The 55,591-nt window shown below is 70.6% G+C and carries 53 protein-coding genes (2 of these 53 running past the window's edge); 27 read left to right on the forward strand and 26 right to left on the reverse strand.

The genetic code is table 11. The annotated features are described in order from the left end of the window. Positions 1 to 669, reverse strand: the 5' portion of a protein-coding gene (locus tag ACIBF7_RS23905) for a DNA translocase FtsK (RefSeq protein ID WP_219544176.1). The gene continues 1,842 nt to the left of window position 1, outside the view; only the first 669 of its 2,511 coding nucleotides appear in the window; its start codon is at positions 667 to 669; its stop codon lies off the left edge, out of view. 202 nt (positions 670 to 871) lie between these two features. Between ACIBF7_RS23905 and ACIBF7_RS23910 the strand changes: the two genes are divergently transcribed. Beyond that, the gene (locus tag ACIBF7_RS23910; protein WP_397198187.1) at positions 872 to 3,298 is read left to right on the forward strand and encodes a SpoIIE family protein phosphatase; all 2,427 of its coding nucleotides are present in this window, start codon (positions 872 to 874) and stop codon (positions 3,296 to 3,298) included. Here ACIBF7_RS23910 and ACIBF7_RS23915 read toward each other — a convergent pair whose 3' ends face one another. Beyond that, the gene (locus ACIBF7_RS23915; protein WP_148033566.1) at positions 3,299 to 4,240 is read right to left on the reverse strand and encodes an aldose epimerase family protein; all 942 of its coding nucleotides are present in this window, start codon (positions 4,238 to 4,240) and stop codon (positions 3,299 to 3,301) included. It lies immediately after the preceding gene. Next, on the reverse strand, positions 4,237 to 5,208 hold the full coding sequence (locus tag ACIBF7_RS23920) for a LacI family DNA-binding transcriptional regulator (RefSeq protein WP_148033567.1): 972 nt from the start codon (positions 5,206 to 5,208) through the stop codon (positions 4,237 to 4,239). Before ACIBF7_RS23920 ends, ACIBF7_RS23915 begins: the two co-directional genes overlap by 4 nt. Positions 5,209 to 5,429: 221 nt before the next feature. Between ACIBF7_RS23920 and ACIBF7_RS23925 the strand changes: the two genes are divergently transcribed. From ACIBF7_RS23925 to ACIBF7_RS23940, 4 genes are read left to right on the forward strand one after another with little or no spacing between them, the layout of a single operon-like run. Continuing rightward, positions 5,430 to 6,314, forward strand: a complete 885-nt coding sequence (locus tag ACIBF7_RS23925) for an NAD(P)-dependent oxidoreductase (RefSeq protein WP_219544178.1) — start codon at positions 5,430 to 5,432, stop codon at positions 6,312 to 6,314. After that, on the forward strand, positions 6,314 to 7,192 hold the full coding sequence (locus ACIBF7_RS23930) for a 5-dehydro-4-deoxyglucarate dehydratase (protein WP_148033569.1): 879 nt from the start codon (positions 6,314 to 6,316) through the stop codon (positions 7,190 to 7,192). The genes ACIBF7_RS23925 and ACIBF7_RS23930 overlap by 1 nt, the downstream gene beginning before the upstream one ends. After that, positions 7,192 to 8,238: a mandelate racemase/muconate lactonizing enzyme family protein gene (locus tag ACIBF7_RS23935; protein ID WP_372452413.1), complete on the forward strand. Its 1,047-nt coding sequence runs from the start codon at positions 7,192 to 7,194 to the stop codon at positions 8,236 to 8,238. The genes ACIBF7_RS23930 and ACIBF7_RS23935 overlap by 1 nt, the downstream gene beginning before the upstream one ends. A gap of 1 nt (position 8,239) precedes the next feature. Then, positions 8,240 to 10,123, forward strand: coding sequence for a DUF6807 family protein (locus ACIBF7_RS23940; RefSeq protein ID WP_397198188.1), 1,884 nt, complete (start codon positions 8,240 to 8,242; stop codon positions 10,121 to 10,123). A 49-nt stretch (positions 10,124 to 10,172) separates the two neighbouring features. Here the strand turns inward: ACIBF7_RS23940 and ACIBF7_RS23945 are convergent, their stop codons facing one another. From ACIBF7_RS23945 to ACIBF7_RS23970, 6 genes are all read right to left on the reverse strand, one after another. Further along, positions 10,173 to 11,273 carry a dienelactone hydrolase family protein gene (locus ACIBF7_RS23945; RefSeq protein WP_397198189.1) on the reverse strand — a complete coding sequence of 367 codons (1,101 nt, stop codon included), beginning with the start codon at positions 11,271 to 11,273 and terminating at the stop codon, positions 10,173 to 10,175. Between the two features lie 54 nt (positions 11,274 to 11,327). Then, the gene (locus tag ACIBF7_RS23950) at positions 11,328 to 12,608 is read right to left on the reverse strand and encodes a Gfo/Idh/MocA family protein (RefSeq protein WP_397198190.1); all 1,281 of its coding nucleotides are present in this window, start codon (positions 12,606 to 12,608) and stop codon (positions 11,328 to 11,330) included. Between the two features lie 65 nt (positions 12,609 to 12,673). Next, the gene (locus ACIBF7_RS23955; RefSeq protein WP_222709066.1) at positions 12,674 to 13,963 is read right to left on the reverse strand and encodes an ABC transporter substrate-binding protein; all 1,290 of its coding nucleotides are present in this window, start codon (positions 13,961 to 13,963) and stop codon (positions 12,674 to 12,676) included. Positions 13,964 to 14,004: 41 nt separating this feature from the next. After that, on the reverse strand, positions 14,005 to 14,874 hold the full coding sequence (locus ACIBF7_RS23960; protein WP_148033574.1) for a carbohydrate ABC transporter permease: 870 nt from the start codon (positions 14,872 to 14,874) through the stop codon (positions 14,005 to 14,007). Next, complete coding sequence (locus ACIBF7_RS23965) at positions 14,858 to 15,844, reverse strand: carbohydrate ABC transporter permease (RefSeq protein ID WP_397198191.1); 987 nt, start codon at positions 15,842 to 15,844, stop codon at positions 14,858 to 14,860. Before ACIBF7_RS23965 ends, ACIBF7_RS23960 begins: the two co-directional genes overlap by 17 nt. 286 nt (positions 15,845 to 16,130) lie before the next feature. Continuing rightward, on the reverse strand, positions 16,131 to 16,925 hold the full coding sequence (locus ACIBF7_RS23970) for an NAD-dependent epimerase/dehydratase family protein (RefSeq protein ID WP_397198192.1): 795 nt from the start codon (positions 16,923 to 16,925) through the stop codon (positions 16,131 to 16,133). A gap of 133 nt (positions 16,926 to 17,058) precedes the next feature. Between ACIBF7_RS23970 and ACIBF7_RS23975 the strand changes: the two genes are divergently transcribed. From ACIBF7_RS23975 to ACIBF7_RS23995, 5 genes are all read left to right on the forward strand, one after another. Beyond that, complete coding sequence (locus tag ACIBF7_RS23975) at positions 17,059 to 18,372, forward strand: sugar ABC transporter substrate-binding protein (protein ID WP_148033576.1); 1,314 nt, start codon at positions 17,059 to 17,061, stop codon at positions 18,370 to 18,372. Next, positions 18,369 to 19,298, forward strand: coding sequence for a carbohydrate ABC transporter permease (locus ACIBF7_RS23980; protein WP_219544184.1), 930 nt, complete (start codon positions 18,369 to 18,371; stop codon positions 19,296 to 19,298). The genes ACIBF7_RS23975 and ACIBF7_RS23980 overlap by 4 nt, the downstream gene beginning before the upstream one ends. Further along, positions 19,295 to 20,158, forward strand: a complete 864-nt coding sequence (locus ACIBF7_RS23985; RefSeq protein ID WP_246639591.1) for a carbohydrate ABC transporter permease — start codon at positions 19,295 to 19,297, stop codon at positions 20,156 to 20,158. Before ACIBF7_RS23980 ends, ACIBF7_RS23985 begins: the two co-directional genes overlap by 4 nt. Before the next feature lie 70 nt (positions 20,159 to 20,228). Further along, entirely contained in the window at positions 20,229 to 20,990 is a 762-nt protein-coding gene (locus ACIBF7_RS23990; RefSeq protein ID WP_148033578.1) for an IclR family transcriptional regulator, read from the forward strand. Positions 20,991 to 21,002: 12 nt separating this feature from the next. Beyond that, positions 21,003 to 21,908 (forward strand): 5-dehydro-4-deoxyglucarate dehydratase, encoded by a 906-nt coding sequence (locus ACIBF7_RS23995; RefSeq protein ID WP_219544186.1) that lies wholly within the window; start codon positions 21,003 to 21,005, stop codon positions 21,906 to 21,908. A gap of 138 nt (positions 21,909 to 22,046) precedes the next feature. Here ACIBF7_RS23995 and ACIBF7_RS24000 read toward each other — a convergent pair whose 3' ends face one another. Beyond that, entirely contained in the window at positions 22,047 to 23,504 is a 1,458-nt protein-coding gene (locus tag ACIBF7_RS24000; protein ID WP_397198193.1) for an aldehyde dehydrogenase (NADP(+)), read from the reverse strand. A 104-nt stretch (positions 23,505 to 23,608) separates the two neighbouring features. On the opposite strand from ACIBF7_RS24000, the gene ACIBF7_RS24005 reads away from it, so the two are divergent. From ACIBF7_RS24005 to ACIBF7_RS24015, 3 genes are all read left to right on the forward strand, one after another. Beyond that, positions 23,609 to 24,865, forward strand: a complete 1,257-nt coding sequence (locus ACIBF7_RS24005) for a glucarate dehydratase family protein (protein WP_397198194.1) — start codon at positions 23,609 to 23,611, stop codon at positions 24,863 to 24,865. After that, positions 24,859 to 26,184, forward strand: a complete 1,326-nt coding sequence (locus ACIBF7_RS24010) for a hypothetical protein (protein ID WP_397198195.1) — start codon at positions 24,859 to 24,861, stop codon at positions 26,182 to 26,184. Before ACIBF7_RS24005 ends, ACIBF7_RS24010 begins: the two co-directional genes overlap by 7 nt. Before the next feature lie 604 nt (positions 26,185 to 26,788). After that, complete coding sequence (locus ACIBF7_RS24015) at positions 26,789 to 27,334, forward strand: DUF402 domain-containing protein (RefSeq protein ID WP_364228192.1); 546 nt, start codon at positions 26,789 to 26,791, stop codon at positions 27,332 to 27,334. An 86-nt stretch (positions 27,335 to 27,420) separates the two neighbouring features. Here the strand turns inward: ACIBF7_RS24015 and ACIBF7_RS24020 are convergent, their stop codons facing one another. Continuing rightward, positions 27,421 to 28,062 (reverse strand): response regulator transcription factor, encoded by a 642-nt coding sequence (locus tag ACIBF7_RS24020; protein WP_364228190.1) that lies wholly within the window; start codon positions 28,060 to 28,062, stop codon positions 27,421 to 27,423. Continuing rightward, positions 28,059 to 29,732 (reverse strand): histidine kinase, encoded by a 1,674-nt coding sequence (locus tag ACIBF7_RS24025; protein ID WP_364228188.1) that lies wholly within the window; start codon positions 29,730 to 29,732, stop codon positions 28,059 to 28,061. Before ACIBF7_RS24025 ends, ACIBF7_RS24020 begins: the two co-directional genes overlap by 4 nt. A 164-nt stretch (positions 29,733 to 29,896) precedes the next feature. Here ACIBF7_RS24025 and ACIBF7_RS24030 point away from each other — a divergent pair, with 164 nt between their 5' ends. Continuing rightward, a complete protein-coding gene (locus tag ACIBF7_RS24030) occupies positions 29,897 to 30,619 on the forward strand; it encodes an ABC transporter ATP-binding protein (protein WP_397198196.1) in 723 nt (240 codons plus the stop codon). Further along, the gene (locus tag ACIBF7_RS24035) at positions 30,616 to 31,395 is read left to right on the forward strand and encodes an ABC transporter permease (RefSeq protein ID WP_364228186.1); all 780 of its coding nucleotides are present in this window, start codon (positions 30,616 to 30,618) and stop codon (positions 31,393 to 31,395) included. The genes ACIBF7_RS24030 and ACIBF7_RS24035 overlap by 4 nt, the downstream gene beginning before the upstream one ends. An 846-nt stretch (positions 31,396 to 32,241) precedes the next feature. Here ACIBF7_RS24035 and ACIBF7_RS24040 read toward each other — a convergent pair. Further along, positions 32,242 to 33,927, reverse strand: coding sequence for a ribonuclease J (locus ACIBF7_RS24040; protein WP_148033588.1), 1,686 nt, complete (start codon positions 33,925 to 33,927; stop codon positions 32,242 to 32,244). Positions 33,928 to 33,981: 54 nt separating this feature from the next. Next, positions 33,982 to 34,899 carry a 4-hydroxy-tetrahydrodipicolinate synthase gene (gene dapA, locus ACIBF7_RS24045; RefSeq protein WP_148033589.1) on the reverse strand — a complete coding sequence of 306 codons (918 nt, stop codon included), beginning with the start codon at positions 34,897 to 34,899 and terminating at the stop codon, positions 33,982 to 33,984. Between the two features lie 574 nt (positions 34,900 to 35,473). Between dapA and ACIBF7_RS24050 the strand changes: the two genes are divergently transcribed. Beyond that, positions 35,474 to 36,190 carry a GntR family transcriptional regulator gene (locus tag ACIBF7_RS24050; RefSeq protein WP_148033590.1) on the forward strand — a complete coding sequence of 239 codons (717 nt, stop codon included), beginning with the start codon at positions 35,474 to 35,476 and terminating at the stop codon, positions 36,188 to 36,190. Positions 36,191 to 36,594: 404 nt separating this feature from the next. Beyond that, positions 36,595 to 37,251: a RadC family protein gene (locus ACIBF7_RS24055; RefSeq protein ID WP_148033591.1), complete on the forward strand. Its 657-nt coding sequence runs from the start codon at positions 36,595 to 36,597 to the stop codon at positions 37,249 to 37,251. A gap of 641 nt (positions 37,252 to 37,892) precedes the next feature. On the opposite strand, the gene ACIBF7_RS24060 is transcribed toward ACIBF7_RS24055, so the two are convergent. Next, positions 37,893 to 38,183 carry a hypothetical protein gene (locus ACIBF7_RS24060; RefSeq protein WP_397198197.1) on the reverse strand — a complete coding sequence of 97 codons (291 nt, stop codon included), beginning with the start codon at positions 38,181 to 38,183 and terminating at the stop codon, positions 37,893 to 37,895. Positions 38,184 to 38,294: 111 nt separating this feature from the next. Here ACIBF7_RS24060 and ACIBF7_RS24065 point away from each other — a divergent pair, with 111 nt between their 5' ends. Next, positions 38,295 to 38,777: a GntR family transcriptional regulator gene (locus ACIBF7_RS24065; protein ID WP_397198198.1), complete on the forward strand. Its 483-nt coding sequence runs from the start codon at positions 38,295 to 38,297 to the stop codon at positions 38,775 to 38,777. Between the two features lie 30 nt (positions 38,778 to 38,807). Continuing rightward, positions 38,808 to 39,326: a GntR family transcriptional regulator gene (locus ACIBF7_RS24070; RefSeq protein ID WP_397198199.1), complete on the forward strand. Its 519-nt coding sequence runs from the start codon at positions 38,808 to 38,810 to the stop codon at positions 39,324 to 39,326. Here the strand turns inward: ACIBF7_RS24070 and ACIBF7_RS24075 are convergent. The 3 genes from ACIBF7_RS24075 to ACIBF7_RS24085 are packed head-to-tail and all read right to left on the reverse strand — an operon-like array spanning position 39,248 to position 41,707. Then, positions 39,248 to 39,664, reverse strand: coding sequence for an ASCH domain-containing protein (locus ACIBF7_RS24075; protein ID WP_397198200.1), 417 nt, complete (start codon positions 39,662 to 39,664; stop codon positions 39,248 to 39,250). The genes ACIBF7_RS24070 and ACIBF7_RS24075 overlap by 79 nt on opposite strands. Positions 39,665 to 39,719: 55 nt before the next feature. Further along, the gene (locus ACIBF7_RS24080; RefSeq protein ID WP_271278346.1) at positions 39,720 to 40,742 is read right to left on the reverse strand and encodes a hypothetical protein; all 1,023 of its coding nucleotides are present in this window, start codon (positions 40,740 to 40,742) and stop codon (positions 39,720 to 39,722) included. A gap of 44 nt (positions 40,743 to 40,786) precedes the next feature. Then, on the reverse strand, positions 40,787 to 41,707 hold the full coding sequence (locus tag ACIBF7_RS24085) for a DMT family transporter (protein ID WP_397198201.1): 921 nt from the start codon (positions 41,705 to 41,707) through the stop codon (positions 40,787 to 40,789). On the opposite strand from ACIBF7_RS24085, the gene ACIBF7_RS24090 reads away from it, so the two are divergent. The 6 genes from ACIBF7_RS24090 to ACIBF7_RS24115 all read left to right on the forward strand — a co-directional run bounded on the left by ACIBF7_RS24090 (position 41,706) and on the right by ACIBF7_RS24115 (position 46,115). Further along, on the forward strand, positions 41,706 to 43,100 hold the full coding sequence (locus ACIBF7_RS24090) for a PLP-dependent aminotransferase family protein (RefSeq protein WP_219544211.1): 1,395 nt from the start codon (positions 41,706 to 41,708) through the stop codon (positions 43,098 to 43,100). The genes ACIBF7_RS24085 and ACIBF7_RS24090 overlap by 2 nt on opposite strands. A gap of 67 nt (positions 43,101 to 43,167) precedes the next feature. Beyond that, the gene (locus ACIBF7_RS24095) at positions 43,168 to 43,683 is read left to right on the forward strand and encodes a CGNR zinc finger domain-containing protein (protein ID WP_148033599.1); all 516 of its coding nucleotides are present in this window, start codon (positions 43,168 to 43,170) and stop codon (positions 43,681 to 43,683) included. Between the two features lie 44 nt (positions 43,684 to 43,727). Then, on the forward strand, positions 43,728 to 44,336 hold the full coding sequence (locus ACIBF7_RS24100; protein WP_148033600.1) for a GNAT family N-acetyltransferase: 609 nt from the start codon (positions 43,728 to 43,730) through the stop codon (positions 44,334 to 44,336). A gap of 13 nt (positions 44,337 to 44,349) precedes the next feature. Beyond that, positions 44,350 to 45,225 (forward strand): 1,4-dihydroxy-2-naphthoate polyprenyltransferase, encoded by an 876-nt coding sequence (locus tag ACIBF7_RS24105; protein WP_271279638.1) that lies wholly within the window; start codon positions 44,350 to 44,352, stop codon positions 45,223 to 45,225. A gap of 150 nt (positions 45,226 to 45,375) precedes the next feature. Continuing rightward, positions 45,376 to 45,795, forward strand: coding sequence for a GAF domain-containing protein (locus ACIBF7_RS24110; protein ID WP_271279637.1), 420 nt, complete (start codon positions 45,376 to 45,378; stop codon positions 45,793 to 45,795). Continuing rightward, complete coding sequence (locus ACIBF7_RS24115; protein WP_397198202.1) at positions 45,678 to 46,115, forward strand: ANTAR domain-containing protein; 438 nt, start codon at positions 45,678 to 45,680, stop codon at positions 46,113 to 46,115. The genes ACIBF7_RS24110 and ACIBF7_RS24115 overlap by 118 nt, the downstream gene beginning before the upstream one ends. 25 nt (positions 46,116 to 46,140) lie before the next feature. On the opposite strand, the gene ACIBF7_RS24120 is transcribed toward ACIBF7_RS24115, so the two are convergent. The 6 genes from ACIBF7_RS24120 to ACIBF7_RS24145 all read right to left on the reverse strand — a co-directional run bounded on the left by ACIBF7_RS24120 (position 46,141) and on the right by ACIBF7_RS24145 (position 52,380). After that, positions 46,141 to 46,623: a GNAT family N-acetyltransferase gene (locus ACIBF7_RS24120; RefSeq protein WP_397198203.1), complete on the reverse strand. Its 483-nt coding sequence runs from the start codon at positions 46,621 to 46,623 to the stop codon at positions 46,141 to 46,143. A 141-nt stretch (positions 46,624 to 46,764) separates the two neighbouring features. Beyond that, positions 46,765 to 47,502: a 4-hydroxy-tetrahydrodipicolinate reductase gene (gene dapB / locus ACIBF7_RS24125; RefSeq protein WP_148033604.1), complete on the reverse strand. Its 738-nt coding sequence runs from the start codon at positions 47,500 to 47,502 to the stop codon at positions 46,765 to 46,767. Between the two features lie 24 nt (positions 47,503 to 47,526). Next, entirely contained in the window at positions 47,527 to 48,837 is a 1,311-nt protein-coding gene (locus ACIBF7_RS24130; RefSeq protein WP_271279634.1) for a pitrilysin family protein, read from the reverse strand. A gap of 52 nt (positions 48,838 to 48,889) precedes the next feature. Further along, positions 48,890 to 51,208, reverse strand: coding sequence for a polyribonucleotide nucleotidyltransferase (locus ACIBF7_RS24135; RefSeq protein WP_271279633.1), 2,319 nt, complete (start codon positions 51,206 to 51,208; stop codon positions 48,890 to 48,892). A 340-nt stretch (positions 51,209 to 51,548) separates the two neighbouring features. Further along, the gene (gene rpsO / locus ACIBF7_RS24140; RefSeq protein ID WP_148033607.1) at positions 51,549 to 51,818 is read right to left on the reverse strand and encodes a 30S ribosomal protein S15; all 270 of its coding nucleotides are present in this window, start codon (positions 51,816 to 51,818) and stop codon (positions 51,549 to 51,551) included. Between the two features lie 160 nt (positions 51,819 to 51,978). Beyond that, positions 51,979 to 52,380 (reverse strand): VOC family protein, encoded by a 402-nt coding sequence (locus tag ACIBF7_RS24145; RefSeq protein WP_271279632.1) that lies wholly within the window; start codon positions 52,378 to 52,380, stop codon positions 51,979 to 51,981. Between the two features lie 81 nt (positions 52,381 to 52,461). On the opposite strand from ACIBF7_RS24145, the gene ACIBF7_RS24150 reads away from it, so the two are divergent. Continuing rightward, entirely contained in the window at positions 52,462 to 53,055 is a 594-nt protein-coding gene (locus tag ACIBF7_RS24150) for a TetR/AcrR family transcriptional regulator (RefSeq protein ID WP_364228172.1), read from the forward strand. Here ACIBF7_RS24150 and ACIBF7_RS24155 read toward each other — a convergent pair. Next, a complete protein-coding gene (locus tag ACIBF7_RS24155) occupies positions 53,045 to 53,971 on the reverse strand; it encodes a bifunctional riboflavin kinase/FAD synthetase (protein ID WP_219544218.1) in 927 nt (308 codons plus the stop codon). The genes ACIBF7_RS24150 and ACIBF7_RS24155 overlap by 11 nt on opposite strands. An 80-nt stretch (positions 53,972 to 54,051) precedes the next feature. Between ACIBF7_RS24155 and ACIBF7_RS24160 the strand changes: the two genes are divergently transcribed. After that, complete coding sequence (locus ACIBF7_RS24160) at positions 54,052 to 55,071, forward strand: TRM11 family methyltransferase (protein WP_148033611.1); 1,020 nt, start codon at positions 54,052 to 54,054, stop codon at positions 55,069 to 55,071. Here the strand turns inward: ACIBF7_RS24160 and truB are convergent. Then, on the reverse strand, positions 55,068 to 55,591 hold the 3' portion of the coding sequence (gene truB, locus ACIBF7_RS24165) for a tRNA pseudouridine(55) synthase TruB (RefSeq protein WP_397198204.1). The gene runs 352 nt beyond the window's last position; the window shows 524 of its 876 coding nt (coding positions 353-876); the start codon falls outside the window, past its right edge — the gene reads right to left on this strand; it ends in the stop codon at positions 55,068 to 55,070. The two genes, ACIBF7_RS24160 and truB, sit on opposite strands and share 4 nt — an antisense overlap.

Consider the following 55,591-nt stretch of genomic DNA (forward strand, 5'->3'; position numbering starts at 1 on the left):
GATCCACGGCGGCAGGATGCTCATCGGCGGCGCCGACACGATGAACCCGATCATGCCGCCCGCCTGCGACACCTTCTCCATCGTGTTGTTCGCGTCGCCCGCGGGATAAGGGGTGCCGTTGGCGACGTGGATCACCCCGAGGACGCCGACGAGCAGCGCGCTCCACCCGATCACCATCCGGCCGGTGTCGGCGTTCTGGTCGGGGTGGCGCAGGTAACGCCAGGCCAGCAGGCCGAACAGCAGCGGCAGCGCCCACGCCAGCGAGCCGAACACGGCGTGCACGACGGTGTGGACGACCTCGGAGACGCCGCTCCTGGTGTCGCGCCAGGTCATCGCCGCCAGCACGATGGCGCCGGCGAGGACCGCCAGCCCCACGCCGTCGCGGCGGTGGACCGGGTCGAGCTCCCTGGCGTTCTTGCCCAGGGCGCGGGCGGTGCTGCCGATGCCGTTGGCGAGCAGCATCCACAGGCCGACGACCAGCTTGCCGATCATGGTGAAGACCCAGCTGATCGGGTCCTGATGGGTCATCGGGGGTTTACGGGCCGGCCCCGCCCCCTTCGCCCTGGGCCGCCCCGTGGACGCGGCGCCCCGTTTCGCGGGGGTCGAACGAGACGAGGGCGACCGCTTCGCCGGACCCTTCGATGCGCTTTTCGGCGTACGGGTGGCCATGTTGCCAAAGGTACGTCGGATACCCCCGAGAAAGCACCGGGACGCGCCGGGCCACCGCCGGATCGTGTCGAAAGACTTCCCCGGCGCCAGCCGGCTGGTGACCAACCTCGGCCTTCTTCCCAAGTGGAGGGAGCGCGGGCTCCCGGTCTGCCACCCTGAGAGTGACCGAACTGCCACATCGAGTGATGTTCTAGGACGCACAGTGGAGACGACCCGGGTGTCGAGCACCTCCTTCGACGGCACTCCCCATGCCCCGGCGGCGGCGCGACGGTTCGTCCGCCAGGTGCTCGGCGAGTGGAGCCTGAGCCATCTGGCGGAGGACGCCGTGCTGCTGACCAGCGAACTCGTCACCAACGCGGTGGTGCACGCCGGCACCGGCGTCGAGCTGACCTGCCGGTTGGACGCCGAGGCGGTGCCGCCCAAACTCGAGATCGAGGTCGACGACCAGCAGCCCGGCCGGACCGTCCTGGACGTGCCGCCTCCCGCCGAGGAGATGGCCACCTCCGGGCGTGGCCTGGCGCTGGCGGGCATGCTCGCCGACGCCTGGGGCGTCACGTACACCAGGAGCGCGAAGCGGGTCTGGGTGCGGATGGAGCTCGCCGACGCCCAGGAGCCGTGCCCGCCCTCGATCCCGGCGCCGCGCGAGCCCGTGGACGCGCTGCGGGTGGCGGTGCTGGTCGCCGACGCGGGTGGGCGGGTGATCTCGTGGAACGCCGACGCCGAGGCCCTGCTCGGCTGGACGGCGCGGCAGGCGGCGGGCCGGCCGCTGGAGGACCTGGTCGACTGGGACGGTCACGGCCCCGACTCGCCGGCCCTGTCCGACGCGCTCGCGCTGGGCCGCTGGCGCGGGGAGTCGCGGATGCGTCACCGCGACGGGCGGCTGGTCCCCGTCTACGTCTCCCACCTGCGCACCGGGGGCAGGCCGGAGCACCGGAGGGCGATCTGGATGGTGGTGGGCGGCGACCACGGGTTCGTGCTGGCCTCGCCGCCCTCACCCGCCAGGCGGGAGGCCGGCCGGCGCATCAAGGACCTGCTCGACCGCGACCGCCCGCTCGCCGAGCTGCTCGACACGATCGCGCGGATCGTCCAGCTTTCCAGCGCCGGCGACGCCGCGTACGTGCTGCTGCGCGCCGACTCCGGCAACAGGTTCGGGGTGGCGGCGGGGGCGGGTGAGGCGGCGGGGCTGGTGGGCGTGGTCGCGGCGGGCGTGTTCGCCCCCGACCGGCGCGCGCCGGCGGTGGTGGACGACCTGCTCGCCGCCGACGTCGAGCTGGCCCAGCGGCTGCGGGCCAGGTCGCTGGCGTGCGCGCCGCTGGTGGTGGCGGGCGAGGTGATCGGCCACCTGGCGGTGACCGCCGCCGAGCCGGGGCGGTTCGACCAGGACCTGGCCGCGAGCCTGCGGCACATCGCCGACCAGGTGGCCGGCACCGTGCAGCGGGAGCGGCTGGCCGAGCAGGACCGGGCGCACCGGGGTCGGCTGTCGTTCCTCGCCGAGGCGGGCGAGCTGCTCGCGGGCGTGCACGACGAGGAGCTGCTCGCGGCGCTGGCCGCGCAGCTCGTGGTGCCCAAGATCGCCACCTGGGCGGCGGTCTACCTGACCGACCTGGCGGGCATGACGCGGCTGGCGCACGTGTGGCACCGGGAGGAGCGGCACAACGCCGAGCTGCGCACGTCGCTGCCCGCCCTCCCGCGCACGCCGCTGAGCGAGGTCACCTGGCCGGTCGGCCGCGGGAACGTGCTGTCGTTCCCGCTGCTGACCCAGGGCAGGGCCCACGGCGCGCTGGTGATCGGCCGGAGCGAGCCGACGCTGCCGCTGGAGCTGGCCGAGCTGCTGGCCGACCTGTGCCGCCTGATCGCGCTCAACCTGCACACCGCGATGCTCTACACCCGCCAGGCCACCACCTCCAAGGCGCTGCAGCGCAACCTGCTGCCGGTGCGGATGGCGCCGATGCCCGGCCTGGAGTCCGCGGTCGTGTACGAGCCGGCCGAGGAGGGCGCGCACGTCGGCGGCGACTTCTACGACCTGTTCACCGTGGCCGACCACTGGTGCTTCGCCCTCGGCGACGTCTGCGGCAGCGGGCCGGAGGCGGCCGCCGTCACCGGGCTCGCCAGGCACGCCGTGCGGCTGCTCGCGAAGGAGAACTACACCGTGGCCGACATCCTGGACCGGCTCAACCGGACGCTGCTGGAGGAGGACGAGGAGGGCCGGTTTCTCAGCCTGCTGTGCGGGGAGCTGACGCCGCTGCCGCGGGGCGGGGCGCGGTGCACGATCGCCTCGGCCGGGCACGTGCCGCCGCTGCTGCTGCACACCGACGGCGAGGTGGAGCAGGTGGCCTCGCCGCAGTTGCTGCTCGGCGTCGAGCACGGCGTGCGGTTCTTCGTGGAGTCGTTCGAGCTCGCGCCCGAGGAGGTGCTGCTGTGCGTCACCGACGGGGTGACCGAGCGGCGCGACGGCAAGCGGCTGCTCGACGACGACGACGGGCTGTCCAGGCTGTTGTCGGGCTGCACCGGGCTGAGCGCCCACGCCGTCGCCGAGCGGGTGCGGCAGGCGGTCCACTCCTTCGCCGGCGCCCCGTCGAGGGACGACGTGGCGCTGCTGGTGCTGCGGGCTACGCCGGCTCTCCCCTGATCAACCCGGGAAGCGGTAGGTGGTGGTGGAGGCGCGGACCTCGCCGGGGCGCAGCACGGTCGAGGGGAACGCCGGCTGGTTGGGCGAGTCGGGGAAGTGCTGCGTCTCCAGGCAGAACCCGGCGTGCGGGCCGTACGGGGTGGCGTCGCCGTCGAGCATGCCGCCCGCGTAGAACTGGACGCCGGGCTCGGTGGTGGTGACCTCCATGGTGCGTCCGCTGCCCGGCTCGGTCACGGTGATGTCGCCGTTCAGGACGAAGCAGTGGTCGTAGGCGCCGTCGAAGCGCTCGCCGATCGCGTGGGGGGTGGTGAAGTCGAACACGGTGCCCTTGACCGGGGCCGCCTCGCCGGTGGGGATCTTGTCGCCGTCGACGGGCAGGTAGTGGTCGGCCGCCATGCGGACCACGTGGCCGAGCACGTCGCCGCCGCCGGCCAGGTTGAAGTAGGAGTGGTTGGTCAGGTTGACCACGGTGGGCGCGTCGGTCTCGGTGGTGTAGTCGATGCGCAGCGCGTCGCCGTCGAGCGTGTAGGTGACCGAGGCGGTGAGCGTGCCGGGGTAGCCCTGGTCGCCGTCGGGGCTGACGAGCGCGAGCGTGATGGCCGAGCCGGTGACGTCGCGGATCGTCCAGACCTTGCTGTCGAAGCCCTCGGTGCCGCCGTGGAGGCTGTTGGGCCCGTTGTTGACGGGCAGGTGGTACTCGACGCCGTCGAGCGTGAAGCGGCCGCCCGCGATGCGGTTGCCGTAGCGGCCGACCACGGCGCCGAAGTAGCGGCTGCGGGTCAGGTAGTCGTCCAGGGTCGGCAGGCCGAGCACCACGTTGACGCCGTCGACCTCAAGCGTTTGCAGGATGGCCCCGTACGAGAGCACCGCCGCGCGCAGGCGCCCCGAGGTCAGTTCGTGGCGCTCGACGCGCTCCCCCGAGGGCAGCGTTCCGAAGTTCATGTGTGGGCCTCTCCCGTAGATTCGCGGACGATCAGGCTCGTCTCCAGCACGGTGACGCCGCTGGTGGCCTCGGAGTCGACCGAGCCGAGCAGCAGGTCGACGGCGATGCGGCCGGCGGCGGCGGTGGGCATCGCGATGGTGGTCAGCTTGGGGCGGCTCAGGCGGCCGGGCACGATGTCGTCGACGCCGATCACGCTGATCTCCCCGGGCACGTCGACCCCCCGCTCGGCCAGCCCTTCGATCAAGCCTATGGCGACCAGGTCGTTGTAGGCGAGCACCCCGGTGGCGCCGGAGGCGATCACGTCGGTGACGGCGGCCAGGCCGCCGAGCTCGGTGGGCGGGTTGGGGCCGAGGAAGGTGACGTCGGCCTCGCTCATGGCGGCGGCGGCCGCCTGCATCTCCTTGCTGGTCCACGACCCGCTGGGCCCGGTCACCAGGGCGAGCCTGCGGTGGCCGAGGCCGGTGAGGTGCTCGACGGCGAGCCTGACCCCGCGGCCGACGTCCATGAGCACCGTCGGCATGCCTTTGACCCTGCGGTTCACCACGACGAACGGCACCTCTTCGCGCAGCCGCTCGATCGTCTTGTTGGTCAGCCGGGGGCTGCACAGCAGCACGCCGTCGACCTGCTTGGTGAGGGTCTGGATCAGCTCCTCCTCGACCTGCGGGTCCTCGTCGGTGTCGGCCACGAACACGTGGTAGTCGCGGAGCCTGGCCTGCGCCTGGGCCGCTTTGATGAGCGGCGGGAAGAACGGGTTGGCGATGTCGGCCACGATCAGGCCGATGTTGTGGGTGCGCCCCGTGGTCAGCGCGCGGGCGGCCCGGTTGGGCCGGTAGCCGAGATCCTCGGCGACGGCGAGCACGCGGGTGCGCGTGACCGGGTTGACCAGATGGGGGGCGGAGAAGGCGCGCGACACCGTGGAGACGTGTACGCCTGATGCCTCCGCCACGTCACGAATGGTCACCGCCACGCTGGGCCTCCGAGCATGCCAAGTACATTAATGCAAGCGCTTGTATCGCTGTCAACGGGCCTCTTTCGCGAGGGCCGAGCGCCGAAAACTCATGCTACCGCGCATGAGGCCAGCGGCGACACCGCAGGCTGAGACGAGTCGGCTTGACGTTCTGCCGACGGCACCTCAATACTTTTTGCAACCGGTTGCGGTAATGACCCCTGCGGAAGGGTGAACGAGCGATGACACGAACACTGGTGACGGGCAGCGCCGGAAGGCTGGGGCGAAGCCTGGTCACCTCGCTGGCGCAGGCGGGTCACGAAGTGATCGGCGTCGACGTCACCGCCGGCACCCCGGACGACGCGGCGGCCACCCTCCCGGCCGACCTCACCGACCTGGGCGAGGCGTACGACGTGATGGCGCGGTTCCGGCCCGACGTCGTGGTCCACCTGGCGGCCATCGCGACCCCGTTCAGCCGGACCGAGGGCGTGATCTTCCGCACCAACACGCAACTTGCGTTCAACGTGTGCGAGGCGGCGAGCAACGCGGGCGTGGGCCGGGTGGTGGTGGCCAGCAGCCCTACGGTGATCGGTTACGGGTCGCCGTCCGGCTGGGCGCCGAGCTATCTGCCGATCGACGAGGACCACCCGACGTCGCCGTGGAACGCCTACAACCTGTCCAAAGTGGTCGCCGAGCAGACGATGGCGTCGTTCGCGCGCAGCTCGCGGACGCGGTTCGCGGCGGTGCGGCCGTGCTTCGTGGTGGCGCCCGAGGAGTGGGCGGGCGCGCCCACCCAGTCGGGCCACACGATCCTGGAACGCCTGGACCTGCCGGAGATCGCCGGTGTCTCGCTGTTCAACTACATCGACGCCAGGGACGCCTCCGACATGATCGCCACCCTCATCGAGCGGCTGCCCGGCCTGCCCAGCGGCGAGGTGTTCTTCGCAGGCGCGGCCGACGCGCTGGCCCGCCGCCCCCTCGCGGAGCTGCTCCCCGCCGTGATGCCCGGCACGAGCGAGCACGCGCCCGCGCTCACCGACACTCTTCCCGCGTTCACCTCGGCCAAGGCCGAGCGCATGCTCGGCTGGACCGCCAAGCGCAGCTGGCGCACCGAACTGGAGATCTGATGAACCTCAGCGGAGTCCTCTTCTTCCCCATCACCCCCTTCACCCTGTCAGGCAAGCTCGCCGAGGAGGTGCTGGCCGAGCACATCGGACGGGGGCTCGACCACGGGCCCGGCGGAGTGTTCGCGGCGTGCGGCACCGGCGAGTTCTCCTCCCTCTCGGAGGCCGAGCACGCCGCCGTCGTCCGGGTCGCCGTCGAGACGGCGGCCGGCCGGGCGCCGGTGTTCGCCGGCGCGGGCGGGCCGCTCGGCGCCGCGCTCGCGCAGGCCGGGGCGGCGCGCGAGGCGGGCGCGGACGGCCTGCTGCTGATGCCGCCCTACCTGGCCAAGGGCACCTCGGACGGGTTCGTCGCGTACGTGCGGGAGATCGCGGCGATCCTGCCGGTGATCATCTACCAGCGCGGCTCGGTGGTGCTCACCCCCGAGCAGGTGGTCGAGCTGGCCCGGGTGCCCGGCGTGGTCGGGCTGAAGGACGGCCTGGGCGACATCGACCTCATCCAGCGCTCGATGCTGGCCGTGCGCAAGGAGGTGGGCGACGGCTTCACGTTCTTCAACGGCCTGCCGACGGCCGAGCTGACCATGGGCGCCTACCGGGGCCTCGGCGTCGAGCTGTACTCCTCGGCGGTCTTCGCCTTCGCGCCCGACATCGCGACCGCGTACCTGAACGGCGAGCACCGGCTGCTGACCGAGTTCTACGAGCCGCTCGTCCGGCTGCGCTCGAAGGTGCCCGGGTACGCGGTCGCGCTGGTCAAGGCCGGGGTGCGGCTGGGCGGCCTGGACGTGGGGCCGGTCCGGCCGCCGCTGGTCGACGCCGCGCCCGAGGACGTGGCGGAGCTGGAGTCGCTGATCAAGCACGGACGCTCGCTGATCGGCACGCCGTGATCCGCGACCTCACGGTCACCCCGCGCACGGTCGCGCTGCGCCGTCCATGGGGGCCCGACGTGCCCGCCAACCACGTCCTGGTCGTCGAGGTGACGCTCGCCGACGGGCGAGTGGGCACCGGGTTCTCCTGGACTCCGCAGATCGGCGCGCACGCGGTGCGGGCGCTGCTGGAGCACGACATCCGCGACGCGCTGATCGGCCTGGACCCGCACCCCGAGGTGGTGTGGGACCGGCTCTGGCGGCACCTGCGCGAGGCCGGGCCCGGCGGGATCACCACGATCGCGCTGGCCGGGGTCGACCTGGCGCTGTGGGACCTGCGCTGCGGCGAGCGCGGCCTGGTGGACGTGCTGGGCCGGCGCAGGGAGTCCGTCCCGGTGTACGGGAGCGGGGTGAACCTGCACTACCCGCTGGACGAACTGGTGGCGCAGGCGGGCCGGTGGAAGGCCGCCGGCTACCCCGCCGTCAAGATCAAGGTGGGCCGGCCGGACGTGCGCGAGGACGTGGCGCGGGTGGCCGCCGTCCGCGAGGTGATCGGCCCGGACACGCTGCTGATGGTGGACGCCAACCAGCGCTGGGACCTGCACACCGCCCGGCGCGCCGCCGACGCGCTGGCCCCGTACGGCCTGCACTGGCTGGAGGAGCCGCTGCCGGCCGACGACGTGGCGGCGCACGTGGAGCTGCGCCGGTCGGCGCACGTGCCGATCGCGGTCGGCGAGAACGTCTACACGGTCTACGGCTTCCGCGACCTGCTGGCCGCCGGGGCCTGCGACGTCGTGCAGCCGAACGTGGTGAGGGTCGGCGGCATCACCCCGTTCCTGCGCATCGCCGAGCTGGCCCGCGCCTTCGACGTGCCGGTCTACCCGCACCTGCTGCCGGACCTGTCGGGGCAGCTGGCGCTCTCGCTGCCGCTGCCGTCCATGGCCGAGGACGTCGAGGACGCCTCGTTCGCCGCGCTGGGGCTGCTCGCCGAGCCGTACCCTGTCCGGGTGGACGGCGCGGAGCTGCGCGCCGGCGAGCACCGGGGCCTCGGCCTCCGCTGGAGGTGACATGCGTGTCGTGCTCGCCGGAGCCCAGGGCTTCGGCTCCAACTATCTCGACCGGCTGCGCCGGCTGACCGGGCTGGTCGAGCTGGCCGGGGTCTGCGACGTGCGGCCGGTCCCGCCGGAGAGCCTGGCGGGGCTCGGCTCCCCCGAGATCTCCGCCGACCTGCCCGGCCTGATCGAACGGACCGGCGCCCGGATCGCGATCCTGGCCACGCCCATCCCGACGCACGCCGAGCTGGCGCTGGCCGCGCTGGAGGCGGGCGCGCACGTCCTGGTGGAGAAGCCGACGGCGGCCACGCTGGCGGACTTCGACCGGATGGAGCGGGCCGCCGCCAAGGCGGGGCTGGCCTGCCAGGTCGGGTTCCAGAGCCTCGGTTCCGCGGCGGTGCCCGCGGTGCGCGAGCTGATCGCGGGCGGCGCGATCGGCCGCGTCACCGGCATCGGCGTGGGCGGCTCGTGGCCGCGCCCCGCCGCGTACTTCACCCGCAGCCCGTGGGCGGGCAGGCGGGTGCTCGACGGCGTGGACGTGGTGGACGGCGCGCTGACGAACCCGTTCGCGCACGCGCTGGCCACCGCGCTGGCGGTGGCCGGGGCCGACGAGCGCGGCGCGGTGGCCTCGGTGGAGACCGAGCTCTTCCACGCCAACGGGATCGAGTCCGACGACACCTCCGCCGTCCGCGTCACGCTCGCCGGCGGCACCCCGCTGGTGGCCGCGGTCACGCTCTGCGCGGCCGAGCGGGACGAGCCGTACGTGCTCGTCCACGGCGAGAAGGGGCGGATCCGGTTCGTCTACACGATGGACGAGGTCCAACTGGACGACGGGCTCGTCCAGCGCTTCGACCGCACCGACCTGCTGGTCAACCTCGTCGAGCACGTGCGGTCCGGCGTCCCGCTGCTGGTGCCGATCCAGCGCACGGGCGGGTTCATGGAGGTGATGGAGGCGATCAGGGTCGCGCCCGACCCGCTGCCGATCGCCGACGACCACCAGGACCTGTCCGGCGAGGGCCGGGTGCTGCCGGGCATCGCGTCCGTCGTCGACAGGTGCGCCTCGGAGCTGGCGCTCTTCTCCGAGCTGGGCCTGAGCTGGGCGACGCCGCTCGTGGTGGGCGGCTCTCCCGTCGCCGAGTACGTGACCAGCCCCGACCTGCCGCTGACCGCGGCGCCCCGCCCCTACCTGCACCCGGTGCGCACGCTCGGCGGCACCGTGGTGACCGAGATCCGTCCGGCCGACCACCCGCACCACCTCGGGGCCGGGCTCGCGGTGACGGACCTGGGCGGGCGCAACTTCTGGGGCGGGCGCACCTACGTCCGCGACCAGGGGCCGACCTGGCTCGACGACCACGGCGTCCAGCGGCACCTGGCCTTCACCGAGCGCGACGCCGCCGGTTTCACCGAGACGCTCTCGTGGCTGCGGCCGGGGGAAGACGCCCTGGTTCGCGAGGAACGCACCGTACGGGCCCGTCCAGCGGCGCGTGGGTGGGTCCTGGAGTTCGGCTTCACCCTGCACAACCTGACCGGGGCGCCGCTGACGGTGCGCAGCTCGGCCACGAAGGGCCGGGCGGGCGCCGGCTACGGCGGGTTCTTCTGGCGCGCGCCGGCGGGCTCGCCCGGGTTGCGGGTGTTCACGGCGGCGGCCGAGGGCGAGGAGCGGGTGCACGGCTCGCGGGCGCCGTGGCTGGCGCTGTCGTCGGAGACGTGGACGCTGCTGTTCGCGCAGGACGCCGACCCGTGGTTCGTGCGGGTGGCCGAGTATCCGGGCGTCGGCACCGCGCTGGCCTGGGACACCCCGCTGACGTTCGACGCCCGGCTCGACAGGAAGGTGTCGGTCGTGGTCGTCGACGGGCGCCTGTCGCGCGAGGAGGCGGCCGAGCTGGCCACGGGCCGCTGACCCGCGGGCCCGGCGCGGTGCCACGCCGGGCCCGCGCCGTGCCGTGCCCTCAGCGGGACCCGGGGCGCAGTCCGGCGGCCAGCCAGGCGAAGGCGTGCTCCTGCATCGGGACGTCGAAGGCGTGCGGGGCGTCGAAGAACCTGCCCTCGTAGCCGCCGCCGGGGTAGCGGCGGGCGATGGCCTCGTGGGCGCGGCGCATCCCCCGCTCGGGGAACAGCTGGTCGTCGCCCGCGTACAGCGCCAGCAGCGGTCGCGGCGCTCCGGACGCGATCAGCGCGGGCCAGTCGCAGACCCGGGACAGGCCGGGCGGGAAGAGCATCCAGGTGTGCGAGGCCACGTACCCGTCGAGCAGGTCGGCGTAGGACGAGGTCATCGCGGCGACCACGACCGCGCGCACGCCCGGGTCGAAGGCGCCCAGCAGGGCGGCCCGCAGGCCGCCGCCCGACAGGCCGGCGCAGCCGACCGGCCCGATGTCCGGCCTGCTGCGCAGGTACGCCGCGGCGGCCAGGTCCTCGCCCGCCACCACGCCCGCGAACGAGGTGCCCAGCAGCCTGCAGTACTTCTCCAGCACGTGCTCGTGGTGGCCCGCCGCCACGTCGTAGCGGTCGGCCTCCGACAGCCCGGCGTCCGGGGCCAGGGCTGTCACCCGGTCCGGCATGTCCGTGAGCGGGAACCGGCGGCTCCCCCACCCGGTCACGTCGTGCGCCAGCACCGCGAAGCCGCGCCTGGCCAGCTCGGAGGCGAACGCCCGGCCGCCGTACAGCTCGCCGCGCAGCCGCCGCACCTCGGGGGTGGGCGGCTCGGGGCCGTCGGCGATCTTCTCCTTGCCCGCCCACTTCATGCCCGCGTGGCAGTGCAGGGCCACCACGCCGGGCAGCGCGCCCCGGTGGCCGTGCGGCCTGAGCAGGTAGGCCCGGGTGCGCGGGCCGTAGCCGACGTCCCAGGACAGCTCCTCGCCGTCCAGCCCGTCCGCCGTCCAGGCGCGCTCCACCCGTACGTCTCCCGCCGTGAGGTCGAGCGTGCCGATGGCTTCGCGCGCGGCGGCCCGCAGCTCCGGCCCGGCGGGCGCGTCCGGGAACAGCTCCCCTTGCCTTCCCGCCACCTCCACAAGCCCGGCGAACTCCCCTAGATGCCGCATCTCACCTCTCATGACTCGTACGAGAAAGCACTGTGAGGAGTCAGACGCATCTCCTCTTCGTACGGATCAGGCGCCGGCGAGGCGGGTGCCGTCGGCGGTGAGGTGGACGGGGCGGCCGGTGGTGGCTGAACGGTTGGCCGCGACGCCCACCAGGACGCTGCGGATGCCGTCGCGGTAGCCCGCCGGACGGCCGAGCGGGTCGTCGCCGGGGCCGCGGAAGACGTCGTCGAGCAGCAGCCGGTCACCGCCGCCGTGGCCGCCGGCGCCCTGCTCGATCGGCACCTCCTCGGGCTCCTGCCAGTGCCGGTGCAGGATGAGCCGTTCCCAGGAGCCGGCCGCGTGCTCCTTGCTCGCCGCGCTCGGGTCGACGGCGGCGTGCGGCGGTGTCCAGGACCGTTCGCACACCTCCAGCTCGATCCGCCCCTCGGTGCCGTTGAACGCCACCCGGTACCCCTCGAACGGCGCGTGCGCGGTCAGCGAGTAGGTGAGGATCGCCCGGTTGGCGTAGCGGACGAGCACCGACATGGTGTCGTCGATCGTCACGCCGGGCGCGAACACGTCCTGGTCGCGGATGTAGCCGTCCTCGTGCTCGGCGTCCAGGTAGAGCCGCTTGAGGCGCTCGTCCTGGGAGATGTCCAGGATGTACGGGTCGCTGCCCAGACCCGGGGCGCCCTGCCCGCGTGCCGGGCGCGGCCCGCGCGGCTGGGCCTGGCCGTAGAAGCGCAGGTCGGTCTGCGCGAAGACCAGCTCGGCCGCCGAGCCGAGCCACCAGTTGACCAGGTCGAAGTGGTGGGTGGACTTGTGCACGAGCAGCCCGCCGGAGTGGGCGCGCTCGCGGTGCCAGCGGCGGAAGTAGTCGGCGCCGTGGATGGTGTCGAGCGCCCACTCGAAGTGCACCGAGGTGACGTCGCCGATGGCGCCCTCGCCGATCAGCTTCCGCACCGCCGAGTTGCGCGGCGAGTAGCGGTAGTTGAAGGTGACGACCAGCCGGCCCGGGTTGCGCTCGGCCGCCTCGGCGATGGCCGCGCAGCCCTCGGCGTCGACCGTGAGCGGCTTCTCCACGATGACGTCGAGGCCGGCGTCGAGCGCGGCGACGACGTACTCGGCGTGGGTGGCGTCGACCGTGCACACCACGACGGCGTCGGCCAGCTCCAGCATCTTGCCGTACTCCCGCGGCGCGAAGCACGGCACCGGGCGGCCGATCCGTTCGGCGTAGTAGGCCATGCGCGTGGTGTTGACGTCGCACAGGCCGACGATGGTCCCGGTGTCCTGCCAGTCGCCCAGCAGCGCGTCGACGTACATCTGCGCGCGGTGCCCGAGGCCGACGAAGGCGTACCTGGTGCTCAAGTGCTCTCTCCCCGAGTCGCGGTGGGCGGCCGGGGGCGGTGCGCCCCCGGCCGGTCGCCGGCTGGTCAGCCGGCGATGGCGGCGTTCGCCTCCTCCAGGAACTTCGCCGCGGCGGCGTCCGGAGTGGCCCTGCCGAACACGACCTCCTCGCTGGCGCGCTCCAGGATGTCCTCCATCTCCAGCGCGCCCTTCGGCGGCGCCTCGATCGGGCTCAGCTCGCTCTTGACCTCGTCGATGAAGGCCAGGGTCTTCTGGTCGGCGGGCGGCAGCTTGTCCTTGACGGCGGCGAGCACCTTGGAGTTGGTGGGCAGGCCGCGGTCGCTCAGCAGGATGCCGGCCGCGTCGGGGTCGTTGACCAGGAAGTCGATGAACTTGCCCGCGGCGTCCGCCTTCTCCGTCTTGGCCGAGGCGGCGTAGAACATGGCGGGCTGCAGGAACATGCCGCTGGTCGTGGCGCCCTCCAGCTTCGGCATCCGCAGCAGCGTCATGTCCTGGCCGGACGACTTCGTCAGGGCGTTGAGCTGGTTGCTCCACCACATGCCCATGGCGCCCTCGTTGGTGCCGAGCAGCGACTGCTCGGGACCGGTGTCGCCGATCTCCTCGCTCTTGGCGGCGTCGGGCGAGCCCTTGGTCTCGATGAGCTTCTGGTGGATGGCCCACCAGGACTTCAGCGTGTCGACGGACATGCCGATCTTGGTGCCGTCGTAGAACTTCTCGCCGCGCTGGGCCGCGTAGATCTGCAGCCAGGCGGGGTTGAAGTTGTACTCGGCACCGGTGGCGGCGCCCGTGGCCGAGATCTCCTGGGCCAGCGCGGCCCACTGGTCCCAGGTCCACGTGGTGTCGTCCGGCAGCTCCTTCTTGGCCTTCTCCAGCGCGGCCGGGTTGGCCAGCATGGAGAAGGCGTTGACGCCGGTCGGGATGGCGTACTGCTTGCCGTCGATCTGGCCGCTCGACAGGACCTGCTGGTCGAGGTCCGCGGTGGGCAGCTTGCCGGCCAGGTCCATCAGCGCGCCGCGGCCGGCGTACTCGCTGAGGCCGCGGATCTCGATGCTCAGCACGTCAGGCGCGTCGTTGGCGGCGACCTTGGTGGCGAGCTTCTCGTAGTAGCTGTCCCAGTTGGAGAAGTCGCCCTCGACGTCGATCGTCGGGTTCTTCTCCTCGAACTTCTGGATGGCCTGGTCGGTCAGCTTCTGCCGGGCGTCGCTGCCCCAGTAGGCGAAGGTGATCGACACCTTGCCGCCGTCGCCACCGCCGCCTCCTCCTTCGCCGCCGTCGCCGCTGCCGCAGGCGGCCGCGGTCAGCATGGCCGCCGACAGCGCGGCGACCCACATCGTCTTACGAGAGCCGAGTTTCACAGCTCTACCTCCTCTTGGGGGTTACAGGGGGTGAAGAGGAACTACTTCAGGCCAGTGGTCGCCATCCCGCGGATCAGGTACTTCTGTCCCGCCAGGAAGAATCCGAAGATCGGCCCGAGCGACACGATGGACATCGCGAACATCGGACCCCAGGACGACTCTCCGCTGGAGTCCAGGAACTGCCGCAGCGCCACGGCCACCGTGAGGTTGTCGGAGTTGGTGAGGTACAGGTTCTGGCTGAAGAAGTCGTTCCACGTCCAGATGAAGGTGAAGATGCCGGTCGTCGCCAGCGCCGGCATGCACAGCGGCAGGATGACCTGCAGGAAGATCCGCCAGTAGCCCGCCCCGTCGATGGCCGCGGCCTCGTCCAGCTCCCGTGGCAGCGTCCGGATGAACTGCACCATCAGGAAGATGAAGAACGCGTCCGTGGCCAGGAACTTGGGCACCACCAGCGGCCAGATCGTGTTGATCCAGTCCATGTTGGCGAACACGATGTACTGCGGCACGACGGTCACGTGGTAGGGCAGCATGATCGAGCCCAGCATGATGGCGAACCACACCTTCTTCAGGGGGAAGTTCAGCCGGGCGAAGGCGTAGGCGGCCAGGGAGCAGGCGACCAGGTTGGCCGCCACGGACAGTCCCGTGATGACGGCCGAGTTCCACAGGTAGTAGCCGAAGCTGTGCTTGAGCGCCGTCCAGCCGTCGCTGTAGTTGTCCAGCGTGACCGCGCTGGGCCACAGGCCGGGCTCGCGGAAGATGAGGTCCTCCGGCTTCAGCGAGCTGGAGATCATCCACAGCAGCGGATAGAGCATGATCAGGCCGAAGCCGATCAGCAACGCGTGCTTGAGCAGCCGGCTGCCCCGCGGTAGCGGGCGGAACAGGAACGGCACCCGGTTACTTCGTGTCGCCATAGAAGACCCAATACTTCGACGCGAGGAAGTTCACGCCGGTCAGTCCGGCGATGAGGAGCAGGAGGACCCACGCCATGGCGGCCGCGTAGCCCATCTCGTAGCTCTTGAAGCCCTTCAGGTAGAGGTAGAGCGTGTAGAAGAGCGTGGAGTCGACCGGTCCTCCGCTGCCGCCGCTGACGATGAACGACTGCGTGAACGACTGGAAGGACTTGATGACTTCGAGTACGAGGTTGAAGAAGATGATCGGCGTGAGCAGCGGCAGCGTGATCGAGCGGAACTGGCGGAGCTTGGTGGCCCCGTCGACCGCGGCCGCCTCGTAGTAGCTCTGCGGGATCTGCCGGAGTCCGGCGAGGAAGATCACCATGGGCGCGCCGAACGTCCACACGTGCAGGAGGATCAGCGTGCCGAGGGCGGTGTCCGGGTCGGACACCCAGCCGGGCCCCTCGATGTCGAAGATCGCGAGGACGGCGTTGACCAGGCCGTCGGTGCCGAAGATCTTCCGCCACAGGATGGCGATGGCCACGCTCCCGCCCAGCAGCGAGGGCAGGTAGTAGACGGAGCGGTAGAACGACAGCCCGCGCAGGCCCCGGTCGAGCGCGAGCGCCAGCGCCAGCGCGAAGGCGAGCTGCATGGGCACCGACACGACCACGTAGATGGTGGTGACCTTGAGCGACTGGATGAACCGGGTGTCCTCGAAGAACAGCTTCGAGTAGTTGTCCCAGCCCACCCACTGGGCCTCTTCCAGCAGGCTGTAGTCGGTGAACGACAGGTACAGCGAGGCCAGGATCGGCCCCACGGTGATCAGGAACAGGCCGACGAACCACGGCGCGAGGAAGACGTACGCGGTGCGGGCCTCCCGGCGCCTGTGGACGTTCGCATAGGTCGTCCGGCGGCGACGCCCCGGGGGTCGAGCGGCCTCCCGCGGGGCGGCGGGGGGTCGCTCCGGGGTGACAGAGATTGATTCGGACATACATCCCTCTTCCAGGCCCTGCCCGGCACGGCGGGATCGGATAGCGCATTCCTATAAGGAGGCGAAAAGTTTCGTCAACCCTTTGCAGGTGTTACAAAGCCGTTACCGATATATCGCCAACTGAATAGTGCCTGCTCAGAGGGGATATGAGGGTGGATACGCGTTCTTAACATTTTCGCTCTGACCCACCTCCACTACAACCGGTTGCACTTCGCGGCGAAAGAGTCCGGGCATGCCGACAGCCGCCCTGACCTGATCGGTCGGGGCGGCTATCGAGCAGAAACGGTCACCAGGAGCCGCCGAGCTCCTTCAAGGTGAAGACCCCGCCGACCCGGTCGTGCAACGGGCCGCTCAGGTCCGGCTCGCCCTGCTCGGCGATGATCTCCGCGGCGTACGACTCGGAGCTGTCGCGCGACTCGTACCCGATGGCCTCCGCCTCCTTCAGCGACCACCACCTGCGGGCGTTGTCGGAGACGCCCCACACGACGTGGAAGCCGGTCGCCGTCAGCGCGGCCTCCACCAGCCGGGCCAGGTCGTCCGGCGAGATCCAGGTGGCCAGGCCGCGGGTGTCGGCGGAGCGCTCGTTGCAGGTGCCGAGCCTGATGGCGGTCACGTGCATGCCGAACCTGTCGTGGTAGAGGCTGCCCAGCCCCTCCATCACGAGCTTGCTCACGCCGTAGTACGTGTCAGGGCGAGGGAAGGCGTAGTCGGCCAGCTCCCCGCCGGAGGGCGGCCGGGTGTGGAAGCCGGCGGCGTGGTGGCTGCTCATCAGCACCACGTGCCCGACCCCCGCCGCGCGGGCGGCCTCCATGAGCACGTAGGTGCCGTCCATGTTGGCCCGCACGATGTCGGCCCACGGATGCTCGCGGCTCTGGCCGCCGAGGTGGAGCACCGCGTCGACGTCCCGCATCGCGGCGGCCATGGCCAGCTCGTCGGTGAGGTCGGCCACGGCCAGCTCCTCGCCGGGTCCGGTTTCGAGCGGCGCCAGGTCCGACAGGCGCAGCGTCCGGCCGTCACGGGCGAGACGGGGACGGAGCAGCGTGCCGACTTTCCCTGCGGCGCCGGTCATGAGAATGCGCATTCCCCCGTTGTACACAACACTGGCCCAGATTCACATTCTTGAATATTGACCGTGATGTGTGTCACTGGTTACTTTCTTCAAGACTCGCCCACATCCACGACACTTGTCACATATGTGAACAGGAGGCGGTCTTATGTCACGTCGTCTGCTCGGGGTCGCGCTGGCCACGACCCTGGCCGTTACGCTGACAGGCTGCGGCTCCGGGGGAACAAGCTCAAGCACGGACGACGCGCTGGAGATCTGGATCAGGCAGGCGCCCGATTCGGAGTCGGCCAAGACAGCGCAGCGCCTCGCCGAGGCGTTCACCAAGGCCAGCGGGATCCAGACCAAGGTGGTCGCCCTCTTCGACGACTTCGAGACCAAGCTGCAGCAGCAGGCGGCGCAGCGCGATCTGCCCGACATCGTCATCAACGACACCGCCCAGATCGGCAACATGCAGACCCAGGGCTGGCTGACCGAGGTCGACCGGGCTTCCCTGGCGGGCGGCGACAAGGTCTCCGACCTCGCCTGGAAGGCCGCCACCGCGAGCGACGGCAAGACCTGGGCGGCCCCGTTCTCCGCGCAGGCCTTCGCCATCATCGCCCGCAAGGACTGGCGCGAGAAGGTCGGCATGGAGATCCCCCAGACCTGGGAGGACCTCGCCGCGCTGGCCACCGCCTTCACCGAGAAGGACCCCGACGGCAACGGCGAGAACGACACCGCCGGCTTCGTCATCCCGGCGAGCACCAAGCGCGGCTACGCGTCCTGGTACGCCTCCTCGTTCATCTACGGCAACGGCGGCGACTTCGTCTCCCCGTCAGGCTCCGGCACGTTCACCTCCGCCATGAGCGACCCCAAGGCCGTCGAGGCGGTGCAGTTCCTCCAGGACCAGTTCTGCAAGACCAAGACCGTCAACCCGGGCGCGGTCAGCAACGACACCACGGTCACCCACGAGGTGTTCGAGAAGGGCCAGGGCGGCATCTACCTGACCGGCCCGTACGTGCTCGCCCGGTTCGTGGACAGCATCGGCACCGACAAGATCGAGGTCTACCCGGTGCCCAAGGGCCCGTCGGGCGGCCCCGGCACACTGGGCGAGGGCGAGAACGTCTACCTGATGGCCGGATCGGGCAACACCGAGGGCCAGAAGAAGTTCGCCGAGTTCGCCATCTCCGCCGAAGGCCAGCGGATCGGCATGAACAAGGACGCCAACGGCGCCATCGTCCGCCTGCCGGTCAGCTCCGAGGTCGACATGGCCGCCGAGCGCCAGGACCCGCGCTGGCAGGTGTTCCAGGACGCCTACGCCGACGCCGTATACGCCCACCCGGTGCCGAACTGGGCGCCGATCCGGCAGACCTCCGCCGACTCGATCAACACGGTGTGGGCCGACTGCGCCAAGGACGTCAAGGCGGAGATGGACGCGCTCAACACCAAGCTGACCCAGGAACTGCAGAGTCAAAAGGCATCATGACCCCGACGCTGACCACGGCGCCGCCACCGCGGGCCGCCGCCCCCGGCCAGCCGCCCCGCCGGGCGCGCTGGCGGGGGCCGCTGGTCGCCTGGGCCTTCCTGGCGCCCGCCCTGCTGCTGTTCCTGTACTTCAAGTTCATCCCGATGTTCACCGGGCTGACGATGAGCCTCCAGGAGATCCGCTACATCGACAGCACCTGGGTCGGGCTGGACAACTACGCGACCATTCTCACCGACGACGCCTTCCGCTCGGCGATCTGGCACAGCCTGGTGCTGGCGCTGGGCACCACGGCCGGCTCGATCGTGTTCGGGCTGGGCCTCGCGCTCCTGATCGAGGGGCCGGCCAGGTATCTGTGGTTCGTCAGGACCGCGGCCTTCCTGCCGGTCGTGGTCACCATGGCGGCCGTCGCCGAGGTGTGGCGGATCATGTACCACCCGGGCGACACCGGCACGCTCAACATGATCCTCGGCTGGGTGGGGATCGCCCCGCAGCCCTTCCTGGCCGACGAGGACTCCTCGCTGCTGTCGATCATGGTCATGAACATCTGGCGCGGCACCCCGTACGACATGATGATCTTCCTGGCCGGGCTGGTCGGCATCGACCGCACGCTGTACGAGGCCGCGGCGGTGGACGGCGCGTCCACCTGGAGGCGGCTGCGGCACATCACGCTGCCCGCGCTGCGGCCGGTGTTCTGGATCCTGTTCACGCTCGCCGCCATCCGCGGCCTGCGCGTGTTCGTCGAGGTGTACGTGCTCACCAACGGCGGGCCGAACGGCTCGTCCGAGGTGCTGATGACGCTCATCTACAAGCTCGGCTTCCAGACCGGCGAGCTGGGCATCGCCTCGGCGGGCGGGATCGTGCTGTTCGCGGCCACGCTCGTGCTCACCGTACTGGTCCAGCTCATGCGCAGGAGGCAGGCGGCATGATGAGGTTCGACAGCGCGCTGGGGCTGGAGTCGCGGCGCGGGCCGTTCGCCACCGCGGGCAAGATCCTGCTCTACTCGGGCATGGTGGTGGTGTTCACCGGGCCGCTGCTCGGGCTGCTGATCAGCGCCTTCAACAAGACGCTCGACCCGACCTCCTTCACCTGGTGGCCGGACGAGTTCACGTTCGACAACTTCGTGCACGCCGCCGACCGCAACGTCTATCTCTATCTGTTCAACTCCTTCGTGGTGGTCGGGTTCGGGCTGCTGCTGCAGATGATCGTGAGCGTGTTCGCCGCCTACTCGCTCGCGCGCAAGAAGTTCCGCGGCATGGGCGTGGTCATGCTGATCATGCTGGCCACGATGATGATGCCCGAGGAGATCATCGCGATCCCGCTCTCCCTCGTGCTGGCCGACATGCCGCTGCTGAACGTCAACCTGATCGGCACGTACGCGGGCATGATCCTGCCGGTCGGCGCCTGGGGCTTCTCGATCCTGGTCATGACCGAGTTCATGAAGGAGGTGCCGGTCGAGCTGGAGGAGGCCGCGCGCATCGACGGGGCGGGCGAGCTGCGCACGTTCTTCACCGTCATCCTGCCGCTGTGCCGGCCCGCGCTCGGCGTGATCGGCGTCTTCGGCTTCACCATGATCTGGGACCAGTACCTGCTGCCGCTCATCGTGGCGCCCGAGTCGAGCATGTGGACGCTGCCCATCGCGCTGCGCTCGCTCCGCTCCGACGAGGAGGTGGGCATCGGCGTGCTGCTGGCGGCCACGCTGCTGGCGCTGCTGCCGTCGATCATCGCGTTCCTCGCCTTCCAGCGGCAGTTCATGCGCGGTCTGACGAGTGGGGCGGTGAAGGGGTGACCTGTGTCCATGTATCTGGACGACATCCCATATCCTGACACCCATAAGTCGCAGTCGAGATGGGACGATCATGGAGCCGCAGCTGGTCAAGTCCGCCGAGCGGACCGTACGCATCCTGGAGGCCCTCGCCGCCGCCCCGGGCACGCTGACGCTGTCGGAGGTGCAACAGCTCACCGGGTTCCCGCGCAGCAGCCTGCACGCGCTGATGCGCACGCTGGTGGAGCTCAACTGGGTGGAGACCGACGCCGCCCGGTCGGCCTTCGGCATCGGCCCGCACGCGCTGCTGACCGGGACCGCCTATCTGGACAAGGACCCGGCGCTGCCGTTCGCCCAGGCGACGCTGGAGGACCTCAGGGAGGAGACCGGGCAGACCGCCCACTTCGCCCGCAGGGACGAGGCGCACGTCCTCTATCTGGCCACCCGCGAATCCCGCGACGCCCACCACATCATCCCCCGGGTGGGCAGGCGGCTGCCCGCCCACGTGACCGCGCTCGGCCAGGTGCTGCTCGCCCAGCTCACCGACGACGAGGTCAAGGCCCTGCTCCCCGACCCGCTGCCCGGCATCACCGACCACACGATCACCGACCTGGGCAAGCTGACCGGCGAGCTCGACCAGGTCCGCACCCGGGGCTGGGCGTACGAACGCGAGCAGGGCACGTCGGGCGTGGCCTGCGTGGCCGTCACGGTCGACTACCGGATCCCGGCCACCGACGCGATCAGCTGCTCGATGCCGGCAGACCTGCCGCCCGCCCAGATCGAGCGGGTCATCGAAGCGGTGATCACACACACCCACAAGCTGGCTGCCACTCTCCGGCGAGAGGGCATCCGGTAAAAGGAGGCGCTGATGCGGCTAGAAGGCGTTCTGTTCTTCCCGGTGACCCCGTTCGGTCCCGACGGCGAGGTGGCCGGGGAGACGCTCGGCCGGCACGTCGACGCCGGGGTAACGGCGGGAGCGGGAGGGGTGTTCACCGCGTGCGGGACGGGTGAGTTCAACGCCCTCGGCCCCGGCGACTACACCACCACGGTGCGGGCGTCCGTGGCCGCCGCGGGCGGGCGGGTGCCCGTCTTCGCGGGCGCGGGCGGCACGCTCCCCGAAGCCAGGACGCTGGCCCGCACGGCCGCCGCGGAGGGCGCCGACGGGCTGCTCATCATGCCCCCGTACCTGGTCAGCGCGCCGCCGGAAGGCCTGGTCGACTACGTGCGCGACGTCGCCCTGGCGGGCGGGCTGCCCGTCATCATCTACCAGCGCAACAACGCCCGCTTCTCCCCCGCCGCCGTCGCCGAGCTGGCGCGGATGCCGGAGGTGATCGGGTTCAAGGACGGGCTGGGCGACCTCGACCTGCTCCAGCGCATCATCCTGACCGTGCGCGAGTCGGCGGGGCCGGACTTCACGTTCTTCAACGGGCTGCCGACGGCCGAGCTGACCGTGCCCGCCTACCGAGGGCTGGGGGTGAACCTCTACTCCAGCGCCGCCTTCGCGTTCGCCCCGGAGGTCGCGCTGGCCTTCTACCGGGCGATCACCTCCGGGGACGAGGAGCTGACCCGCCGCCTGCTGACGGGTTTCTACAAGCCCCTGGTGGAGCTGCGCGACCAGGTCCCGGGGTACGCGGTCTCGCTGGTCAAGGCCGGCGTACGACTGCGCGGGCTGGACGTGGGCGGGGTACGGCCGCCCCTGGTCGACCCCGCACCGGAGCACGTGGCGGAGCTGGAGAAGATCATCGCCGCCGGCATGGAGATCATTGGCGCCTGACCCGTCCCCCATCGCGGGAGGGTCATGCCCTCCCGCGGTGGGGGTAGCCGGCTCCTGACCGGCGGACACGTCGCACACCCGGGGCCGCCGGGAGGACCGAGCCTCCCTGCGACCGCGGCGCCCACCTGGGCCGCCGTTCTACCGTCCGAGTACGCCGTCCACGCGGCGGGGGATTCCCAGGGGGTTGTCGTCCTTCAGCTCGTCAGGCAGCAGCGCCTCGGGCCAGTCCTGGTAGGCCGTGGGCTCCAGCCAGCGGTCGATGGCCGTGGCGCCGACCGAGGTGGTCGCCGTGGTCGTGGCCGGCCAGGGGCCGCCGTGATGCATGGCCCAGGTGACGGCCACGCCGGTGGGCCAGCCGTTCCAGATCAGCCGCCCGGCCTTCCGGCCGAGCACGTCGACCAGCGGCTCCGCCTCACCGGCGTCGGCGGCGTGCACGGTGGCGGTGAGCGAGCCCTCCAGCCGTTCCAGCACCGGCGGCAGGTCGCCGACCTCACGGTAGGTGACCACGATCGAGGCGGGCCCGAAGCACTCCTCACCGATGCCGGGCAGCTTCTCGGCGAAGGTGTCGAGATCGGTGGTGAACACCTTGGGCGTCACCGACCAGCCGCCCTCCCCCGGCGAGCCCTCGGCCAGCAGCTCCAGCTGCCCGAGCCGGTCCAGACCGCCCAGGTAACCCTCGCGGATCCGCTCGGCCAGCATCGGCCCGCCGCTGGTGCCCTCGACGGCCTCGGCCAGCGCCTTGCGCAACTCGTCGCCCTCGGGCACGAACATCAGCCCCGGGTTGGTGCAGAACTGCCCCACCCCCTGGGTCAGCGAGGCGGCGAAGCCGGTGGCGACCTGCTGCGCGGACGCCGACGGCAGCACCACGACGGGGTTCACGCTGCCCAGCTCGCCGAAGAAGGGGATCGGCACCTCGCGCTCGTCGATGAGCCGCTGGATCGCCTTGCCCCCCGCGACGGACCCGGTGAACCCCGCCGCGACCACCGCCGGGTGCCGCACCAGGTCGGCGCCGGCGTCGAGGCCGTGCACCAGACCCAGCAGGTCAGGGTACGGGAGCGCGTCGCGTACCAGCTTGGCCACCCGCTCGGAGGTGCCGGGATGACCGGGATGCGCCTTGACCACCACCGGGCAGCCGGCCGCCAGCGCGGAGGCGGTGTCGCCGCCGGCCACCGAGAACGCGAAGGGGAAGTTACTGGCCGCGAACACCGCCACCACGCCGGGCAGCGGCCGCTTCACGCGCCGCACGTCCGGCCGCGGCGGCTCGGCGTGATCGATGATCGCGTCGAGGTAGCCGCCGTCCCTGATCACCCGGGCGAAGAACCTGAACTGGCCCGTGGTGCGGCCCACCTCGCCGCGCAGCCGTGCCTCGCCGAGCGCCGTCTCCTCGTCGGCGAGCCGCCACAGCTCGTCGGCGTGCGCGTCCAGCGCGTCCGCGACGGCCTCCAGCGCCACCGCGCGGTCTTCCGCCGGGGTCGCCCGCCACGCCTGGCCCGCTGCCAAGGCGGCGGAGACCACCAGGTCGACCCCGGCTCGGTCGGTCTCGGCCACGCCGGCGCCCACGGGCTCACCGGTCCTGGGGTCGTATCCGTAGATCATCGAATGGCCCTTCGGAGTCTTGACACCTTCTCAGCTCGATTCTTACAGTTGCCGCATTCTGTCCACAAACCTGGCCCCTGTTCACATACATGGACGGCGATCACATGATCATCAGGCAGATCCACGTCACCCCCGTCGCCTTCAAGGATCCGCCCCTCCTGAACGCCGCCGGAGTGCACGAACCCTGGGCGCTGCGCACGATCGTCGAGCTGGTGACCGACGAGGGCCTGACCGGTCTCGGCGAGACGTACGGCGACCTGGCACACCTGTCCAAGGTACGCGAGTGCGCGCAGGCGCTGGTCGGCCTGGACGTGCACCACACCAACCAGATGTACGCGCGCGTCGCGGCCACGGTCGGCGACGCCGTCAGCGACCTGCACGGGCTGACCGGCGTGGCCACCAAGGAGAAGAGCATCGACCGGGTCTTCTCCCCGTTCGAGGTCGCCTGCCTGGACATCCGCGGCAAGGCCGCCGGGGTCCCCGTGGTCGACCTGCTCGGGGGCCGGGTCCGCGACGCCGTCCCGTACAGCGCCTATCTCTTCTACAAGTGGGCGGGTCACCCCGGCCAGGAGCCGGACAGGTTCGGCGAGGCGCTCGACCCGGCCGGGATCGTCGAGCAGGCGGCGCTGTTCATCAAGGAGCACGGCTTCACCTCGATCAAGCTCAAGGGCGGCGTCTTCCCGCCCGACGAGGAGATCGAGGCGATCAGGGCGCTGCACGAGGCGTTCCCCGGCGTGCCGCTGCGCCTGGACCCGAACGCCGCCTGGAGCGTCGACACCTCCGTCCGGGTGGGCCGGGAGCTGGAGGGCGCGCTGGAGTATCTGGAGGACCCCACGCCGGACATCCCCGGCATGGCGGAGGTCGCGGCCAGGGTGCCGATGCCGCTGGCCACCAACATGTGCGTCGTCACCCCGGAGCACCTGCCCGAGGCCATCGCCGCCGGCGCCATCGGCGTGCTCCTGCTCGACCACCATTACTGGGGCGGCCTGCAGCGCTCGGCCCAGGTCGCCGCACTCTGCGGCACCTTCGGGCTCGAACTGTCGATGCACTCCAACTCCCATCTCGGCATCAGTCTCGCCGCCATGACCCACCTGGCCGCCGCCACCCCCAACCTCACCCACGCCTGCGACACGCACACCCCCTGGCAGGACGGCCAGGACGTGGTCGCGCCCGGCGCGCTGCGCTTCGAAGGCGGCGCCGTCCCGGTGCCCTCCGGCACCGGTCTGGGCGTCGAACTCGACCGCGACGCGCTGGCCGTCATGCACGAGCAGTATCGGAAGTGCGGCGTCACCGCCCGCGACGACACCACGTACATGCGGCGCTTCCAGCCCGGCTTCACCGCGAGGAGGCCGCGGTGGTGAACGTCGCCTACGTCTACCCCTGGGACGTCGTCGGGGACCCCGCCGCCGCCGAGCGCATCGCCGCACTCGGCGTGACGACCGTCGCCCTCGCCGCCTCCTACCACTCCACCCGCGCGGCCACCCCCTTCCACCCCGCGCACCGCGTCCTCGACGTCCCCCACTCCGCCTTCTACCTTCCCGTACGTCCCGAAGCCTGGGGCCGGCTCACCCCCGCCACCCCGACCTGGACCACCCCCGACGCGTACCTCCTGGCCCAGTCGGCCCTGCGCGCGGCCGGCCTGCGCGTGCACGCCTGGACCGTGCTCACCCACAACGCCCAACTCGGCACCGCCTTCCCCCACCTCGTCGTACGCAACGCCTTCGGCGACCCTTACCCGTACGCGCTCTGCCCGTCGGCCCCCGACGTCGCCGAGTACTGCGAACGACTGGTGCGCGAGGTGCTGGTGGCGGGCCGCCCCGACGGCCTCATCCTGGAGGGCTGCGGCCCCATGGGCTTCGCCCACCAGGGCGTCCACGAGAAGACCTCGGGCGCCGGCTACGACCCGGACCTGATGTCCCTCTGCTTCTGCGCCTCCTGCGCCCCCCGCTACCCCACCGACACCAGGACCCGAGTCCGCAACGCCATCGACACCGACACATCAACCGAGGTCCGCACCTCCCTCGACACGGACACCCGACCCCACGCCGCCGCCCTCGACACCCAAACGCACGCCGGCACCGCCCTCCACACACCCACCGCCCTCGACACCCAAGCGCACGCCAGCACCGCCCTCCACACGCCCACCGACACCCGAACCCACGCCCGCACCGCCGACGGCACCCCCACCGAACCGCCGCCCCACGACGCCCCGAAGAGCCTCGTGGAAGCAGCCCTCGGCCCGCTCGCGGACGAGGTACGGGCCGTCCGCGTGGAGCTCTCGGCCTCCCTCCGCCACCACCTGATCACCGCCGCCCGCGAGATCGCCCCTTACATCCCGATCACCTTGCACGCCAACCCCGACCCTTGGGCGACGGGCCCCTTCGCCGCCCTCCCCACCGGCGACCCCGGCGCCGACGTCCTGGTGGGCAACTGCTGGGGCGACCCTGCCACGGACGCCGCCCGCCTCTCCCGCCTCGCCGAACTGCGCACCCCCGGCCAACGGGTCGGCGCGTACGTCCTGGCCCTCCCCCCGCGCCCCGCCCACCCGGAGACACTGGCCGAACTCCTCACCGCCTACGCCAAGGCAGGCGCGTCGGAGTTCCACCTGTACCACGCAGGCTTGGCAAGCCCACAACGTCTGACCGCCATGGCCCAAGCCCTCGAACTGACCCGCCTATAGCCCGACACGCCCAGCATCCACCACACCCCGCAGCGACGACTCGCGACGCGAAGCGCCCGCACCCGTCACACCGGAGCAGAGTCCTCGTGGAGCAGGGTCGGATGTGGACCACGGTCGGATGTGGACCACGGTCGGATGTGAAGCGCGGCCCCACCCGAAGCAAGGCCCCATTCGGAGCAGGGTCCCACTCGGAGCGAGGTCCCGCCTGGAGGAGGCGCGACACCAAGTGGAGTCACGGCACGCAACGGAGCTGACGCCAGCCGAAGCACGTCACCCAACGGAGCCGACGCCAGCCGAGACACGACACCCAACGGAGCCGACGCCAGCCGAGACACGACACCCAACGGAACGCGACACCCAGTGAGCACGGCGCCGCTGGGTGTCGCACCTCCACGCCCCACTGCCGCGGCATCCCCCTGACGAGACCCGCGAAAGACCATCCCGGGTCTCGTCCGCCCACAGACTGCTTTGGCATCATGAGCACGTAAGCATCAGCAGGCGTCCCGACACCGGCCGCCGCACCCTGCCCATCTCCCCTGGTACGAAAGCCGACACCACCACGAACCCCCTCAAAAACGCCGAATCCGGCGGAAAGGCACGGGCGTTGGGTGACATCGAGATCGTCTACAGGAAGTACGGCGGCGCGTTGCACTGGCATCACCCCGGCACGCTCCTCGGCGAGGACGAACACGGCTCCTGGGTCGCGGTGCCCAGCGGAACCGTCGCCCGCAAAGGCGAAGGCCCGAAGGTCACCTGGCCCCACGACTCCCTGATGCTCTTCCCACGCTCATCCTGGTGGACCGCCACGTTCAACTCACCGCCCCACCGCATCGAGGTCTACGTCGACGTCACCACCGTCCCCGAATGGCGTGACGGCCAGGTCACCATGCTCGACCTGGACCTGGATGTCGTCAGGATGCGCGACGGCCGCCTCTTCCTCGACGACGAGGACGAGTTCGCCGAACACCAGCTGACACTCGGCTACCCGAGCGAGATCATCCGCCAGGCCGAGGACACCGCCCATTGGCTCCTCCAAGCAGTAGGCCATCACTGCGGCCCTTTCGGCGGAGCCCACACACGATGGCAGGCCGCTGAGTTCCCAACGCATCCCAACACGCCTCCACCTCATCCCCCTCGTCAAGCTCCATAGCCGACCGTCAGGAACGGACGACATCGCCGCGGCAAGCCACACCAAGGCCGACATAAGGCCCGGCCGTCACGCGGAGGCCACGGCCGTCACCGAGGTACCGAGACCAGCCCGCTTTCGTATGCCACGATCACCAGCTGCGCCCGGTCACGAGCATCGAGTTTGGCCAGTAACCGAGTGATATGGGTTTTGACCGTCGCCAGACTGAGCTGCAGATGCCGAGTGATCTCCACATTGGACAGCCCGCGGGCGATCAGAGTCAGCACCTCCCGTTCCCGCTCGGTCACCCCCTCCAGCCCACGCACCTGAGGCGTCGCGGGCGTCCGCGCGAACTCCTCGATCAGCCGCCGCGTGACCGTCGGAGCCAGCAGCGCCTCTCCTCTGGCCACCACCCTGATCGCGGCGAGCAGGTCAGCCGGTGGCGTGTCCTTGAGCAGGAACCCGCTCGCCCCGGCCCGCAGCGCGTCGTACACGTACGCGTCCAGGTCGAACATGGTCACGATGAGAACCCGCGAGCCCTTCCCGATCAGTCTTGTCGCCTCGATGCCGTCCATGTCCGGCATACGCACGTCCATGAGCACGACGTCGGGCCGCTCCCGCTCGGTCATGGCCACGGCCTCCACCCCCGTCGACGCCTCCCCCACCACCTCCAGATCGGGCTCGGAGTCCACCAGCACCTTGAAGCTGCCCCGGAGCAGCGCCTGATCATCAGCAATCAGCACCCGGATCATGAATCACTCCCGTAGGGGAGGCTGGCCGAGACCCGGAAGCCTTGACCGATCATTCCGCCCGCCTCGAACGTCCCGCCGTACATCATGACCCGCTCCCGCATCCCGATCAGCCCGTGACCAGGCCCTCTGCCGGTCATCGTGCGATGACCGGGCCCGTCGTCGCTGACCTCGATCCGCACCGCCCGCCCGTCGTCGACCACGGACACCCGGCACCGCGCAGGCGCGGCATGCTTGACCACGTTGGTGAGCGCCTCCTGAACGATCCGGTACACGGAAAGCTCCACCCCTTCAGGCAGCCTTCCCCGCACAGGCTGAGCAGGTGCTCCCCCCTCCGCAACCCCCACCTTCTCGGCGGACTGCCTGCCCGTCATGGACCTCCTCCCGTACACGGACGCCTCCTCCCCAGAAGACATGTCCCGCGTGGACGCTCCGTCATCTCCTTCCTCCGTCGCGAGACCCGCTCCACTTTCCGTTCTGGCACCTGATCCACTTGCCGCCGCAGGACCCGATTGGCCCTGCGCAGTGATGCGTGATCCGCCCTCCGTAGTGAAACGTGATCCACCCTGCGTGGTGAATCTTGATCCGCTCTCTTTCGTGAAACTTGCTCCATCCTGAGTAGCGAAACTCGAACCATCCCGCGTACCGAAGCTCGAAACACCCTGCGTAGCGAAGCTCGAATCATCCTGCGTACCGAAGCTTGATCCACTTTTCCTCGTGGAGCTTGATCCACTCTGCGTGCTGAGGCCTGTCCCGCCCTCCGCCTGACCCGCCGCTAGACCCGACGTCTCGCCAGCCCTCATCTGCCGCGCCTCGGGGAACATGCCGCCCATTGCGCTCTCCCGCATCTCCAGACCACCTTGACCTCCCGCCATGCTGACGTCGAGCTCCACGTCCACTCCAGCCTGTCGGGCCTGCTCGGCCAGACCAGTCAACCCGCGGAGCCCCGGCGCAGGACCGCGGGCCGGGCTCTCCGAAGAACGCAGCACCCCCAGCAGGTGGCGCATCTCGACCAGCGCGTTCCTGCTGGCGGTCTCGATCACCCGCAACGCGTCGTGAGCCTCCTCCGGCTTCGTGGCGAGGACGTGGTTGGCCACTCCCGCCTTGACCGCGATCAGCCCCACGTTGTGCGTCACCACGTCGTGCAACTCCCGGGCGATGCGCAGCCGCTCCTCGGCCACGGCCTGCTCGGCCAGGCGCTCGGCATGGCGCGTCGCGTACATCCGCCGTTCGCGCACGGCTCGGCCGACCGTCCAGGCGCCGCCGAGGGCGGCGATGCCGAACAACGCCTCGTCGACGCCCAGCAGCCATGCGGGCCCCTCGGGGTGAGGCACACCGCCCACCATCACCAGCCCGACCCCGGTCAGCAGGGCGAGCACCCCGATCGTCGAGGTGGGCAGCCAGCTGCCGCGGTCTTCCGCCACCGCCACCAGGTAGAGCGCGTAAGCCGGCGACACGTACGCGAAGCTGAACGCCCCGCTCACCACCGCCGTGACGGCCAGCGCAACCGTGAAGAGGAAGACCGGCAGCGGCCACACTCTCCTCAGTGCCAGCGGCAGCCCCAGACCCAGCGGGATGGCCAGCCTGGCCCACGGCGGGATCCCCGCGGCGTTGACCGTCGCCGTCAGGGCGACCAACACGAAGGCCAGCGCGGCGACCAGATCCAGCGCCATCAGCTGGGAGCGCCCCAGCGGCCCGACGAAGAGGCGGTGCGACTCGTTCACGCGAACGACGGTAGCCCTAGACCTCGATTCCGCACGTCAGACCAGGGTCTGACTTTGAGGTTCGAACCGTGGTCCGATGTGACGAAGCCCCTCCGTGCCACACCCTTTACGGCGTGATCGAACTCAAGCACCTCACGAAACGCTACGGCTCGACGCTCGCCGTCGACGACCTGTCGTTCACCGCGCGCCCAGGGCACGTCACCGGCTTCCTCGGCCCCAACGGCGCGGGCAAGTCGACGACCATGCGGCTGATCCTCGGCCTCGATGCCCCCACCTCGGGCAACGCACTGGTCAACGGCAGGCGCTACACCACTTTCCTCACACCCATGCGCGAGGTCGGCGCCCTGCTCGACGCCGGCGCCGTCCACGGAGGCCGGAGCGCCCGCGACCATCTCCTCTGCCTGGCCCGCACCAACGGCATCGGCCCTCGGCGTGTGACCGAGCTGCTGGAGCGCGTCGGCCTCGACGGCGTCGCCCGCAAGCATGTGGGCGGCTTCTCGCTCGGCATGAAGCAGCGCCTCGGCATCGCCGCGGCACTGCTCGGCGACCCCGGTGTGCTGATCTTCGACGAGCCGGTCAACGGGCTCGATCCCGACGGCGTCCGCTGGATCCGCGACCTGATGCGCTCGCTGGCCACCCAAGGCAGGACGATCCTGCTCTCCAGCCATCTGATGAGCGAGATGGCGCTGACCGCCGACCGCATCGTCATCGTGAGCAGGGGCAAGCTGATCGCGGAGGCCACGGTCGAGGAGCTCACCGCTCGCTATCCCTCCCTGGAGGACGCCTATCTCGCGCTCACCGCGAGCAGCGCCGGACACCGGGCGGGCAGACCATGAGACACGTCCTGCCGGCCGAGTGGCTCAAGCTCCACTCCGTACGTTCGAGCCGGCTCGCCATCCTGCTGGCCCTCGGCGGGGTCCTGCTCGGTTTCGGCATAGCGCAGATGGCGGTCGGCATGTACGACAGCGCGTCTCCGGCTCAGCAGGCCAGGGCCCGCATCGCGGAGCTGGAGGAGGTCGTGCTGATCGTTCCCCAGCTCAGCCTCGGCATCCTCGGCGTGCTGGCCATGACCTCGGAGTACGCGACCGGGCTGATCAGGACCAGCTTGACCGTGGTCCCCCGGCGCTGGCCGGTGCTGACGGCCAAGGCTGCGGTCGTCGGCGTGATCGGGCTGGTGACAGGGCCGGTGGTGGTCTTCGGCACGCACCTCGTGTGCCGCTGGGTCATCGGCGATCGCTTCTCCGGCCTCTACCAGGCGCCGTTCTCCGGCAAGCTGCCGCTGCTGGTCGCCCTCAGTCTGACCGTGCCGGTGTTCGCGCTACTGGGGCTCGGCCTGGGAGCGATCCTGCGCTCCACCGCAGGCGGGATCACGCTGCTGGTAGGGCTCGTCTACGTCATCCCCATGATCGTGGGCAACCTCCCCGGACCGTGGAACGAGTGGCTCGGCTCGGCGATGATCAGCGCCCTTGCCCGCCAGATCAGTGGTGACCTGACCACCCCGGGCCTCTACGGCACCTCGCTGCCGCCGCCGATGGCAGCCGTTCTCCTGGCCTGTTACGCGGTGCTCCCCGTGCTCGCGGGCCTGTGGCTGCTGCAACGGAGAGACGCTTGACAACACAGCATCGCCATATGCCAGCCGTGGGCAGGCCTCAGCCCGGTCCGCTCGCCGGCAGCGTAGCGATCGTCTGAAGGAGGCCTGCCAGGTGATGATCAGACTGCTGCGGCAGGAGCCCGCCACAATGCACGGCGAGCGATTCCGGCTCATCGGCGCCCGCAGCGAGCGCGCGGACGCAACGGCCTCATCCGCCTATCGGCATCGGAAGCAGCGGCGAGAAGCGCACACTGCGGATCACCACGCCATGCCCAGCCCTGGACTTCAACATTGGCACCATCGAGCAGTTCCGCCGCGCACATGACATGCTCCGTCGGCTCCGCACCGACGCGGGACGGGACCTATCAACGCCGCGCGGACGCCGGACAGGACCCATCACCACCGTGCCGACGCCGAACGGGATGCATCGACGCCGCGCGGATCTCGGACAGAACCCATCAACACCATGCCGACGCAGGACGGGCCCCATCAACACCGTGCCGATGCGTAACGGGGACCCATAGACGCCGCGCGGACTCAGCGCGGGACCCGTCCGACAGCCAGGTGCACCACGACGGGGACTCGGCCGCAGCCGCACGCGCGTTCGCCGAGGCCGGAGCGGACCTGATGATTGTCCACTTGCGAACCCGTACCACCCGCGGCGCTGAACGCGCTGGCGGCAACCCTGTAGGGGAGCTTGCCCGGCCACAGGCCCATCCCTCAAGCTCACCTAACGTGGCGAGACAGGACGCGAAGATCCTTATGTACTTCGGTCAGGGCTGGGAACGCCTTCTCAGCACGAAGATCAACACATCCTTCGTCCCGCCGGTACGGCAGGCGGGTGTGCCTGCCGTACCGGTGCGTTGCTCAGACCTCGACCACCACAGGGATGATCATCGGGCGTCGGCGGTAGGTGTCGCTCACCCAGCGCCCCACCGTGCGGCGCACCACACGACGGATCTCCTGCATGTCGACCACCCCGTCGGCGGCCTTGTCCTGGAGAGCCCTCTCGATCTGCGGGATGAACTCCTCGAACTGCGCCGGGTCGATGCCCGAGCCGCGCGCGTGGATCTCAGGCCCGGCGGTGAGCTTGCCGGTGCTCGAGTCGACCACGACGACGACGGAGATAAAGCCCTCGTCGCCCAGGATCCTGCGGTCCTTCAACGACACGTCCGTGATCTCGCCGACCGACGAGCCGTCCACGTACACGTAACCGGCGTGCACCGCGCCGACGATCTTGGCGCGGCCGTCGACGAGGTCGACGACGACGCCGTCCTCGGCGATCACGATGTGGTCCTCGGGCACGCCGGTGAGCGAGGCCAGCTTGGCGTGTGCCCGCAGGTGCCGCCACTCTCCGTGAACCGGCATGAAGTTGGAGGGCCGGGTCAGGTTCAGCACGTAGAGCAGCTCGCCGGCTGCCGCGTGACCGGAGACGTGCACCTTGGCGTTGCCCTTGTGCACGACGCGGGCGCCCCACCGGGAGAGCCCGTTGATCACCTTGTTGACCGCGGTCTCGTTACCCGGCACCAGCGACGACGCGAGCAGGACCGTGTCGCCCTCGGTGATGCGGATGGGATGGTCGCGGTTCGCCATCCTCGACAGAGCCGCCATCGGCTCGCCCTGAGAGCCGGTGCAGATCAGCACGACGTCCTGCGGCGGCCACTGCTCGATGTCGCGGGAGTCGACGACGAGGTCCGGCGGCACATTGAGGTAGCCCAGGTCGCGGGCGACCCCCATGTTGCGCACCATCGAGCGGCCGACGAGCGCGACCTTGCGGCCGTGCTTGGCCGCGGCGTCGATGACCTGCTGGATGCGGTGGACGTGCGAGGCGAAGCTCGCCACGATCACACGCTGTTCGGAGGTACGGATGACCTCGTCGATGACCGGGCCGATCTCCCGCTCACTGGTGACGAACCCCGGCACTTCGGCGTTCGTCGAGTCGGACATCAGCAGGTCGACGCCCTCGCTGCCGAGCCGGGCGAACCCGCCCAGGTCGGTGAGCCTGCCGTCGCTCGGCAACTGGTCCATCCGGAAGTCACCGGTGTGGAGCACGATGCCGGCGGGCGTCCTGATCGCCACCGCCAGAGCATCCGGGATGGAGTGGTTGACCGCCAGGAACTCGCAGTCGAACGGCCCCAGCGTGCGCCGCTCACCCTCCACCACCTGGTTCTTCACCGGCTGGATCCGGTGTTCGGTGAGCTTCGCCTCGATCAGCGCCAAGGTGAGCTTGGAGCCGACGAGGGGAATGTCCCGCCGCTCGCGCAGCAGGTAGGGCACCGCCCCGATGTGATCCTCGTGGGCGTGTGTCAGGACGATGGCCTCGATCTGGTCGAGCCGGTCCCTGATGTAGTCGAAGTCGGGCAGGATCAGGTCGACACCCGGCTGTTCGGGCTCGGGGAAGAGCACCCCGCAGTCGACGATCAGCAGCCGGCCGTCGTACTCGAAGACCGCCATGTTTCTGCCGATCTCACCCAGCCCGCCCAGCGCGACGATGCGCAGGCCGCCTTCAGGCAGCGCCGGAGGAGGGCCGAGATCAGGATGCGGATGGCTCATGCCCGGCCCCCATGGTCAAATCGCGTTCTCAAAACTCGCAATTCCTCCCCGTTTCTAGATATCTGCCAACTTCACCCCGCCGGCCACCAGGCAAGCACGCAGCTCGGCGATTTGCTTTTCCGTCGCGGGCACGAGCGGCAGGCGCACGGGCCCGACCGGCATGCCGACCATGTCCAGTGCGGCCTTCGTCATGATCGCGCCGCCCGCGCTCATCATGATCCCTTCGACCACGGGCGCCACCTGGCGGTGGATCGCGCGTGCCTGCTCGACATCGCCGTTGCGATGGAGCTGGATCATGCGGGCGAGCTGGGCGCCCACCACGTGCCCGATCACGCTGACGAAGCCTGCCGCGCCGAGCGAGAGCCAGGCCAGGTTGAGCAGGTCGTCGCCGGAGTAGAAGACGAGATCGGTGGCGATCATCACCTGGCTGCCGCCGAAGAGGTCGCCCTTGGCGTCCTTGACTGCGACGATGCGGTCGTGCTGAGCCAGCCTGATCAGCGTCGTCGTCTTGATCGGCACCCCACTGCGCCCCGGGATGTCATAGAGCATGACCGGGAGTTCCGTGGCGTCGGCCACGGCGGTGAAGTGCCGGTACAAACCCTCCTGGGGAGGCTTGCTGTAGTAAGGGGTCACCACGAGGAGGCCGTGAGCGCCTTCGCGCGCGGCCTGCCGCGCGAGCTCGACGCTGTGGCGGGTGTCATTGGTGCCGGCCCCGGCCACCACGGTCGCCCGGTCGCCGACGGCCTCGAGGACCGTGCTGAGCAGGCGGGCCTTCTCCTCGTCGGAGGTGGTGGGGGATTCGCCGGTCGTCCCGCTGACGATCAGGCCGTCGTTGTGCTGCTCGTCCACCAGATAGGTGGCGAGCCGCCGCGCCGCCTGGTAGTCGACCGCGCCATCAGACGTGAACGGCGTGACCATGGCGGTCAGCATGCGGCCGAAGGGCGCGTCGGAGGTTCCTGTTGGCGATGCCATAGTGCGAACGCTACCCGGATTCCGAAATCCATTGGACGCCGCCACCCCGTTTTGCCTGCCTGGAGCCGCCTTTTGTCACCCCGTCCTCCGGCATTCCCGTGCACGCCCGGCCTCCGCGGCCTCACCGTCAACGCCTACCTACCCGCGGCGCGGCGTCTCCAGCCACCCGGGAGCCGGGGATCGGTCGCGGTCACAGGCGAGGTCACGATCGGACCGTGCTGGTTGACCCAATCGGCAGTCGGCCAGGACATCCAGCGAGAGATCGTCCGCGCCAGCGCCATTCACCCCGGGCCCGGCAGGCGGCTTCGCACGGCCCACCGGCTGGCAAACTCACCCGGACAAGAGGTGGCCCGGAGGGCCACATAGGAAGAGGCCGCCGATATGTGCTCGGGGGTACACACATCGACGACCTCTACCGGAGAATCGGCACCCCTTACACCGGCGTTACAGGGTTTCTCCGATAATTTTCCGCTATCGCAAAGTTGGGGCTCCAGCAGTCATCGATGACGGTCGGTTACCTGCCGAATACGGCAACATGGGGCAACGCCTCACACGAACCTCCAGGGATGGACTAGTGGCCACCTCAGATCCGGTCTACTTGCGTGTCGTCGAAGACATCCGGCGACAGATCCATGACGGCACCCTTCCTCCTGGCGCGCTCATCCCGTCACGGGCCCAGCTGACCCGCAAGTACCAGGTCGGCGAGACCGCCGCCCGCCACGCTCTCCGTGTTCTGGCCAGCGAAGGGCTCATCATCGGCCGCATCGGTTCCGGCCACTATGTGAGAGAACGATCCGAGCTCACTCCACTGCACCGGTGGCGGTTCCTCGATCGCCCCACCCCTTTCGCGGCGGATCTGCAGTCGCAGGGCTGGCGGGTGACCTGGGACTGGCACAGCGAGCCCGCAGAAGCAGGCCCCGACCTCGCCAGACGGCTGCGGGTCGACGAATCGACGACCGTGACGCGCACCCACTACGTCTTCCGCGGCGACGGCCGGCCGCTGCAACTGGCGACGGCGTACGAGCCACTGGAGTTCGCGCCCCACTCGGAGGAGGAGCGGCGCAGCCTGGTCGCGAGGATGTACGCGCACGGCGTGAAGATCACCGAAGTCGTGGAGAGCATCCACACCCGGGCGCCTCGTCCCAGCGAGAGCGAGGCCCTCGACCTGCCCGTCGGCGTGCACGTCCTCCACGTCGAACGCACCCACTGGGCCGGCGACCGTCCGGTGGAGACCAGCGACATCATCCTGCCGGGCGACCGGTTCCGCATGGTCTACAGCATGCCCGTCTGACGCCGGACCCGGAGCCGCCACAAGCTCCGGGGGGCCTCCTCAGTCATCGTCCCTTCGCCCCCGGGACCTGGTGACTTCGCCGTACGACCCATGGCCGGCGTCCTCGAAGAGACGCGTGAGAAGGAGCCGGCCCCAGGACCGTCCCCGACGACGTGACTGACGAACCGTGACCGGCGTCCTCGCGGAGACGCGCGAGAAGGAGCCGGCCCAAGAACCCTCCCCGACGACGTGACCTCGGCCGTCGTCGGCAGCCCCCTGACACCGGCCTGCCAAGCGGCAGAACAACCCGTCCATCTCGCCTTCTGCAGGCGCGATGGGGGCCTTTCGGGCATCGGGATGAGCCGTGTAAGCGCAGGTCAAAGGTTGTCGGTAGGCGTTGATACAACCATTCCCGGAGGTGGGGCATGCGGGTCAAAGATCTGCCGAGGCGCGAACGGCCACGGGAGCGGCTGATGGAGAGCGGGGCGGCGGCGCTGGCCGATCGGGAGTTGCTGGCGGTGCTGCTCGGGTCCGGGTTCCGGGGGGCGAGCGCGATGGATCTGGCCGCGCGGGTGATCGCGCACTGCGGAGACCTGGACGCTCTGGTCCGGTCGGAGCCGCATCGGCTGCTCGCCGTGCCGGGGGTGGGGCCGGCCAAGGCGGCGCGCGTGGCGGCGGCGTTCCATCTGATCCGGCGTGCGGACGCGGAGCCGGAGCGGGCCAGGGTCACCTGCACGGCGGATCTGGCGGCGGTGGCCGCGCCCCTGCTGCGCGGGCACGCGCACGAGCGGCTGGTGGTGGTCGTGTGCGACGTCCGCGGCGCGGTGCTGCGCCGGACGGTGATGACCGAGGGCGGCACGGACCATACGACGGTGCCGGTCCGCGAGATCGTCGCAGCGGTGCTCAGGTCCGGCGGTGCGCTGTTCGGGTTGGCGCACAACCACCCGAGCGGGTCGCTGGATCCCAGCGAAGCCGACGTGGTGGCGACGCGCCGCCTCGCGGAAGCCGCCGAGACGGTGGGCCTGCGGTTCCTCGATCACCTCATCGTCACGGACTCCGCTTGGCGGCGCGTCCACGTATGAGGCGACATTCGGTTGCGTCCCCACACATTTACCACGGGAAATTCCGCGCACAACGGAGACCAGTCGCTCGCGACCCTAAACCGCATGATCCCTATGAAAGCGCGGAAGCCCAGCCGGGCCAGGGAAAGGCATGGCATCCTCATTCTCGCGGGACGGCCGTTTGGACGTCATCGGCCTTCACCCGTGCGTGGTTCCGTGTCCCCCGGAGGGCGCGGGGCCATGTTCACCGCTGCCGGGCATTCTCACTGCGGTCGAAGGCAATCCGTATCGTGGACGAGAGTGCCGGACGGGCATGTCACCCGGCAGCGAGCCAATCTGTCGGCCGATCACCAGGTGACCGGCCGGCAGGGCTCAACCCGCGCGGTTTCTGTCCGGTGTCGCGCGGGGCTCCGGTCCCCTCCTCTGGTTCTCGGCGCCGGGTGGCAGCCCGGCGCCGAGAACCGCCACAAGTAGGAGGCAGCGCGCCCGATGAAGGAGCAGCGCGCCCGCGCGCTCAACGAGGAGAGCTCGGCGTACACGCCTCGCGCCGACGGAGTTCCCCTCACCGCTCAACGAGCAGATCGATCTGTTCTTCGCCGTGGCCCATGAGTTGGACCCGGCAGGTGCAAGGAGCTGGGATGACACCTGCCGGGAGTTCGAGGTCAGCGGGCTTCGCCGCGCAGCAGCTCTCCCCAGAGGGTGTCGATGACCGCCGAGGTGGACCACCGCGACTCCTCCACCACCAGCCGCCCGTTCGGCCTGCTGATCCGCCTGATGAACCGCAGCCCTCCCGCCTGACACAGCTCGTAGACGATGGGCCGGCAGTCGCACGTGTAGTCGCGCACCCTCACCCGCTCCGTGCGCGGCACCGCGGGGCACCAGTCGATCATCACCACGGCACCGTCCGCCGACGCCGGGTGCTGACCATGCAGCTCATACAACCCGCAGTCCATAGCCTCACCTTAGACCTATCAACATCTACAGGTCTACCAAACGTATCTATAGACCCATGTGAGCGTGTCTGCTTTGTGCACGCATGTCTAGATTGGTCTACAATCTCTGGCGTGCTGGACCGTGAAGGACCCGTCCCCATCTACAAGCAGGTGGCCGAGCTCATCTGCCGGCAGATCGAGCGTGGAGAGCTCCAGGCGGGCGACCCCGTCCCCAGCGAGGCCAGGCTCGAACAGGACTACGAGATCGCCAGGACGACCGCCAGGCGCGTGGCCCGCGAGCTGCGAGATCAGGGCGTGGCGTACACGATCCAGGGCGAGGGGACGTTCGTCGGCCCGCCGACCGCCCCGCGCACCGCCAGAAAGGTCCCGATTTATCTGCAGATATCCCGGGAAATATCGGAACGGATCAAGCGGGGCGAAATACTGCCCAACCGTAAGATCCCCGGCGAGAAGCAGATGATGCAGCAGTTCGGTGTCGCCAAAGTCACCGCACGCCAGGCGGTGGCCCACTTGAGAGAGCAAGGCTGGGTATTCACAGTCCCATACAGAGGCACTTATGTGAACGTCAAGGATAAATGGCCGACGAGCGAGTAGCTCACTCGGATACGCGATATCCTCGTACGCATGTTCGACCCCGAGGGCGACACCCATCTCTATCTGCAGATCAGTGAGATCCTCCGGTCCCGCGTCGCCGAGGCCTCCGCAGGGGATCCGGTGCCCAGCGAGGGCGACATCCAGCGCGAGTTCGGCGTAGCCCGCACCACAGCCCGCCGCGCGATCAGAATGCTCCGTGACGAAGGGCTGGTCCACACCGTCCAGGGCCAGGGGACCTTCGTGGGCGCTGGCCCCGGGATTTCGATCAAGCCTCGGAAAATGCCGCTCTATCGCCAGATAGCCGATGAGCTGACACAGCAGATCACCGAGGGCGCCTACCGTCCGACACGCCCGATCCCCGGCGAGACGGCCCTGGTCCAGCGTTACGACGTCGCGCGCGAAACCGTACGGCGAGCCATGGCCGCGCTGCGCGAGGAAGGATGGATCTACACAGTGCCGCAGCGCGGCAGCTACGTCTCGCCCGAGGAGCGCTGGCCCACCACGCGGAATGACAGGCAGACCACCGTGGTCGAGTCGTCCACCTCGTAGCCTTCCTCGCGCCAGTAGCCACGATGCGCCTCGCGCCAGTGGCCGATGTCCCGGAAGCCCTCACCCTCCGCCTGGGCGAACTCCCAGGGCACCTCGGCGAACGGCATCAGCCGCACCTCGGTCACCTCCAGGGTGGCCACCTGGTCCCCGGAGCCGCCGACGAGCGCGAGCCGCTCCCCCACGTGCTCCAGTTCCTCGCCCTCACGCTCGTAGTCGAGCTCCAGCAGCCCGGCCGTCGCGCGTTTGGCGCCGGCCAGCACCAGGTCGGTCAGCGTGGTGCGCATCTCGCCGGGCAGGCCGAGCTCGACGACGCGCAGGCCGTTCTTCCGTCCCCACATGACCCCGCCCCCCGCCGCGTGAACCCAGCCGCGTGAACAAGCCACAACGGACCGGTCAGAATACCGGGATGATGTCCTGCGGGTCGATGATGTCCACCGCCACACCTTCCAGGTCGAGCTCGGGGATCGCGGGGAAGGCGATGCCCCAGCGTTCGACGATGGCGCGGATCCTCGCCATGGCCACCCGCCAGTTCTCCGCCTGTTCTTCGTACGTGAGCAGGCCCAGGCCGGCGTCGCGGGCGTGGTCCATGAGCACGCGGTGGTTGGCCAGGAAGTAGGGCGGCAGCTCCCAGAAGCCCTCCGGCGGCTCCCAGAGGATCATCGACAGGAACACGAACCCGGCGCGCAACTGGCGGGTGATGAGGCCGCGGGTCTGGTCGTCGAGCCCGGGCCACTCGTTCTCCAGGATCGTCATGCAGATCTGGAGGTGACGCGACTCGTCGCGCCCGATGCGCTTGAACATCTCGTCGAACACGGGATGCCGCGTGCCCGACGCCATGCCGCGGAACAACGTGGAGGCGGCCATCTCGCCCATCATGAAGCTGGTGAAGAGCACCGGGAGCGAGTATCGGCCGACGGCCGAGCTGTAGCCGGTCCAGTAGCGCCCGCCGTTGTGGTAGAGCCAGCCGATGTTGTTGTGGGCGGCTCTCTCCAGGTCGTCGGCCGGTTCCCAGTCGAGCGGGCCGCCGGGCCAGAGGCGGGCGATGGTGCGCTGGCAGCACTCCTCGTGGTTCATCTCGTCACGGGTGATCGAGAAGAAGCACTTCCTGACCGGGTCCTCCTCGTGCTTCTCGAACGCCTGGATGGTGGCCCGGGCGAACACGGCCGGGCCCGAGGCGTCGAAGTTGGCGAGCACGGCGAACCAGTACATGATGCCGAGCCGCTGCGCACGGGTGAAGTCGGCCGGGTCGAGGTCGTCCCACGGAAGGTCGGCAGGGTTCCAGACCAGGCGCTTGGACTTCTCGTATATCGCCGCGAGCTTCTCGGTCTCGACCCGCCATTCCATCGGGTAGATGTTGGGTTGCGGGATCTCCGGCGCCGGCCAGAAGCCGCCTTCGGGGATCGTGAGGTCCGCCATGTGTGACACCTCCTCCCCCATCCTGCGGCGCGGTGTCACGGCTTTCAAGTACGGGCGCGCTGGGTGATGGCCACGCACACGAGCACCGCCAGTGCCGCCGCCACGGTGGCCACCCCGTACCTCTCGCCCATCAGGAACCACGCCCACACCAGCGTCAGCAGCGGCTGGGTCAGCTGCGTCTGACCGGCGCGGGCGATGCCGCCCCTGGCCAGGCCCGCGTACCAAGGGAAGAAGCCGAGGAACATGGAGATCAGCCCCACGTACGCGAAGCCCGCGAGGGCGGCGGGCGTGGGCGCGACCGGCGTGACGGCGGCCAGGACGGCGCTGACGGGAACGGTGATCGGGAGTGACAGGACCAGCGCGTACGAGATGACCTGCCAGCCGGGCGTGTGCCTGGCGAGCCGCCCGCCTTCGGTGTAGCCGACGGCCGCCGACAGCAGGGCGCCGACCAGGAGGAGGTCTGCCCAGGCGGCCGTGGTCTCGCCGCGGGTCAGGGTGAAGGCGGTGATGGCGAGCGCCCCCGCCACGCAGGCCGCCCAGAACACCGGCCGGGGCCGTTCGCCGGCCCGCAGGACGGCGCAGACGGCGGTCGCGGCGGGGAGCAGCCCGATGACGACGGCGGCGTGCGCGGTGCTCGCGCCGAGGTCCAGGGCCAGGCCGCTGAAGACGGGGAAGCCGAAGACCACGCCGAGGGAGATGAGCCCGTACGCGCGCCAGTGCGGGCGCGGCGGCAGCAGGGGCAACCGGGCGGCTTTGAGGCACACGAGCGCCACGATCCCGGCGATGGCGGCACGGCCGATCGCGACGAGCCAGGGGTCGAAGCCCTCCATGGCGTAGACGGTGGCGGGGAAGGACCCGGAGAAGGCGAGCACGCCCAGAAAGGCGAGCCAGGTGCCCCCGCCCCGGGCCGCGCGGCCCGGGATCGCTATTCCCTCGGGGACAGTAGCGCTATTCTTACCTCTCATGGAGAACGATAGCAGTATCGCGCAGATCGCCGCGATGCTGCGGGACGAGATCACCCGGCTCCGGCCGGGCGATCGGCTGCCGTCCAGCCGGGAGATCATGCGGCGGCACGCGGTGAGCCCCGTGACGGTGTCGCGGGCGCTGGGGCAGCTCGCCGCCGAGGGAAAAGTGATCACGAAACCGGGCAGCGGGGCGTTCGTGGCACCGCGGCGGGAGCCGGTACGGGACGCCGCCGACCTCTCGTGGCAGACGGTGGCGCTCGGCGACCGGGTGGTGGACGACGACCCCATGACGGCGCTGCTCGCCCGCGCCCCCGAGGGGGTGGTGCCGCTGACCGGCGGCTATCTGCCCCCGGGGCTGCGGCCCGACAAGCAGCTCGCGGCGGCGGCCACCCGGGCGATGCGCAGGCCGGGCGTCTGGGGGATGCCGCCGCTGAACGGGGTGGACGAGCTGCGCCGGTGGTTCGCGTCCCAGGCGGGGGGTGACGTGACGGCCGCGGACGCTCTGATCGTCAGCGGCGGGCAGGCGGCGCTCAGCCACGCCTTCCGCGCCCTGGCCGCGCCGGGGACCCAGGTGCTGGTGGAGACCCCGACCTACCCGGGTGCGCTGGCCGCGGCCAAGGCGGCCGGGCTGCGCGCCACGGCGGTGCCGGTGGACCGTGACGGCGTGCGGCCCGACCTGCTGGCGGAGGCGTTCGCGGTGACGGGGGCGCGGGTGTTCCTGTGCCAGCCGACGCTGCAGAACCCCACCGGCGCCACCCTCACCCTCGAACGCCGCCGCCAGGTGCTGGAGGTGGCCAGGGCGGCCGGCGCGTTCGTGATCGAGGACGACTACGCCCGGTGGCTGACCCGGCAGGCGCCGCCGTCCCTGGTCTCCATGGACACGCACGGGACCGTGGTGCACATCCACTCGCTCACCAAGATCCTCTCGCCGAGCATGCGGCTGGCGGCGATGGTCGCGCGCGGCCCGGCGGCCCACCGGCTGCGGGCCGGCCAGCTCGTGGAGTCGTTCTTCCCCGCGCGGCCGTTGCAGGAGGCGGCGCTGGAGTTCGTCGGGTCACCGGCCTGGCGGCGGCACCTGGCCTCGGTGCACGCCGAGATCGCCACCCGCCGCGACGCGCTCGCCGCGGCGCTGGCCGCCTGGATGCCGTGGGCGGAGCCGTACGTGCTGCCGATCGGGGGGATGCACCTGTGGCTGCGGCTGCCCGCGCAGACCGACGAGCGGGCGCTGGTGGAGGCGGCCAAGCGGGACGGGGTGCTGGTGAGCGCGGGCCGGATGTACTTCCCGGCGGAGCCGCCCGGCCCGCACCTCCGGGTGACGCACATCGCGGCGGCCAACGTGGCGGAGCTGGCCGAGGGCGTCCGGCGGCTCGCCGGCGCGCTGCCGCCCGCCTGACGGCCGGGCGGAATCGGCGGGATGCCGTCGAGGACATAGAAGATCACGAAGCGAGTAGAGTGTTCTCATGGTGGCGTCGGCCGAGTTGGTGCGCGATTTCGTGAACACCTACGACGTCGAGGCCGACGCCGACGACCTGGGCACCCCCTCCGAGCTCGCCCTGTGGCTGCGGGAGCGGGCGCTCGCCGGTCCGGGTGACCGGGCCGGCGACGACGATCTCGCGCTGGCGGTGGCGCTGCGGGAAGGACTCAGGGAGGCGCTGCGGCGCGGCCCTGAGCCGGTGGAGCTGCCGCTGCTGCCGTTACGGGTGACCGTGGGCCGGCGGCCGGAGCTGGCGCCGATCGGCGGCGGGGTGACGGCCGGGCTGGCCGTGATCGCGGCGGGGGTGATCGGCGGTTCCTGGGACCGGCTGAAGGTGTGCGCCGAGGAGACGTGTCAGTGGGCGTTCATCGACTCCTCCCGGAACCGTTCCCGATCATGGTGTTCCATGCGGGTCTGCGGTAACCGCACTAAAACGCGGGCATACCGGGCGAGGAAGCAGGGTTCGCGTCCTCGCCCAGGGTCAAACACCGATACGGTGTAACTCGTGCCTTGTGGCATGAACAGCAGGCGAAGGAGCGGGCCGAGATGGCAGACGTAGGCGTCCGGGCGGCCCGGCGCGAGGATGTGCTCCAGGTGGCGAATGTGCAGGTGCGCGCCTGGCGCTACGGCTACCGGGAGTTCCTGCCCGAGGGTCCACTCGAGCAGATGACAGGCCCGGCGGCCGAGAAGATGTGGTTGCGCCAGTGGGACGAGGCGATCGCCGCCCCGCCCACGTCCCGGCACCGCGTGCTGGTGGCGGTGGAGACCATCCTCGACACGGAGGGCTTCCCCGCGCTGGGTGTGGGGGGCGCCAACATGCCGATGACACCGCGCGGCGGCGAACGGGTGGTGGGCCTGGCCTCCCACTCCCCCGCCGAGGACCCGGACCTCGACCCCACCGAGGTGGCCGAGATGCTGACGCTGCTGGTCGACCCCGACTTCGTGCGGCGCGGCCACGGCAGCCGCCTGCTCAACGCCACCGTCGACTATCTTCGTGAGGACGGCTACCGGCAGATCGCCACCTGGGTGTTCGCCGACAACTACCCGGTGCTCGGTTTCCTGGAGTCGGCGGGCTGGGGCGAAGACATGGCCGAGCGGGTGCTCGACATGGGGCGCCCGATCCGCATGGTCAGGCTCACCACCGACATCAGCTAGAGGTCTCTCCCGAATGGCATCTCCTGCTCAATGGCTCGCGGGAGCCCGTCCTCGCACGCTGCCCAACGCGATCGTGCCGGTCATGGCCGGCACCGGCGTGGCGATCGGCGAGGGCGGCTTCAGCTGGTGGCGCGCGGTGCTGGCGCTGCTCGTGGCGCTGCTGCTGCAGATCGGCGTCAACTACGCCAACGACTACAGCGACGGCATCCGCGGCACCGACGACCAGCGGGTCGGGCCGATGCGGCTGGTGGGCTCGCGGGCGGCCACCCCGCGCCAGGTGCTGACGGCGGCGCTGGGCTGTTTCGCCGCCGCGGCGGTGCTCGGGCTGGTCCTGGTCGTGGTCACGCGGGCGTGGTGGGTGCTGCTGGTGGGCGCCGCCGCGATCGCCGCCGCCTGGTTCTACACCGGCGGCAGTCGCCCGTACGGCTACCGCGCGCTGGGCGAGGCGGCCGTGTTCGTGTTCTTCGGCGTGGTGCCGGTGGTCGGCACCGCGTTCGTGCAGACCGAGCAGCTGTCGTGGGCGGCGCTGGCGGCGTCGGTCCCGGTCGGGCTCCTGTCGTGCTCGATGCTGGTGGTCAACAACCTGCGCGACGTCGGCACCGACGGGGAGTCGGGCAAGCGGACGCTGGCGGTCGTGCTGGGCGCGCCGCGCACCCGTACGCTCTACGCGGCCTGTCTGGTCGTGCCGTTCGCGGTCGCGCTGGCGATGGTCCCGCTCGCGCCCGCGGCGGCGCTCGCGGTGCTCGCGGCGCCGCTGGCGATCTCACCGGTCCGTACGGTCCTCGCCGGCGCGGTGGGCCCCGCGCTGATCGGAGCCCTGCAGCAGACCGGCAAGCTGCAGATGGCGTACGGGGCGCTCCTGACGATCGGTCTGGCCGTCTCTCTCTGACCTTCGGACGTTACGCTTTCTCCATCAGGGGCAGCCCATGACAAGCACGAGTAAATACCGCAATTTGTGGGATTGACTACTCTGCCGGGCTGCCGGGGGCTAGGTTCCTCATGACTGGTCCGGAGGCTTCGCAGACCCGAGGAAAAGGCGTTGGACCCGCTGAGCACCCTCACCATGACCGCAGAGTTCGAGCAGCCGCTACGCGAGATCCTCACGGTCACGACCCGTGCCATACCCGGCGAAACGCTGACCAGCGTCGCCCTGCTCGGGGACGGCGGCCCCTACACCGTGGCGTTCTCCGAGCCCGGCGCGGTGGCCCTGGACACCCTGCAGTTCAGCATCGGCGCGGGCCCGTGCCTGGACGCGATCAAGAGCGGCGAGGCCGTCTGGTCCGACGACCTGGTGTCCGAACCGCGCTGGACCGGCCCGGCGGCGAGCTCGCCGCCCACAGCGTGCGAAGCGCGTACGCGCAGCCGCTGGCCTTCGACGGCCACGTCCAGGGCACGATCAACCTCTACTCGGAGCGGGCCGGCGGCTTCCCCGCCGAGACCCGGACGGCCGTCACCGTGACGGCAGGGCAGGCCGAGGTGCTGTTCCAGGCCGTGCTGCGGGCGGCCCGGCTGAACGAGGTCATCACCCAGCTCCGCGAGGCCCTCACCACACGGGCGATCATCGACCAGGCGCTCGGCATCGTCATGGCCCGCCGGCAGTGCACCGCCCCCGCCGCCTTCGACATCCTGCGCCGCAGCTCCCAGCGGCGCAACGTGAAGGTGCACCAGGTGGCCGCGGACATCGTGGAGGCGGTCACCGGCCAGCCTCCGCTGCCACCCCACTTCGGCGACCCGCCCGCCACCCGGAACCCCGGCAGCCGCCCGTCTCCCGCTGATTGACCCGGCGGCGGCGTGACAGCGCCCCTCAGCTGAGGAAAAGCCCCATGACCACCCGTGGGGCGACCTCGATGCCCAGCTCGCGCTCCCGCCGCACCAGCTCGCGCAGCTCCGGCCCCCACGACGGCTCGGGCCAGACCTTGAATCCGTGGCGCTCGTACCACGGCGCGTTCCACGGCACGTCCCTGAACGTCGTCAGCGTCACCGCCGGCGCACCGGAGGCGCGGGCGTGATCCAGCATCGCCTCGACCAGCCGCCCGCCGATGCCCTGTCGCATCCGGTCGGGATGGACGGCGAGCTGCTCCAGGTGGAGGTTGCCGTCGACCCGGGCGAGGAGCGCGAAGCCGGCCGGCGGGTCGCCCTCGACCAGCACCGAGGACGGGTCGCGCACTTCCTCGATCATCGTCGTGCCGGGCGGGAACGTGATGCCCACCTGCTCGAACAGCCCGTCGGCGGCGACCTCCACCGCGACCAGGCCGGGAAGATCGCCGGCGTCAGCCCATCGCACCATGCCGACACGGTCTCACGTGTGCCGGGGCCGGCGCCTCCGGATATTAGGGTTGATGATCGTAGGCTCGGCTGTGCGGCGCCGGGACCCTCTCCTCGACCGTGCCCGCCGACCTCGCCCGAGGTGGTGGGCACGGCCCGTTTCTCAGAGGTCGAGCAGGCGCTCCAGGCCCACGGTCAGCCCGGGAAGCTCACCGACCCGCCGCACCCCGAGCAGCACGCCGGGGGTGAAGGCGGCGCGGTTCATCGTGTCGTGACGGATGGTGAGGGTCTCGCCGCCGCCGCCGAGCAGCACTTCCTGGTGGGCGATGAGCCCCGACAGCCGGACGGCGTGGACGCGGACGCCGTCGACGTCGGCGCCGCGCGCCCCGTCGAGCTCGGAGCTGGTGGCGTCGGGCATCGGCCCCACCCCGGCCTCGGCGCGGGCCTGGGCCACCAGCTCGGCGGTGCGCCGGGCGGTGCCCGAAGGGGCGTCGGCCTTGTTGGGGTGGTGGAGCTCGACGATCTCGACGGACTCGAAGTGGCGGGCGGCCCGCTGGGCGAAGTGCATCATGAGCACGGCCGCGATGCCGAAGTTGGGGGCGATCAGGCAGTTGGTGCCCGGTGAGCTCGCCAGCCAGCCCCGCACGGTGTCGAGCCGCTCGGCGTCGAACCCGGTGGTGCCGACCACGGGGTGGATGCCGTGCGCGATCGCCCACTCCAGGTTGTCCATCACCACGCCGGGATGGGTGAAGTCGACGACCACCTCGGCGCCTTCGAGGCCCTCGATCGGGTCGTCCTTGTCGACGGCGGCCACCAGCTCCAGATCGGACGCCGCCTCGACCGCCTTGCACACCTCGACGCCCACGCGGCCGCGGGCGCCGAGCACACCTACCTTGATCACAGGGTCAACCCTATACCCGGAGGGTCAGGTGATGGCGTGAGAGAAGTCCTTGTCACCGTACGGGCCGATCACAGCGAGCGTGAGCGGCCGGTTGAGCACGTCCGCGGCGATCTCGGAGAGCTCCCTGGCGGTCACCGCCTCGATGCGGGCCAGCACCTCGTCGACCGACAGCAGCTCGTCGTACACCAGCTCGTTCTTGCCGATGCGGGACATGCGCGAGCCGGTGTCTTCCAGGCCGAGCACGAGACCGCCGCGCATCTGGCCCTTGCCCCGGACGATCTCCTCCTCGGTCAGGCCGTCGGCCACGACCCTGGACACCTCGTCCCGGCAGATCTTGAGCACGTCGTCGATCTTGGAGGGCAGGCAGCCGACGTAGATGCCGAACTGGCCCGTGTCGGCGTAGGCGGAGGTGTAGCTGTAGACGGAGTAGGCCAGGCCGCGCTTCTCCCTGATCTCCTGGAAGAGCCGCGACGACATGCCGCCGCCGAGCGCGGCGTTGAGCACGCCGAGCGCGAACCGCCGCTCGTCGGTGCGGGCGATGCCGGTCGTGCCGAGCACCAGGTTGGCCTGTTCGGTCGGCCGGTCGAGCAGGCGCACGCCGGAGCGGGACTCCGCGCCGGGGCCGCTGGTGCGCGGCGGGGCCGAGGCGGCGGGGCCCGCGAGGACGCCCGCCCGCTCGTACGCCCGCGCCACCAGCTCCACGACCTCCTCGTGGCGGATGTTCCCCGCCACGGAGACGACGGTGCGCGGCGGCTGGTAGTAGCGGCGGTAGTACTCGGCGATCCGGTCGCGTCCGAGGGTGTTGATGGACTCGACCGTGCCGAGGATCGGCCGGCCTATCGGCGAGTCGCCGTAGAGCGCCGCGGCGAACTGCTCGTGCACCACGTCGGACGGGTCGTCGTCATGCATGGCGATCTCCTCCAGGATCACGCCACGCTCGGACTCGACGTCCTCGGGGTCCACGAGCGAGCTGGTCACCACGTCGGCGAGGACGTCCACCGCGATCGGCAGGTCCTCGTCGAGCACCCGCGCGTAGTAGCAGGTGTACTCCTTGGCGGTGAACGCGTTGATCTCGCCGCCGATGCCCTCGATGGACGCCGAGATCTCCATGGCGTCCCTCGTGGGCGTGCCCTTGAACAGCAGGTGTTCGAGGAAGTGGGTGGCCCCCATGTGCTCGGGGGCCTCGTCACGCGAGCCGATGCCGACCCACATGCCGACCGCGACACTGCGCACGGTCGGCATGGTCTCGGTCACCACGCGCAGCCCGCCGGGGAGGGTGGTGCGCTTGACCACCCCGGCCCCGTCGCGGCCGGCGTGCAGCGTGGTGGTGGTCACGCGACCTCCCTGGCCGGCCCCGTCACCTTGGCGCCGGTGCTGATTGTCACCGTCACGAGTTGCGGTCGTCGCCCTCGGAGCCGGCGCCGCGGGCGCGGACCCGGGTGCGGGTGCGGCGCGGGCGGTCGGCCTTGTCGCCGCCGTCGGACGCCGCGTCCTCGGGCTGGCCGGAGTCGCCCCTGGCCTCCTTCTCGGCGGCCTCCTTCTCGATGACCTCGACGGGCACCAGCGACAGCTTGCCCCGCTGGTCGATCTCGGCGATCTCCACCTGGACCTTCTCGCCGACGCTCATGACGTCCTCGACGTTCTCGATGCGCTTGCCGCCGTGCAGCTTGCGGATCTGGGAGACGTGCAGCAGGCCGTCCTTGCCGGGCATGAGCGAGACGAACGCGCCGAAGGCGGCGATCTTCACGACCGTGCCCAGGTAGCGCTCGCCGACCTCCGGCATGTGCGGGTTGGCGATCGCGTTGATCGCCGACCGCGCGGCCTCGGCCGACGGGCCGTCGGTGGCGCCGATGTAGATCGTGCCGTCGTCCTCGATGGTGATCTCGGCGCCGGTGTCGTCCTGGATCTGGTTGATCATCTTGCCCTTCGGGCCGATGACCTCGCCGATCTTGTCGACCGGGACCTTGATGGTGATGATGCGCGGCGCCGTCGGGTTCATCTCCGCCGGGGAGTCGATGGCCTCCTGCATCACCTCCAGGATCGCCAGCCTGGCGCCCTTGGCCTGCTTGAGCGCGCCGGCCAGGACCGAGGCGGGGATGCCGTCGAGCTTCGTGTCGAGCTGCAGGGCGGTGATGACGTCCCTGGTGCCGGCGACCTTGAAGTCCATGTCGCCCATGGCGTCCTCGGCGCCGAGGATGTCGGTCAGGGTGACGTAGGTGTCGCCCTCGCCGATGAGGCCCATCGCGATGCCCGCGACCATCTCCTTGAGCGGCACACCGGCGTCGAGCAGCGCCATCGTGGAGGCGCAGACCGAGCCCATCGAGGTCGAGCCGTTGGAGCCGAGCGCCTCGGAGACCTGGCGGATCGCGTAGGGGAACTCCTCGCGCGACGGCAGGACCGGGATCAGCGCCCGCTCGGCGAGCGCGCCGTGGCCGATCTCGCGGCGCTTGGGCGAGCCCACCCGGCCGGTCTCACCGGTGGAGTAGGGCGGGAAGTTGTAGTTGTGCATGTAGCGCTTGGTCCGCTCGGGATTGAGCGTGTCGATGACCTGCTCCATGCGCAGCATGTTGAGCGTGGTGATGCCCATGATCTGGGTCTCGCCGCGCTCGAACAGGGCCGAGCCGTGCACCCGGGGCACCACGTGGACCTCGGCCGACAGGGCGCGGATGTCCTTGGTGCCGCGGCCGTCGATGCGCGTGCCCTCCTTGATGACGCGCTCGCGCATGAGCTTCTTCATCAACGAGCGGAAGGCGGCGGAGATCTCCTTCTCGCGACCCTCGAACTCGGGCAGCAGCTTCTCCGCGGCCAGCGCCTTGACCCTGTCGAGCTCGTTCTCGCGCTCCTGCTTGGCGGCGATGGTGAGCGCGGCGGCGAGCTCGTTCTTCACCGCGGACTCCACGGCGGCCAGGACGTCGTCCTGGTAGTCGAGGAACAGCGGATACTCGGCGGTCTCCTTGGCGGCGACCTGCGCGATCCGGCCCTGCGCCTCGCACAGCACCTTGATGAACGGCTTGGCGGCCTCCAGGCCCTCGGCCACGGTCTCCTCGGTGGGCGCGACCGCGCCCTCGGCGACCAGCTTGAGCGTGTCGCGGGTGGACTCGGCCTCCACCATCATGATGGCGACGTCGCCGTCGGCGAGCACCCGCCCGGCCACGACCATGTCGAACGTGGCCCGCTCCAGCTCGAGGTGGGTCGGGAAGGCCACCCACTGACCCTCGATGAGGGCGACGCGGACGCCGCCGATCGGGCCGGAGAACGGCAGGCCGGCGAGCTGGGTCGACAGCGAGGCGGCGTTGATCGCCACCACGTCGTAGAGGTGCTCGGGGTTGAGCGCCAGGATGGTGGCGACCACCTGGATCTCGTTGCGCAGGCCCTTGACGAACGACGGGCGCAGCGGCCGGTCGATCAGCCGGCAGGTGAGGATGGCGTCCTCGGACGGACGGCCCTCACGGCGGAAGAACGAGCCGGGGATGCGGCCCGCGGCGTACATGCGCTCCTCGACGTCCACGGTGAGCGGGAAGAAGTCGAGGTTCTCCCTCGGCTGCTTGGACGCGGTGGTCGCGGACAGCACCATCGTGTCGTTGTCGAGATAGGCGACGGCACTGCCGGCCGCCTGCCGCGCGAGGCGTCCGGTCTCGAACCGGATCGTGCGTGTGCCGAACGAGCCGTTGTCGATGACGGCTTCAGCGGTGTGGACACCCTCCACGGGGGACCTCCTTGGTCAGTCGGTCTCCCGCGCCCTTTTCACCGGCACCCTCGTGCTTGACGGGAATGCGCCTCCCCACCGTCGTGTCCGGTGAAAGGCTGTGGCGGACTTCCCGTCAGTAGGTGCAGCGCCGGTCTTCGATCGAAGCGCCCGGTCTGGTTACCGGAAGCCACTACCGAGGACCGGCCCGCAGGCGTCGCGGGTCGCGTGGTGCTGAGCGGACGCGGGGGCTCTCAGTGTCTCGGATATTCAGTTGTACGTCAGGCGGGCGGCTCTCGGCCGCAGGACTCGCCGGACCCATATGAGAAGGGAGCGGCGAGTCCGCCGCTCCCTTTCCATGCTATCGGCGCAGGCCGAGCCGCTCGATCAGCGCACGGTAACGCGCGATGTCGACCTTCTGCAGGTACTTCAGCAGACGGCGACGGCGGCCCACGAGGAGCAGCAGACCCCGACGGCTGTGGTGGTCGTGCTTGTGGGTCTTGAGGTGCTCGGTCAGCTCGCTAATGCGCTTGCTCAGCAGCGCGATCTGCACCTCGGGCGACCCGGTGTCACCATCGGTCGTCGCGTACTCGGCGATGATGGACTTCTTGGCAGCGGTGTCGAGAGACACGGCTCTCCTTTGAGCTACGGGCACGCGCGGATGCGAATGTGCGAACGACCGTGCGTGCCTACAGTCGCCGCAGGAAGGCCTTAGGGCAGCGCGCGGCGCCGCCGTCACAGAGCCGACATGTAAGGTTACCACCACGGAGCGGATGCCGCGCTCAAGCTCTCTAGACGTACTGGGCCGCGTACTCTCCAGTGGGCTCGATGGGCTGGATGACGTCGATGAGCACCCCGTTGGGGTCGGCCACGATGAAGTGCCGCTGGCCGAAGTCCTCGCTGCGCAGCGGCAGCTCGGCCCTCAGCCCCGCGCCCGTGACGAGCCGCTCCCACTCGGCGTCCGCGTCGCCGACCTCGAAGTTGAGCAGCAGCCCCGCCGCCCTGTTCCGGTACGCCTCGGGCAGCGTGGGGTGCGCGTGGTCGAGCAGGGCCAGCTCGTACGCGCCGCGCCTGAGGCTGACGTACCAGTCGGCTTCGAAGGTGACCTCGAACCCGAACAGCCCCACGTAGAAGTCACGCGATTCGGCCACCTTGTCGGTGCAGATCACCGGATAGAAGCTGGTGAGCTCCATGAATGCCTCCATTTCACATACCAACGGTATGTCAAGGTACGCTATTTCGCATACCGTCGGTATGTCAACTGGAGGCGCGCGATGACGAGGACCCGAGCCGAACAACGCGAGGAGACCAGGCGCACGCTCGTGGCGGTGGGCAGGCGGCTCTTCGCGGGCAGGGGCTACGCCGCGGTGGGACTGGCCGAGATCGTGCGCGAGGCGGGAGTGACCAAGGGCGCGCTCTACCACCACTTCGACGGCAAGGCGGCGCTGTTCCGCGCCGTGCTGGAGGAGGTGCAGCAGGAGGTGGGGGCCAGGGTGGCGGCCGAGGCCGACGCCGAACCCGACCCGTGGGAGCAGCTCAAGGCGGGGTGCGCCGCGTTCGTGCGGGCCGCCGCCCACCCGGACGTGCAGCGGATCATGCTCATCGACGGCCCCGCCGTGCTCGGCTGGAACGAGTGGCGGGCGATGGACGAGGCCGCCTCCGCCCGCCACCTGGCCGAGGCGCTGACGGCGCTCGCCGGGTCGGGCACGATCACGGCCCGGCCGGTCGCCCCGCTCACCCGCCTGCTGTCGGGGGCGATGAACGAGGCGGTGCTGTGGCTGGCCCAGTCGGAGGCCGGCCCCGGCGACCTGGACGACACGCTGGCCGCGCTGTCGGGGCTGCTGGAGGGGCTGCGGATCAGGACGTGAGGCGGCGGGCCTGGTCGACGTCGGCGTGGATCTGGTCGACGAGCTCCTCGATCGAGTCGAACCGGGTGTTGCCCCGCAGCCTGGCGGCGAAGTCGACCGCCACGTGCACCCCGTACAGCTCCAGGTCGTCGCGGTCGAGCGCGTACGCCTCGACCGTGCGCGGCACCCCCTCGAACGTCGGGTTGGTGCCGACCGAGATCGCGGCCGGCCAGCGCTCCCCCTCGTAGAGCGCGGGCAGGTTGGCCACCGGCACGCATTCCAGCCAGCCCGCGTAGACCCCGTCGGCGGGGATCGCGGTCTGCGGCGGCGACTCGACGTTGGCGGTCGGGAAGCCGAGCTGGCGCCCGCGCTGGTAGCCGCGCACCACCACGCCCTCGACCCGGTGCGGCCTGCCCAGGTCGGCGGCGGCGCCGGCGACGTCGCCCGCCACCAGCCGCTCGCGGATCAGCGTCGAGGAGACGCCCTGGACCAGCGGCACCCCCTCGGCCGTGAAGTCGTACTTCTCGCCCAGCGCGCGCAGCGTCTCGACGTCACCCGCGGCCTGGTGGCCGAACGTGAAGTCCGCCCCCACCACGACCGCCCCCGCCCGCAGCCGGTCGGCGAGCACGCCCTGCGCGAACTCCGCCGGGCTCAGCTCGGCCGTCTCCAGTGTGAAAGGCAGCACGACCACCTCGTCCACGCCCAGTTCGCGCAGCAGCTCGGACCTGCGCTTGGCGCTGACCAGGCGCAGCGGCCGGTAGCCGGGCCGCACGACCTCCTCGGGCGGCGGCTCGAAGGTCAGCGCGACCGTGCGCAGGCCACGCTCGCGGGCGACCTCGACGGCCCGCCGGACCACCTGCCGATGACCGCGATGCACGCCGTCGAACACGCCGATCGTGACGACTGACCTCTCCGATTCACGCACACCCGGCCCCATTCGCTCATCCCAGGATCAACCCTCCAAGCCTGCCATGCGCGGGCCCGTACCTCGCAACCGAGGGCGGTACGATCCGCTGCATGCCTCGATACGCGCTGCTGATCCTGCCTGCCTTCAACCGGGTCTACGCCGACAGCGCGCCCCGCCTCACCCGCGCCGAGCTGGACGTCTTCGCCGAGCGCGGGCTGGCGGCCGGCGTGCGGGCCATCGAGGAGACCCGCATCGGCGGGCTGCCCTACGTCACGTTCGAGACGGCGGAGCCGCTCTCCGGCCCGGACGTGGCGCTGCTGTCCAACCTGTCGTCGGTCTACGCATTGTTCGGGGTGGAGGGCGAGCTGCTGCGTCCGGTGGAGCTCGACCCGCTCGACCGGCTGAGCAGCGACCTGATCACGATCCAGAAGTACGCCGGCAAGACCAACGAGCACTTCACCAAGCTGCTGCTCAACGTCACCGTGCTGGCCTCCGACTTCCCGCTCGGCGGCGCGCTCTCCGTCTTCGACCCGCTGTGCGGCCGCGGCACCACCCTCAACCAGGCGCTCATGTACGGCTACGACGCCTACGGGCTCGACCACGACGGCAAGGACTTCGAGGCCTACTCCGGCTTCCTGCGCACCTGGCTGAAGAACAAGCGGCTCAAGCACACCGCTGAGACCGTGCCGGTGCGCCGGCAGCGGGCGCTGGCCGGGCGGCGGCTGGACGTGGTGTTCGGCACCACCAAGGAGGCCTACAAGGCGGGCGACACCCAGAAGGTCACCGTGGTCAACGCCGACACCCTGCGCGCCCGGGAGTTCTTCAAGCCCGGCTCGTTCCACGCCGTCGTCACCGACGCCCCCTACGGGGTGCAGCACGGCAGCAAGGGCGGCGGCGGGCTGTCGCGCAGCCCGCTGGAGCTGCTGGAGCAGGCCACGCCGGTCTGGGCCGAGCTGCTGAGGCCCGGCGGCGCTCTGGGCGTCTCCTGGAACACCTACGGGGGCGGCCGGGACGAGCTGGCCGCCATCCTCACCGGTGCCGGCCTCGACGTGGTCGCCTACCCCGACTTCGAACACTGGGTCGACCAGGCGATCGTGCGCGACATCATGGTGGCGCGCAAGCCCGTCTAGGCGGAGACGAAGACCGCCAGCGGCTTGGCCATCCGGCCCTGCTCCTCCACCAGCGCCAGCAGCTCGCCGTCGGGGCCGAACATGCCGATCGGGCCCTTGCCCAGACCGGCCGCGGGCAGCCGCCCGCCGTGCATGACCACCCTGGCCTCCTCCAGGCTCACGTCCCTGCGCGGGAACGCCGCCGCCACCGCCTCGCCGATCGGCAGGATCTCGCACTTCTCGGCGAGCTGGTCGAGAGTCCTGGCCTGGTCGAGCCCGTACGGGCCGACGCGGGTGCGGCGCAGCGCCGTCAGGTGCCCGCCGACGCCGAGCGCGCCGCCGAGGTCGCGGGCCAGCGCCCTGATGTAGGTGCCGGACGAGCAGCGCACGGTGGCGTCGACGTCGACCACGTCCGGCTGCCGGCGGACCTCGGTGACCGCGAACTCGTGCACGGTCACCGGCCGGGCGGCCAGCTCGACCCCCTCGCCGGCGCGGGCCAGCTTGTAGGCCCGCTTGCCGTCGACCTTGATGGCGCTGACCT

Origin of the sequence: Nonomuraea sp. NPDC050478 (genome assembly GCF_044458265.1) — a bacterium.
Lineage (GTDB): Bacteria > Actinomycetota > Actinomycetes > Streptosporangiales > Streptosporangiaceae > Nonomuraea > Nonomuraea ferruginea.

Excerpts from the sequence above, each read along its gene's own strand:
- ACIBF7_RS24085 (WP_397198201.1), bottom strand. The coding sequence starts at position 41,707 with ATGAGAGGTAAGAATAGCGCTACTGTCCCCGAGGGAATAGCGATCCCG.
- ACIBF7_RS24035 (WP_364228186.1), top strand. The coding sequence starts at position 30,616 with ATGAGACACGTCCTGCCGGCCGAGTGGCTCAAGCTCCACTCCGTACGT.
- ACIBF7_RS24105 (WP_271279638.1), top strand. The coding sequence starts at position 44,350 with ATGGCATCTCCTGCTCAATGGCTCGCGGGAGCCCGTCCTCGCACGCTG.
- ACIBF7_RS24090 (WP_219544211.1), top strand. The coding sequence starts at position 41,706 with ATGGAGAACGATAGCAGTATCGCGCAGATCGCCGCGATGCTGCGGGAC.
- ACIBF7_RS24060 (WP_397198197.1), bottom strand. The coding sequence starts at position 38,183 with ATGGACTGCGGGTTGTATGAGCTGCATGGTCAGCACCCGGCGTCGGCG.
- ACIBF7_RS23930 (WP_148033569.1), top strand. The coding sequence starts at position 6,314 with ATGAACCTCAGCGGAGTCCTCTTCTTCCCCATCACCCCCTTCACCCTG.
- ACIBF7_RS24020 (WP_364228190.1), bottom strand. The coding sequence starts at position 28,062 with ATGATCCGGGTGCTGATTGCTGATGATCAGGCGCTGCTCCGGGGCAGC.
- ACIBF7_RS23985 (WP_246639591.1), top strand. The coding sequence starts at position 19,295 with ATGATGAGGTTCGACAGCGCGCTGGGGCTGGAGTCGCGGCGCGGGCCG.
- ACIBF7_RS23965 (WP_397198191.1), bottom strand. The coding sequence starts at position 15,844 with ATGTCCGAATCAATCTCTGTCACCCCGGAGCGACCCCCCGCCGCCCCG.
- ACIBF7_RS24150 (WP_364228172.1), top strand. The coding sequence starts at position 52,462 with ATGACGAGGACCCGAGCCGAACAACGCGAGGAGACCAGGCGCACGCTC.
- ACIBF7_RS24095 (WP_148033599.1), top strand. The coding sequence starts at position 43,168 with ATGGTGGCGTCGGCCGAGTTGGTGCGCGATTTCGTGAACACCTACGAC.
- ACIBF7_RS23970 (WP_397198192.1), bottom strand. The coding sequence starts at position 16,925 with ATGCGCATTCTCATGACCGGCGCCGCAGGGAAAGTCGGCACGCTGCTC.
- ACIBF7_RS24120 (WP_397198203.1), bottom strand. The coding sequence starts at position 46,623 with ATGGTGCGATGGGCTGACGCCGGCGATCTTCCCGGCCTGGTCGCGGTG.
- ACIBF7_RS24000 (WP_397198193.1), bottom strand. The coding sequence starts at position 23,504 with ATGATCTACGGATACGACCCCAGGACCGGTGAGCCCGTGGGCGCCGGC.
- dapA (WP_148033589.1), bottom strand. The coding sequence starts at position 34,899 with ATGGCATCGCCAACAGGAACCTCCGACGCGCCCTTCGGCCGCATGCTG.
- ACIBF7_RS23975 (WP_148033576.1), top strand. The coding sequence starts at position 17,059 with ATGTCACGTCGTCTGCTCGGGGTCGCGCTGGCCACGACCCTGGCCGTT.
- ACIBF7_RS24100 (WP_148033600.1), top strand. The coding sequence starts at position 43,728 with ATGGCAGACGTAGGCGTCCGGGCGGCCCGGCGCGAGGATGTGCTCCAG.
- ACIBF7_RS24055 (WP_148033591.1), top strand. The coding sequence starts at position 36,595 with ATGCGGGTCAAAGATCTGCCGAGGCGCGAACGGCCACGGGAGCGGCTG.
- ACIBF7_RS24160 (WP_148033611.1), top strand. The coding sequence starts at position 54,052 with ATGCCTCGATACGCGCTGCTGATCCTGCCTGCCTTCAACCGGGTCTAC.
- ACIBF7_RS24075 (WP_397198200.1), bottom strand. The coding sequence starts at position 39,664 with ATGTGGGGACGGAAGAACGGCCTGCGCGTCGTCGAGCTCGGCCTGCCC.
- ACIBF7_RS24080 (WP_271278346.1), bottom strand. The coding sequence starts at position 40,742 with ATGGCGGACCTCACGATCCCCGAAGGCGGCTTCTGGCCGGCGCCGGAG.
- ACIBF7_RS24145 (WP_271279632.1), bottom strand. The coding sequence starts at position 52,380 with ATGGAGCTCACCAGCTTCTATCCGGTGATCTGCACCGACAAGGTGGCC.
- ACIBF7_RS23995 (WP_219544186.1), top strand. The coding sequence starts at position 21,003 with ATGCGGCTAGAAGGCGTTCTGTTCTTCCCGGTGACCCCGTTCGGTCCC.
- ACIBF7_RS24025 (WP_364228188.1), bottom strand. The coding sequence starts at position 29,732 with ATGGCGCTGGATCTGGTCGCCGCGCTGGCCTTCGTGTTGGTCGCCCTG.
- ACIBF7_RS23915 (WP_148033566.1), bottom strand. The coding sequence starts at position 4,240 with ATGAACTTCGGAACGCTGCCCTCGGGGGAGCGCGTCGAGCGCCACGAA.
- ACIBF7_RS23945 (WP_397198189.1), bottom strand. The coding sequence starts at position 11,273 with ATGAGAGGTGAGATGCGGCATCTAGGGGAGTTCGCCGGGCTTGTGGAG.
- ACIBF7_RS23940 (WP_397198188.1), top strand. The coding sequence starts at position 8,240 with ATGCGTGTCGTGCTCGCCGGAGCCCAGGGCTTCGGCTCCAACTATCTC.
- ACIBF7_RS23960 (WP_148033574.1), bottom strand. The coding sequence starts at position 14,874 with ATGGCGACACGAAGTAACCGGGTGCCGTTCCTGTTCCGCCCGCTACCG.
- ACIBF7_RS24070 (WP_397198199.1), top strand. The coding sequence starts at position 38,808 with ATGTTCGACCCCGAGGGCGACACCCATCTCTATCTGCAGATCAGTGAG.
- ACIBF7_RS24040 (WP_148033588.1), bottom strand. The coding sequence starts at position 33,927 with ATGAGCCATCCGCATCCTGATCTCGGCCCTCCTCCGGCGCTGCCTGAA.
- ACIBF7_RS23990 (WP_148033578.1), top strand. The coding sequence starts at position 20,229 with ATGGAGCCGCAGCTGGTCAAGTCCGCCGAGCGGACCGTACGCATCCTG.
- ACIBF7_RS24005 (WP_397198194.1), top strand. The coding sequence starts at position 23,609 with ATGATCATCAGGCAGATCCACGTCACCCCCGTCGCCTTCAAGGATCCG.
- ACIBF7_RS24155 (WP_219544218.1), bottom strand. The coding sequence starts at position 53,971 with ATGGGGCCGGGTGTGCGTGAATCGGAGAGGTCAGTCGTCACGATCGGC.
- ACIBF7_RS23925 (WP_219544178.1), top strand. The coding sequence starts at position 5,430 with ATGACACGAACACTGGTGACGGGCAGCGCCGGAAGGCTGGGGCGAAGC.
- ACIBF7_RS23980 (WP_219544184.1), top strand. The coding sequence starts at position 18,369 with ATGACCCCGACGCTGACCACGGCGCCGCCACCGCGGGCCGCCGCCCCC.